This window comes from Psychrobacter sp. NPDC077938, from assembly GCF_044542635.1.
Lineage (GTDB): Bacteria > Pseudomonadota > Gammaproteobacteria > Pseudomonadales > Moraxellaceae > Psychrobacter.
The window spans coordinates 230687-288357 of record NZ_JBITUW010000001.1; the positions used below are offsets into that span (position 1 = coordinate 230687).

Genomic DNA, 57671 nt, shown 5'->3' on the forward strand with positions numbered 1-57671 from the left:
GGCAATAAGCTCTTCTCCCCCAAACTGGTCAAAATAATTACTAATAATACTTAAAAAAATCTGTAGCTTTTGCTCTTTCATAATGACATCTGCTTTGGTCGATGAATGGTATTAGTCTTGCATCAGCTCATACAAAGACTCTACAAGCTCCTCTTCCGAAAAAGGCTTGCACAAAAATCCGCTAGCACCTAGCGACAGTGCTTCGATGCCGGTGGCTTTGTCCGATAACGCTGATACCACTAAAATGCGTACTTCAGGATCAATCGCGATGATTTTTTCAATACATTCTAGCCCATCCATTTGTGGCATGGTTAGATCCATGGTGATCACATCAGGGCGATGAACATTGAACTTTTCGATGGCTTGAACACCGCTGGTCGCTGTCGCAACCAACATGAACTTTCCTGAATCGTATGCGCGCTGAATACGGTTTCTAATAATATTTGAATCATCAACAATCATTAACTTATGCATAACTTATCTACTACCTTTAATGAAGTGCTTGTCGTCCCTGACAATATAATTACTATTTTGATTAAGCTTTAGGTAAAGTAATGACAAACCGTGTCATCTGACCCAGATCGCTATTTACGTTAAGCTTGCCATCATACTCTTTTACTTTTGCTTTAATGATATCAAGTCCAACACCGCGACCACCGTCTTCATCTGCATGCTCTTTGGTAGAGAATCCAGAAGAGAACAGCTGTTTGAGCAAGTCACCTTTGCTAAGCTGATTTGCCTCTTCCGTACCGAAACGACCTTCTTGAATCAGTTTATTACGGATGCTGTCGTAGTTGATGCCTTGTCCGTCGTCTTGCACAACCAACATAAAGTTTGAACCGTTGTCTTGCACTTCCAGATCAATGGTCCCAATGTCAGGTTTGCCAGTAGCATGACGCATACTTGGCGATTCGATACCATGGACTACCGCATTACGCAGCAACTGAATACTGATTTCTTTGATTGGCTTTGCAAGATGTGCCGGAATGCTGGTTTGGGTTAGCGTCGTACTTTTTAGCTGTACTTGCTTGCCCTGTCTTGCAGCAATTTCTTTTGTAAACTCATTGTAGAAAGACAATAAATCGTCATCTGCTTCATTGTCTAAGTCGATATCTAGCCCACCATCAAAGTCAGCATTGCTAGCTGCATGGTCTGCTACTGGATTTTGAGTAGCGACTGGTGCTTGTACGGTTGACGACTTAGCTGCTGTCGGTGCTGAGCGGTTGATACGCTCACCCAATGTCGCAATTGTATTCGATAAGCTGAGCAAGTCATCCAAATGTACTGCCAATGGTAAGAAGTCATTACCAGATAACTGACCTTGGTTTTGTAATGCATGTAACTTGTCTTCAGCATCAGAAGCAATCTTCGTAAAGCTGTGTAGTTTTAGTGCTGATGCTTCACCTTTTAAGCTGTGCATTTCACGATAAATAGCTTTTAATTTGCCTTCAAGCTCATATTGTGAGCTACCAGGATTTTTTAAGATATTATTCATCTTCTCGATATGTGCTTGGGTATTACCAATAAACTCGTTAATAATCTTTGGATTCACATTCAAGATAGTCGTTAACATCTCAATCTGCATATCGTTTTGCGAACGCTCTTTTTCTAGGCGCTGTTCTAAGTAGACTGCATCTGATACATCGTTAACGTTGACCAAGATACGGGCAATGTCTTTATTGTCATAAACACGTGAGAATTTAAAATCTAAGAAGCGATTATCAAGACTCTTGTCTTCAGACAAATTATGCAGCATGACTTTGTTTAATGGGTTAAGTGAATCTACCAGTTTTTCTTTAACTCGAGGGTTATAGAGCTGCTCAATGAATTGCTGTGTGGTCTTGAGGTCTTTATCAGAGATACGACCACGCAAGACATTGGTAAAGTTTTCCCCTGCCAAACTATCAGAGCCGATGATATTGTTCAGAGCGCGAGAATGCTGTTGACCAATATTCAAGTCTTTATCAAGTAGGAAAAGACCTGTATTTACTGTTTCCATAATCTCTTGCGTTTCTTGGCGAGCGGCAAGTGCTTCAGCATCCGTCTCACGTAGACGACGTACAAAGAAGAATACGAAGATTAGGAAGTAGGTAAAGATAGCGGCAACACCAAGTACCTGAATAAGACGAATGGTAGTTGCTTGACGTTCTGCACTATTAAATACATCTTTTGTCAGACTATCTAAAGAATCGTTAATAAACAAACTTGATGTTTTAGCCTGCTCAACTGCTTGAGTCAATTCATCAGCAGAAGGCACCATAACGTTATCAGCATCTTTTAAGTATGCTTGAATTTTTGGCTCTAGCGCTTTCCATTGCTCATTGGCAGCGGCAATGTTGGTTTGTGCGTTGCTATCAATTTTTGGTAAATCGTAGCTATTACCTTCTTCATCTGTGATCGTGCCACCTTGCTCAATCGCTGCAATAGAGTTGGTAATCAACGTCGTGTTTTGCTCTAAACGACTTAATGCTCGTTGTATGTGTGGAGACTTAGTATCCTCACCATAACTGCTGTCCAAGTCGAAAAGATCTTTAATTACCGCCTGTGCACTGTTTGCAACTTGGTTGGTTTGGTCAATTAAAGCGGTGTTTCTTTCTAATAAGTTTGAGGTATAAAACGTGAACGCTAGCAAAGCACCAATTAGAGATAAAAATAGTGCAATTGAAATAATCAGACCTTGATAGCGCTTATTGTCGACATTAGGTACGGTTGCCATCTTCAGAATTCCTTAGTTCACTTGCTTAGTATTAGTATCAGAATCACTTTCTTCAGCAGTCTCTGCTGCGCCCAACCAACGATTCTCAATCTCTTTAAACGTTCCTTTTTGTTTGAGCTTTGCAATACCTTCATCCACTTTACGAATTAAGTCATTATTGCCTTTCGCCATCAGAATAACCTGCTGGGCTGATGGATTGTCTTCACCCTCATAAGAGACGATAGTGACGTCATACTCTGGATGGTTTTTTGCCGTAAACTGTAAAATAGGTAAGTCATGCAGAATGACATCGACCTTGTCCTGCATCAAATCTTCAAATAATAGATAAGCTGTGCTTCGAGTCGTCATTTGGCTATATTTACCCATCGCTCTGAGCTGATCATCTTGCTTTGAGCCTTCCATTGCCGCAACATGCATGCCTTGCAAATCATCTAAGCGATTTATTTTTAGGTCAGCATTTTTGTACATGACTGCAGATGGATTAAAGAAATAAGGAGTAGAAAGGCCATATTTTACAGCGCGGTCATCTTTGTAAGAGATACCTGAGATTGCTAGATCACGTCCACCAGACTCTACTGTGTCAAACATGTTCTGCCAAGTTTCCTTGTAGAACTCGACTTTGAAGCCTTGTTCTTCACCGATAGCACGGATTGAATCAATATCAATACCTTGCATATTCCCATAATCATCTTGAAACGAGAACGGTGGCATCGTACCTGTTGTGGCCACCTTTATGGTTGGCGCCGAAGCAGGCAGCTTGCTCACAAAGCTATCTGTGTTTTCCGTTACTGTTGCGCTTGCATTTTCTTGAGTAGAAGAGTTGCCACAGCCAAATAGGCCAACACTCAATAGAATTGGTAACGCTCGATATAACTGCATCATAATCTATCCTTGAAACCTAACGTTGTTTTACATCTTAGTGAATGACAATCTAGCAATGTTAAGTAATGTCTATACATATTTGCTTACAGAAAGTTACGTTAGATAATACTTGTCTAATTTTATGATTGCAATAATTATGTTGGTCATTATCTACGATTAGTTATATATAGCAAAGTATGCATATACTTTTGAACAACATATACTCGTTTATAATCAATAAATTCCATTATATAAGGTGCCTATAAAATTTAATTTTGCTCTGAAAAAAATAAATAAAGCGTACAAAAAAGCACTCATACGCTGTGAACGTATAAGTGCTTTTTAAAATACAGCTAACTTAAAACAGAGATGCTTTTACTCTGCATCATCCAAATTGAGATTACGATCAATTTTCCAAATCAGGAAGGAACCGAGACTCATTAGTGAGAACAGGGCAATACCAACCTTGAGGACTGGATTGACTGGAAACAGGTTCAATAACAAACCACCAAAGATACCGACTGAAAACATTAGCGAGCCTTGCAACGCACTTGCCATACCAGCACGGCGTTTCTGAAAAGCGAGCGCAATTGCAGAAGCATTAGGTTGGGTCAGACCCAATCCTGCGATACAAAAGAAAATACAAGCCAGCACCAGTGGCAACCAAGCATCCGTCCCTAAAAGCAAACCAGTCACGAATAGCACACCCGCAGAGATAACCTGCATTATCGCCCCAAATCGCAAAATACTTAGTATTCGAAAGCGATTGGTAAGCCATTGGTTCAGCTGAGTCAAACCTACAAACCCCGCCGCATTCATTCCAAATAACCAACCAAAATGCGTTGCTGAAACGCCATAGGTATCCATAATTAGTTCAGAAGCCGAGCTGATATAGACAAACATCGCTCCCATTAACAATCCACCACCAATTGCTGGGTAATTAAAGGTCGGATCTTTTAATAAATCCCAATATTGACTGAGCACTTCTCTTGCAGGGCGTACGTTACGATTTTCCTCGGTCAAAGTTTCAAAAAAGAAAAACTTGGTAAGTAGCAAGTTTAGAGCGCCAAATACAGCTAAGAACCAAAATATAGAGTGCCAATCAAAAAACTGTAAGAATAGCGCGCCAAGCGATGGTGCCAATATGGGTGCTAAGCCCATCACTAAAATCATGATGGAAAAAGCTTTTGCCGTTTGTTTGGCAGTGAGGCGATCTCGAATTGCGGCACGAGTAACTACTGCACCGACGCACGCGCCCAATGCTTGTAGAGTACGGCCTGCAAACAGTACGTACTCATTATCAGTGGTCGCACAAAGGATAGAAGCGATAACGTATAACGTCATACCTATATATAAGGGTTTGACACGGCCAACACGATCACTGAAGGGTCCGTAAAATAGTTGCCCAAATACCAAACCTAAAAAGTATGCAGGGACAGAGTTGGCCATAAAAGCCGTTGAGACACCGAAATCATCGGCCATCGATGGCAGTGCTGGCAGATACATATCAATTGATAATGGCCCTACCGCAACCATCAGCCCAAGCATCATAATCCATGCAACAGGCAAATCAGCAGAGCGCACTCGCTCAGAAACGATAGGTTTGTTTGGAAGGGAGGGTTTTGAAGCAGACATATTTAGACCGTTTTATATAGTGGCTATTATTTTTGATATTTTATTTTTCGACGTTTAATTGCTTGCACGTGTTGTTAGGTAGGCTTTCGTCATTTTACTGGCTTATCCAGTAATCAAAATAGATACCTTTAACAACAATAGTGCATCTTTACCCAGATTGGTGCAAGCAGACAATGCTATATCGTGCTATCTGCTTGCATTTCAATGGCTATAAGATATTGGCTAAACAACCGTTAACAATTAAAACTCGTCAAAATAATTTATCAAAATATGTCTGGTTTTCTTAGATAATAGCCCTCTTCTATTAAAGCGAGTCAAATAAAAAACAGAACTAGCAAAGTTGCTAGTGGAAAAAATTTAGCGGAATTGACGTTTGCCAAATAAGGTGCTGGCCTGCTTTGCTTTTCTGAGGGCAAGCTTACGATTACGACCAAGCATCATTTTAAGCTGCCATGCTTTTTCTTTATATAAAGTCTTAGCAGGCTGATCGTACATCGCATTTATCACACGTTTACTTGCTAGCACCGCATCAGGAGAGCGCTCTGCAAACTCGGCAGCAAGCTTTTGTGCTTGTTCAAGAGGCGCTTCACTACAATGGCTAATCAAGCCTAACTCTTTGCCTTCATTAGCATCGATGATACGAGCGCTCATGGCGAGCTCTTTTAGAGTATCTTCTCGTAGAACTCCAAATGCTGATTGGGTCAGTCCCATATCTGGCACTAACCCCCATTTAGCTTCCATAATAGATAGTTGACAGTCAGGGTGACTGACACGTACGTCACAAGCCAACGCCAACTGTAACCCAGCGCCGATACAGTATCCCTCTAACACCGCTATGACAGGTACTGGCAGATCACGCCATACCAAGCATACTCGTTGGAACGCACTTTGCCATGGCTTAATCAACTCCCAAAGCGCAAATGCTGTATTCTTTGGATGATTTAAGTCCCCTAAGTCGATCCCTGCACAAAACGTTCCCTCTGCCCCATTTAGAATGACCGCGCGTATGGTTCTGTCCTTGCTAATACGACCTGCTAGCTTAATCAGCTCATTGATTACCTGAAAACTCATGGCATTTTTTTTATGTGGACGATTTAAGGTAACCGTCAGTATGTTGTCTGTAATACTAACTTGTAAGGTCTCATACTGGTAACTTGCAATCGCGTTCATAACAATCCTTATTAATGAATAAAAAAAATATGGTTCTAATATTCACAATATTAGCAGGCTTGTCTTTGTTGTACCGTAGTAATAACTGACTGCCACGATACTATAGTCAGTTTCATATACAGCAGATATAGAGTGTCTAGCTAATAGCGATAAGCAAATCTAACGAGGTTACTTATCGATCTATGCATCTGAATTATTCTGACCTTCTTACCTCATCTTCAACTTATATCATTTTCCACGTCATATCATTTTCGCTCAAGCGATGATAATTAAGCTGCGGATAAGACGATAAATCTACTTTTTGCAAGTTGTCTAGCGCCGTTAATAATGCCTCATAATAGGGCTCAATCATTGCAAACTGCACAGGTGTCGTATGCTGTACATTCAGCAGACACTTATCTTCCAAATCTTGGCTAGCCTGACGCAATTGTGGTACACCCGTATATCGACTACCGCCCAATATACGATGGGCAATTTGTGCCAGCATGTTACGATCATGAGCTTCCCATGCCTGAATGAGGGCCTGTTTTTCATCATTGATAGTATCGATCATCATGATAATAAGCTTGGCCGCCAATTCAGGTTTGTTCGCTGAACGAGTGAGCGCATCTTGCCAATCTAAAATGTTTGAGGTATCGCTTTTGCTTATATTATTTTGGCTAAGGTCATTGTTGATTTGCTCGTGTAAAGCCGAGTTAGCGTTAGCTGTCCTATCTTGAGAACTACTGTCTTGAATGCTTTTATCTTGAGAGCTGTCGATAGACTTTGTTGTTGATTGTAGTAGTGGCGACTGACCTTGTTTTTGTAGGCGTAAGCTCTCATAGCGTGGCTGAATATCACGCGCAGTATCCCGTCTATAGCCTTCACGAGGCTGGCTATCACGCAAATAATCATCACGGATTTTTTTCAGGGATAGTGGACGGGTAATTTTCGGCTCGCTACTGACAGAGGTACTATCACGATCTACCCCATCTCCTCTTATTATTGGATAAGTAGCGGTTAATGTATCTGAAGACATATCTGAACTGGCTTGAGACTCTTTATTATTTACCTTGTTAGAGAGTAAGTCGTTCGATAAATCATTATCGTTAATTGAGTAACCGCGCAGCGAATCAATAGCAGTTAGCTCAGCCCCTGTTGGGTCGGTACCCTTTACGTTAGCACCTTGTAAATTATCACCCTGCAAATCAGAATGCTGTAAGCCAAAGCTCTGCAAATCTGTATCGGGCAGCGCGGTCAATTGTGGTGTAGTACTCTTGCGACCAAGCCATTTCTGTAGCACTTGCAATAACTGAGGTTGGCTAATCGGTTTGCCGACATAGTCATTGATACCGCTGGCTATAAGTTTGTCACGTTCATCTGCCAACCCATGCGCGGTCAGAGCGATAATAGGGATACGACTATCCGCATTTTCGATATTTCGAATCTGCTTAGCTGCCTCATGTCCCGACATCCGCGGCATTTGAATATCCATAAAGATCAGATCAATATTATCTTTGTCTTGCGTAGCCGCTTTATCATCAGCGCTCGTGTCCTCATGATAGAACGCGCTATTTGTTTTCTTATTTATCTCATCACGTGTTTCTGCTTTAGAAAGTTGCGTTTTATTCGATAGGCTTTGCTTATCGCTCTTGGCAGTTTTGATGTTTTTGGTTTGTTGTTTACTGATAATCTCGATAGCATCAAACCCACTGCTCGCAGTAACTACCTGAATCCCTAGCTCGCTCAATAGAGCATCAAGCACTAGTAAATTGGGCAAATGGTCATCAACTGCCAGCACCGTGACCCCTTTCCAGCGTGGTTCCTGCAAGCTTTGCGGCGTACTACGGCTTTGGGTATCGAGCATCGCATACAATTGTCTTTTGTCTAATGGCTCATACAGTATGTTGGCATGATAGCGGTTGAGTAGCGCTTGATCGGCAGCTACTTGGTAGCCAAATACAGCAAGCTTGCCTTGATAATGCAGACGAATTTGCTTGAGGAGCGCCATCATATCGTCTTGCGTGTCATCATCAACGATGACCCAATCCCAATAATTACCGTGCTCTTTCAACGACTCCAGTACACCCGGCAACGAGTTGGCTTGAGTCAATTTAATTGGTAAGTATTGCAAGCTGGCCTTGAGTACTTGTATCGAAGCGGTATGATTGATCCAAACCAACACGTTAAACTCGTCAGTCTCGCTTGCCAGTGGTGCTAATACTGGTAATTCAATCGTCTGCCCTGTGGCCGCCTCTAGCACGTCGACATGGGCTGGCATGCGAAACCAAAACGTCGCACCTTGGTTGGCAATATTTTCTTGAGCATTATCATGAAACCCAATATCACCGCCCATCAAGCGTGTTAACTGTTTGGAGATGACTAGACCCAACCCTGTACCACCATACTGACGCGTGATTGATGGATCGCCTTGGCTAAAGCTTTGGAACAGCATTTTTTGATCTGCCAGAGAAATACCTTTTCCACTATCTTGCACGCTAATCATCAGATAATTATCACGGTGGTCATCTAAGCTCACACGCACCACCACATCACCACTATCCGTAAACTTAATGGCGTTACCAACGATATTGGTCAATACTTGCTTAAGACGTAGGGCATCGCCATTGATACGCATCGGCACATCATTGTAAAACAATACGGCCATGCGTAAACCCTTCTCCGCAGAGACCGGAGATAGCATATCGACCACATCGTAAATGGTGTCATAGAGATCAAATTCATGACGATCCAGTACTAGCTTGCCTGCTTCAATTTTAGAAAAATCTAAGACATCATTTACCAAAGCAAGCAAATGTGCTGAGGACTTACGTATGGTCTGTACATACAAGTCCTGCTCAGGATTAAGCTCGCCATGACGTGCCAGCAAATTAATAAAACCATCGATACTGTTCAATGGTGTACGCAGTTCATGACTGATATTGGCTAAAAATGCAGACTTGGCTTGGCTGGTTGAAATCGCTGCATCACGTGCATTTCGAATAGAGATGTTTTGCATCTCCATCTCATCAAACGCCAAACGTAAATCATCCTCCGTTTGCTCTGCATGGTCTTTGAGCTCTTGAAAGCTTCTATGTAAGCGGCGCAACGTTCTGACTAAATCTTGCTGTAATAGATTCAGTTCGCCATCTGACTCAACGGGTACAGGTTGGTATAAATTATCGACATGGGTACGTTGCAACTGCAAACGCAGTTCATAAATTGGGGCAATCCAACGTTTTGAATAGATATTTAGGCTCAGTAGTAGAATCAAGATAGTAAACAAGCCTGTAATCACTAATGCCATCGCAATACGATAGCGTGCAATGTAGAGCGGCTCATTATCCATATCGACGAGCAACCACAATGTCTGCCCTTCAAACTCTCCTAACACACTGCCATACGCTGTGCCTACAGGCGTTGGGCGTTGTGACAAAAAGCTTGCGGAATCACTGATTAATGGCCACTCTTCATTGAGGCCATAACCGACTGTTGCCAATATTTGATTGCCTTCATTAATAATAGCAATGCGCTGTACATGCTGCTCAGACTGCATACGTCCAAGCTTATCTTGGATACCCTCTAGCGTCGTCATCGCCGCTTGTTGGGTCCTCTCAGCACTACTCCCTACTTGCTGGCGCTCTTGTTCTAGCAGCTCAGGAATCAGTTCAGCTATGACTGGCGTATAACGAATAAGTACCGCTTCGGCCAATACTTCTTGCTCAGAGTCGCTTGCACGCATGGTTTCGTGAAATACTAAGATGCCGCCTACTGCTGCCAACACACAGATAGGCAAAAACACCAGTATGATCAGCTGACCATAAGCACTACTGGTATCGAAACGTTTTTTATATGCCATGCTAGGTCTACTCTCTACTAAGGTTCTTGCCGTGAATTTTTGTGATAACGTCAGTATTCGTGATACTTGCAGCGCGTCATATCAGAGCATCTGAGTAAGACGCTATTCTTAATGAAGCTATTAATCGTTAATAAGGTCACTAATTTTGATAAGACAGTTGATAAATAGTTCAAGATTATCTTAACAGGATTCTATAAGTACTGGTTAGGCATTCCATATGATGAATAACGTTATAATTAGAGTACCAACCACTCTGTGTCAAAGAGAATATGGCTTTAAGCAATGGTCCTACTTTTGCAACCTTCAACGTAGCATTAGTACTGACCTGATACAGTGACTATTAATCCTTGATGCGATAAGCGCAGCTGAAAACAAAATGATATAATAAAGCCACTTTTTATTTACCACAATATATCGCTCATAGTCATAACATATGAGAGCGCACTCTAATGCCTTTCGTTTTTAGCTCGCTTATCACTGTAAACCTATATACACAGCGACTGTCTAAAATTATGATCAAACAATAAAAACAGCGTTTCCATCAAAAACAAGCCATTAAAAACATATTTAAAAATAGAAAAGGATACTTTATGTCCACTACGGCCATGTCAAATGCTAACTTCATTACTCAAATCACTACCCTCGCTGATTGCGTTGGTCAAACGCCATTGGTGAAACTTCAACGCCTGCCTGAGCAAGAGCACATTGCCAATGGTGCCACAGTACTAGCTAAGCTTGAAGGCAATAATCCAGCGGGTTCTGTAAAGGATCGCCCTGCTTTTAATATGATTTATCAAGCAGAACAACGCGGTGATATTAAGCCTGGCGACATGTTGATTGAAGCCACTAGTGGCAATACTGGTATTGCATTAGCCATGGTCGCTGCGATGCGTGGCTACCCGATAACGTTACTGATGCCAACCAACTCTACCCAAGAGCGTAAAGATGCCATGATCGCTTATGGCGCAACGCTGATTGAAGTAGACGAAGGTATGGAAGCTGCACGCGATTTGGCATTGCAGATGCAAGCAGATGGCAAAGGGGTTGTATTGGATCAGTTTAATAATCCTGATAATAGCCAAGCACATTACCTGACTACAGGCCCTGAGCTATGGGCACAGACCGACGGTAAAATTACGCATTTTATTAGCTCGATGGGCACGACAGGTACGATTACCGGTGTGTCACGTTATTTAAAAGAGCAAAATCCAGACGTCAAAATCATCGGCCTACAGCCTGATGAAGAAGCTTCGATTGCTGGTATTCGCCGTTGGCCAGCGGCTTATATGCCAGGTATTTTTGATGCAGATTTGATTGATGAAGTGATGGATATTGATCAGCGTATTGCCGAAGTCTATATGCGTAAATTGGCGAAGACTGAAGGTATCTTTGCTGGAGTATCTTCGGGCGCAGCTGCATGGGCAGCGACCCAAGTGGCAAAAGCAAATCCTAATGCTGTTATTGCTTTTATTGTCTGCGATCGTGGCGATCGTTATTTATCAACGGGTTTATATAACGTTGACGATAGTAATACGGATAACAGCAGCGCAGAAGTTAATTAATGCATAAGAAATGCCATTTAGTATCGTTAATTTGAAAGAAGTGCAAAGCGGCCAAGTGCAGATGCAATACTTCAAGCAAGATTAGCGCTGTCATTCTTTTATAATGAATTAACTATAAGCTCATAAATAGTCAGGATTATCTATGTCACAAGCGCTACCATCCGACCCTATATTGGTTTTTGATATCGAGACTGTCGCCGATGTCGATGCAGCACGCCGTATCTATCCGCAATTGGCCGATCTTAATGATGCAGATGCCTTAAGCGCGCTGACAGCCATACGTACACAAGAGGCAGGACATGATTTTATGCGTCTGCCACTACAGCGTATTGTCTGTATCTCAGCTCTGTATATCAAGGATGGTAAGTTATCGCTATTTTCTTTGACTGCAGATAAATTTAGTGAAAAAGAAATCCTAGCCAAATTCTTTAGAGCATTTAACGACATTGAGACATTGCCGCAACTTATTAGCTGGAATGGCTCGGGCTTTGACATACCTGTACTGATATATCGTGCCATGCAATATGATTTGTCAGCGCCATGGCTGTTCGAAGAAGGCGAGCGAATTAAAAACATGCGCTTTGATAACTATGTGAATCGCTTTCATACGCGTCATCTAGACTTGATGGATCGGTTTAGCCAGTACGGTGCCAGCCGCCGAGAAGCCATGGATATCGTCGCAAGTCTGTACGGATTACCCGGTAAAACTGATGTAGATGGCAGCATGGTCGGCGCGCTTGTTGGTAGCGGTGATTGGCAGACCCTATCTATATACTGTGAGTCTGATGTTATGAATACTTGGCTTATTTATTTACGCTGGTTACGTCTAACAGGACAATTGTCTTCACAAGATTTTGATGCTTGGCAGCAGCAGAGCTATGACTATCTGGCAAAGTATACCCAAGCGGATGGTAGTCCACGACATCAAGAGTTTATCGCTGACTGGTCATCGGCACCCGAATTATAGAATTCGCATTATTAGTAGTTTTTATTCCCCTCTTCTAGTTATTTATTATTAAGGCAGGTTTATGCAACCCACCGATTCAAAAACATCTACAGCATCTGATATGGCAGCGCAAAACAGTAACGCTCAAACGAATGAAGCTCAAACCAACGACACCCAAACGATTGTCATTCCGCCTAGTAAGAAAAAATCGAAGCCATCATCAAAGACACGTCGTCGTCTGAAAGATGCAGAGCCAATTCCATTTAATATTGATGGCTTATCACATGATGGTCGCGGTGTTGCTGTGTATGGTAATGGTTTTGACGTTGCGGAAGGTCATGCTGAAGACAAACATGGTAAAAAAATCTTTGTTAGCTTTGCTCTACCAGGTGAAAGCGCCTTAGTAAAAATAACCAACAGCCGTGCTAGCTTTGAAGAAGGCGATGCCATTAGTATTACCGCCAACCCAAACCCTGAACGTGCTGTACCACCCTGCCCGCATTTCGGTACTTGCGGTGGTTGCAACTTACAGCACTGGCAGCCAGATGGTCAAATAAACTTTAAACAGTCAGTACTGGCTGAAATGCTGATGCATCAAGCCAACGCGGAACCTGACAACTGGCTCCCGCCTGTGGTCGGCGATCGTCTTGGCTATCGTACCAAAGCACGTTTGGGCGTACGCTATGTCGTCAAAAAAGAAACCGCACTTGTCGGCTTCCGCGAGCGTTCAAGTAACTTCTTGGCAGAGCTAAATGAATGTCATATCTTGGATCCCCGTATTGGTTTTGAGATTGAAAACCTAAAAACACTTATTAGCACTTTAGAGAGCCGTGACAAGATTGCTCAGCTTGAGCTTGCAATGGGTGAGCAACTGCCAGAACTACCTGATGGTAATCAGCCAGTCGCGCTCATCGTACGTAATTTAGAACCGTTGTCAGATGCCGATATAGACAAACTAAAAGTATTTTTTGCGGCGCGTAATTGGCAGCTATATTTGCAGTCGAAAGGTGTTGATAGCATCCAACGTATTGCGTTGACAGACGCTGATGATTTGAGCGAGCAATTTGGGCGTTTATATTATCAATTGCCAGAGTATGATCTGACTTTTGAATTTATCCCTACTGACTTTACTCAAGTAAATTTATCGGTTAACCGTCAGATGACCAAGCTTGCTTGTGACTTGTTGGATTTAAAAGCAGGCGAACGCGTATTAGATTTATTCAGTGGCTTAGGTAACTTTAGCTTACCACTAGCGCGCCTCGTTGGCGAGACAGGCTCAGTAGTCGGTGTCGAAGGCAGTGAAGCCATGACCGAACGTGCTGCTGACAACGCTCGTCGCAACGGTATTAACAATACTGAGTTTTACAGTCAAGATTTGACTCAAGACTGTACTGATAAGCCATGGGCCAACCAAGGTTTTGATGCACTATTGATTGATCCGCCGCGCTCTGGTGCTTGGGAGATTATGCAGTATTTACCAAAATTTAATGCTGAGCGTATTGTTTATGTCTCTTGTAATCCAGCGACCCTTGCTCGTGATACAAAAGCATTGTTAGAACAAGGCTATCGTCTGACTCATGCTGGCGTGATGGATATGTTCTGCCATACGGGTCATGTTGAATCTATCGCTCGTTTCGAGAAGGTAGCGGTTTAACATTGTTAATTTTCAAAAATGATTGATAACTAGAAACGACTGATAGTTGAACCTGATTAAAGAGACAATTAAGCGTTATTACAATTATCTAAGATAACTCAAAGCTTTGATAAGTTTGTGCTAATAAATAGCCATTATTTAGCGTAATTGACCACAGCCGTACAGAGGCTCGCTTGATTTGTCACTTTAAAATGAGATAATAGTAAACAATCTTCCTATGTTTTTGATGATGTTTCCAATCGCTACATAGCAAGCATTTGCACTCATAGCTTTATATATTTTACGCGCATTTTATAGCTGCTAAAAATAACATTTTTAGCAGTTGTATTGGTTTATAGCTGACACTTTATGGATCGTTAATTCAGAGTGTGTGCATAGTAGATGAGGTTATAATCAATTCAAAATAGCTAAGAGGAGTCGGCTATGGTAAAAATTCGTGAAGGATTACCGCTGGTGGATGGACAGACCACGCAGGCCGATAGTGCAACACTTGCGGCGCAACTGGTGGCGAGCCAACGCTCTCACCAGTCAGCCAATAGCTATGCCCAAATTCCCCTCGACATCAAATACCAGTTGGCGACTCACAAGCTACATACTACTTTTGATCGCTCAGCCGCACATACTTATCATTTACATGACCCTCACACTGAAGACGAGTATTTGGATGATACCAATGCGCTATCAAACGAAGAGCTTGAGGCGGTCGACTTAGACCAAGCCAACATCGACGTACCTACTTGGCTAGATAATGTGGCCAAGCGTATTGGCCAAGAGTCAGTACCCAACCTAAGTGCAGCTTGTGAGTTTATTCGCAGTCATATGAATACCAGTGAATCTGAGCGTTCAGGCGCTTATGTGACCGGTATTGGTATGACTGATATCTTGACCTATCTTTACCAAGATGAAGACGCATTGGTCGCGGCCATGCTGTATCGCAGTGCGCGCAAATCAATCATTAGTCTCGCTGAAGTTGAAAAAAACTTTGGTCCAGATATTTTGACCCTTGTTAAAGACACCCTTGCAATGGGTAAGCTGTCGGAGATTATCGAGAGCAACAAGCGCTTAGAAGACCATTTCGTCAACAACCAGCGAGATCAGCTATCAAATATTTATAGCATGCTCATCTCTGTCACCAACGACGTGCGTGTGGTACTCATCAAATTGGCAGAGCGTACCTTTGCCATGCGTGAGTTGACGTTTTCTAATCAAGAACGTCAAACTCGTGTCGCGCGTGAGGTCATGACTATTTATGCGCCATTAGCCCATCGCCTAGGTATCGCGCAGCTAAAATGGGAGCTCGAAGATTTAGCTTTCCGTTATCTCGCGCCTGATCGCTATAAAGAAATTGCTAAGCTACTGTCAGAAAAACGTAGCGAACGTGAGTCCTATATTCAGCGCGTACAAGACAAATTAAATGAATCATTAGCAGATGCCAGTATTGAAGGCGAAGTATCTGGGCGCGTCAAACATATCTACTCTATTTATCGAAAAATGAAGCTTAAAGGTCTATCCTTTGATCAGCTTTATGACATTCGTGCCTTGCGCGTCTTGGTTAATAGCCCTTCTGATTGTTATCACGTTTTAGGCCTAGTACATGGCTTATGGCGTTACATTCCTGAGCAGTTTGATGACTATATTACTAACCCTAAGTCTAATGGCTATCGCTCGCTACATACGGCTGTAATCGCGGAAAACAAATCACTTGAAGTCCAAATTCGTACTCATGAGATGCACTTTGAGGCCGAGCTTGGCATGTGTGCGCACGTTAATTACAAAGAAGGTCTAAAGAACAAGAAAGACAACTATCTGAACCAAAGAATCAGCTCATTACGCCAATTATTATCTATCAATAATGAGACACGCAATCAACCACGCTCAGCTGTGGTAGCGGGCGAAGAGATAGACGATATCGAGTTTGACGAAGAAGAGCAACTCGTTGATTTTGATGAGCTAGAACGTATTTATATCTTTAGCCGTGACGGTGATATTACCGAACTACCAAAAGGCGCGACCGTTCTCGATTTTGCCTACTATGTGCATACTCAAGTTGGCAACCGCGCGCAGGCGGCCCGCGTCAATCAACGCTATGTGCCACTGACGTATCAGTTAAAAACAGGTGAGCAAGTTGAGATTATCACTAAGGCGTCGCGTGAGCCCAATCGTGATTGGTTGGTAGCATCGCTAGGTTATATCCATACCAATCGGGCCCGTTCAAAACTGCGCCAATGGTTTAATAAGCAAGACCGTGATAAGAATATTGAAATAGGTCGCCAAATGCTCAGTAAAGAGCTTGAGCGCCTATCTGTTCATCCTAACAGTATTGATCTAAACGACTACATTCAGCATTTTCATGTCAATACGACCGACGATATTATTGTAGGGCTGGTGACAGGTGATATTGGCCTGAATCAATTGACTAGTCATATCTCTCGTCAGCTGCATCTAGAGCCTGAGATCCCACCAGAGAGCTTTGTACCGCATGTAGATAACCGAGATACAGGTAAGCTCGATGTGTATAAAATCCATATCGATGGTTTGGATAATATCGAAATCAATTTGGCAGGTTGTTGCCACCCTGTGCATGGCGAACCGATTGCTGGTTACATCACTCTATCGCGTGGCGTCAGCGTGCATAATCGAGGTTGCCCAGAGTACTTACGTCTGGTCGAGCGTGACCCTGAGCGTAAGATAGAAGCCGCTTGGCAAGTGCAGACGGGGCGTTATCAACCCGTTGATATTCATGTCGAAGCATATGACCGACGCGGTTTGCTACGTGATTTGACACAGATAATTGATAAAGAAAACGTCAATATTCGCCAAGTTCAAACGTTAAGCAATGACGACAATATTGCTTTTTTAAAGTTCCATATTGAAGTTTCAGGCTTGGCACATCTGTCTAAGTTGCTCGCAAAATTAGAGCAGCAACATGGTATTTTGCACGCGCGCCGTGCAGTCGTGTAAATAAAACCTTAAGCCAGTCGTTGTTTATTCCACAATAGAGTTGTCAAAAAATACTATGCCTGAATTACCTGAAGTAGAAACCACTAAAGCCAGTCTTGCTCCATTATTGGGGCAACAAGTAGTTGATGTTAAAGTATTTCAGCCAAAGCTGCGATGGATGATGCCAGATAACTTAGACGATCTAATTCATTACACGTTAGAGAGTGTTGAGCGCCGAGCAAAGTATCTGATTCTTAATTTTCTGCCAGTAGATGCACAGAATAACGCTCCCATGTCAGCCAGCAAAGTTGAACCACGTCAGCTTCTTATTCACTTAGGAATGTCAGGTAGCTTACAACAGCATAGCTATGGTACTGATAAGCGCAAACATGATCATCTGGTCGTCATTTTTAATGATACTGATAATAAAAAGTCTCAGCTACACTACTATGATCCAAGACGTTTTGGTTCAGTACTATGGCATAAGAATTACGGTAGTAAACTACTAGATCATCTAGGTCCTGAGCCGCTTTCAAAAGATTTTACCGCAGACTATTTGTACAGCTTAATCCAGCGTATAGATTTATCTAGCCAGGATAGCAATGAGTCATCGTCAGATGATACTAAAACGAATAAGCGACTAAAACCTATTACCCGAGTGATTAAATCTGTCATTATGGAACAAGAAGTCGTGGTCGGTGTTGGCAATATCTATGCGACTGAAAGTCTGTACTTGTCCGGCATCCACCCTGCTACACCAGCCAATCAAATTTCATACGATCAGACTGTTATTTTAGTTAATCATATTAAAGAAATTTTAAAGAAAGCGATAAAATTGGGCGGATCAACACTACGAGATTTCACAGTAGCCAGTGGTCAGACTGGTTACTTTCAGCAAACCTTAAATGTGTATGGTAGACAAGGCGAAAGCTGCCTACATTGCAGCACGACGCTAGAGAACATCAAGCTTACTGGTAGAGCCAGTGTTTATTGTCCAAATTGTCAGCCGTTAAAATAGTTAATAACTGATACCTGTTTGCTTGTGCTACGTTTATATTAAATGAAGACAATATTTGAACAGAGTATTCATTCTAAAAGTACCAAATATTGTCAAAGCTATAACTAGATTATTCTCATTTTTGTTGCTTATTAGCGCACATCTTGCTTTAATAGTGCTAGCGCTTACATAAATAGTGCGTATCATTTATTTTTCTGTAATATTTAGACTAACTATTGTTGCCGCAAGATTCCTGTGTGAAGATAGCAGCAGCCATTAATCATACTACTATGAGTTTCAGGATATCGTTATGACTGTTAAAGCAAAAACCCAACGCACAGTTAAGCAGAGATTTTTTACTGTATTGGCAACTTTAGGATTGGTAGTTGCGACCATTCAGCCTACTTTTGCAGCTATAGAAATTGATGAAACTGATTTCGGTCCTTCATACGAGACGATGGTAGTCGATACGATTGTTGGTAAGCCACTGCAACTCGTGAATGCTGTTGCTGGTACGGCAGCTTATATCGTTAGCTTACCTTTTTCACTTATTGGTGGTAATGCAGATCAAGCACAGCAGAAGCTATTTGTTGAACCTTGGGATGCTATGGGACGTTGTTTAGGCTGTACAGTTGCTGAAGACAACTATTATAAGTCTCAAGTTGTTGATAATAACGTGGTACGTATCGTTGTCGATCAACCATCAGAAATTCTAATTAATACCAATGACTATGTAGTGGTCACTCCGTAACAATTTGCTTTTAGTAGGCACATCAAATAGTTCACAAGAATGACTGTGACTATTTCATAGCAAAAAGGCTAACAAGAAGTTAGCCTTTTTTATTGTCAACGAGTTGATAATTTATTTCGTAATACTGGTATTACTTAATTTGGCACTGATTTCACGCAGCAACTTCACTTCTTCTGATGGCTCTTCTATTGCTTCTTCTATAACTTCCTCTACCTCTTCAGCACGGCGCATTTTATTGACACCTCTAACCATCATAAAGATGATGAAAGCTAAGATTAGGAAGTTAATAAGTACGGTAATAAAACTACCGTAAGCCAATACAGGAACACCTGCTTCTTTGAGCGCATCATAAGTCATAGCAATACCGTCAGGTGCATCGCCTAAAACTAAGAACATGTTTTCAAAATTAATCTCGCCGCCAAAAATAAAAGCGACAATCGGCATAATAATATCATCTACCAAAGATTTTGTGATGGTAGCAAAAGCCCCACCAATGATGACACCGACTGCCAAATCCATCACATTACCTTTGACAGCGAACTCTCTAAACTCTGAAACCATACTCATTTTTTTTTCCTCAAAATTTATCTATAAGCAAATAGATATTTATATAATAAGTGTCACATCTAGCTTTCATGTTAATAAATGAATACATTAATGCCACTATTCATTCTGTCTGTATTTTTCCAAGATTACAACACAAAAAAAAGCAGTATAAAGTGAACCACTAATAGCTCACCTTATACTGCTTATTTTTGAATCACTCAGTGCCCGTAGAAACTACTGACACTAAGTGTTCGCGTCAAACATCAATACTATGAATTACTAAGTAACTCACTTATTGATATTAAGCACCTTTCTTACCACGGCCGTGACGCTTACGCTCACTTTCAGTTAAGTAGCGTTTACGAATACGTACCGCTTTTGGCGTTACTTCGACTAGCTCATCGTCTTGAATAAATTCAAGCGCTTGCTCAAGAGTGAATTTCACTGCTGGCGTCAACGTCAATGCTTCGTCAGTACCACTAGCACGTACGTTGGTTAGCTGTTTAGCAGTCGTTGGGTTAACAGTCATATCATCGTTACGAGAGTTAAGACCAACAATCATACCTTCATAAACTTCAAGCTGTGGCTCAGCAAACAACTTACCACGTTTCTGTAGGTTAAATAGAGCAAAACCTAGGCAAGTACCATTTGCCATAGAAACCAATACGCCGTTAGAACGACCACCAACATCACCGATCTTCTGTGGACCGTAATGTGAGAAGCTCGAGGTCATGATGCCACTACCTGAAGTCAGGGTTAGGAACTCAGAACGGAAACCGATCAAGCCACGCGCTGGTATGGTTGCCTCAATACGCATACGGCCTTTACCGTCCAGCTCCATGTTAGTCATCTCGCCTTTGCGTAGACCAACTTGCTCCATGATAGAACCTTGATGCTCTTCTTCGATATCGAAGACAACGTTTTCATAAGGCTCTTGTAGCTTACCATCAACTTCTTTAACGATAACTTCTGGACCAGAAACACCTAGCTCAAAACCTTCACGGCGCATGTTTTCGATAAGTACTGATAAATGAAGCTCACCACGGCCTGATACTTTGAATTTGTCAGGAGACTCAGTGTCTTCTACACGCAATGCTACGTTATGAATCAACTCACGCTCAAGACGCTCACGAATGTTACGTGAAGTCACGAACTTACCTTCACGACCAGCAAATGGTGAATTGTTTACTTGGAAGTTCATAGATACTGTAGGTTGATCTACCGTTAATGCTGGTAGTGCTTCAACGTTGTTAGGATCACAAATAGTATCAGAGATGTTTAGTGCATCGATACCTGTGATACAAACGATATCACCTGCTTGTGCATCTTCAACGTCAATACGATCAAGACCATGGTAACCCATAATTTTTAGGATACGGCCGTTACGCGTTTTGCCATGCTTATCAATGACAGTTACTGGCGTGTTAAGTTTAACTTTACCACGCTGAATACGGCCAATACCGATTACACCAACAAAGCTGTTGTAGTCAAGGCTTGAAATTTGCATACGGAACGGAGCGTCAGCATCAACCTGTGGAGGCTGAACAACGTCAACGATAGTTTTGAACAATGGAGTCATGTCATCAGCTAAATCATCTGCTTCTAAACCTGCAATACCGTTCAATGCTGAAGCATAAACAACTGGGAAATCAAGCTGCTCATCGTTTGCACCTAGGTTGTCAAACAAATCAAAGATTTGATCCATTACCCAGTCAGGACGTGAGCCAGGACGATCGATTTTGTTAATAACAACGATCGGCTTTAGACCTTGTTCGAATGCTTTTTGCGTCACAAAACGAGTCTGAGGCATTGGACCATCAACAGCGTCAACAACCAGAAGTACGCAGTCAACCATAGACATTACACGCTCAACTTCACCACCGAAATCGGCGTGACCTGGGGTGTCAACAATGTTGATACGGTATTCAGTTTCTGAAGTTCTATCTGTCCAGCGGATAGCTGTGTTTTTAGCCAAAATGGTAATACCACGTTCTTGCTCAATATCACCTGAGTCCATTGCACGCTCAGCAATGTTTGCACGGTCGCCAAAAGTACCAGACTGATGTAATAACTTATCAACCAAAGTTGTCTTACCGTGGTCAACGTGGGCAATAATTGCAATGTTACGCAGGTGTTTGATATCGTTCGCCATATAAAATGCTCGTTTCGTCTTAAAAAAATGCAGTAGCAGTAAGCGCTGCTGAATAAACTTTCATCATCAATCAGATAGATATTGAATCTAAGATGACGCATAAAAGAATGCTATCAAATAAAAAAGTTCAATACAATCAAATATCTATACTGACGAATTCATCATACAGATTGCTATGCTATTGTACATACTGTTAATTTACAGAATGTTTGGGTGGCTAGTATAACATTATTGATTCATAAATTTATGTAATAACTCACTTTTCTCAATACATAAATAAAAAAAAGCCACCCATTGGGTGGCTTTTTTTGTAACTGTATATTTAACTATACGATTATTTTGCTAATACTTACTGAACAACCATATCTTTAGTTTGTTCAACAGTCATTGTTTTGTCACCAGTGATGATGGCATAAACACGACGGTTCATAGCGCGACCTTCTTCAGTGTCGTTTGAAGCGATTGGGTTGTTGTAACCATAGCCTACAGTTGATAGACGGTTTGGAGCGATACCGAATTCGTTAGTTAGCATAGATTTAACAGCAACGGCACGAGCTTCAGATAGACGTTGGTTATAACGTGCTGAAGGACCAGTCTTAGAAGCATGACCTTCTACACGAGCGGTAGAATTAGGATACTCACGCATCTTCTCTGCTACTTTAGCGATTTCTGGCTTGTACTGGTTTTTGATAGCTGACTTGTCGTTATCAAAGAATACACGTAGTTCCATTTTCAGTTCGTCAGTAATGTCTACTGGTACTGGGCAACCGCGCTCATCAACTACAACGTTCATTGGAGTACCTGGGCATGCATCGATGCTATCAGGTACGCCATCACCGTCAGAATCAAGATCAGCTTCAACAACAACTACTGGAGTGTTGTCAACTACTGGCTCTTGCATAGGTGGTACTGCTACTGTAGGTGCTAGATGGCCACCTAGTACTACTTCTAGACCGGCCAAAGCCATGCCTTCCCACCAGTTGTTGTCAAAGTTATGAATCGCACGAGCTTCACCACGTAGGCTTAGCGCGTCATTGATGCGATACATAGCACCTAGACCTAGGTTACCGATAGTGTCTTTAGAGTTTGATACTTCAGTACCAGCAGCAACTACTTCACCATTAGAGTTAGTATACTGTTCTTGGTTTTCTACTTTGATTTTAGACTGACCAGCACCTACTAATACATATGGCTTAAGTGCGCTATCAGTATAACCAGTGAATTCTTCAGTACCGATCAAGAAGTTACCAGAAATCATTTCTTGTTCGATATCAAAGCGGTTAACGCCTGCATCAGCTGAATCTTCAGAAGCTTCGCCGTTTGCGTCAGATACACCATATTCTACTTGGAACTGAGTAGAAGGAGTAAGTTCGATACCTAGAGCTGCACCAGTGTATAGGCTGCTTTCTTTGGCTACGCCACCATTGCTATTACCACGGCTACCATCACCGATAACATCGCCATTAGCGTTTTCATATAAGTTTTTACCAGTAGTAAGAACTTCACGCTGTTTGTCAGAGGTATCACTGAATTCTTCAGTCATGTGATAACCAAGTAACAATGGGCTAATAGTAACACCAGCATTAGCTGCCATCGGTGCAGCCGCTACAGCAACAAGGGCTAGAGCTATTTTGTTCAATTTCATGGACTTCCTCCAAAGGATAATTTTAGTGATGCATTAAGCAAAACCGATTCTCAAGACGTACTAAGATAGACATCTCTTACGCATTTTAAGTTACAAAGCAAAACCAATTAAGGAGTAGCTTAGCGATTATTAATTCAGTTTACAACTTTTTTCGTTAACGAGCTACACATTATTACACGATAATGTTGTAACTAAAACACAATAAACAGTCTAAGTTACCCAGAACTAACACACCTTACGCTTCTTATCTTTTACACATCAGTTTGCGATAGATGAATAGTCTATTGATAGCTATTTTCTTGAAGCATTTTATTACAATTAGAATTTTTTCTCTATTGCTAATGTCGTTCTTTCACTAATTGAAACATTTTTTGACAGTCGCTATATATTACATATATATTGTAAAAAACCAATATTCTTCTGAAAATCAAGTAATTAGGTGTTGTATGTGTTTTATATACAGTGGAATAAGAGAAAATTTAAAGAATTTGGACAATTGGTTTGCTTAAAAGATAGTCAACACAAGGATGTGTGAGACGTTGTTTTTTACTTAAATGACAAATAGCTATGGGATATAGCGCTTTATGAACTTATTTAATAAGGTACTAGCCAGTTATAGAAGAATAGTAACTTTTGTTCTTTATATATCTATTCGCAGAAAAGACAGATATAGAGTTGGTAATTTCTTAGCTATTGTATCTAGGTTATTCAATAAACTATTGAAGTTAGTCAGTTATAGGAAATCATTCCTTCAGAACAATAATATTCTCAGTGCTAAGCAATCAAACGGCTTTACTCTCGTTGAGCTAACTGTGACGACAATGGTATTGGGAATTATCGCAGCTATTGCAGCGCCAAATATCTTAACGCACTTAGCACGAATGGAAGCTCAACGTGTCAAGCATCAATTAGAGAACACCTTGTCCTTAGCAAAGGCCGAAAGTTATATAAGTCGGCAGGATGTCTTGGTTTGTTTATCGAATGATGCACAGCAATGTCATAGGAACAGTGATAAGACACTTCTGCTATTCGTAGATAAAAATAACAATAAGCATTTTGATTCTCAAGTAGACACGTTATTAACTCAGCAATCCTTAAACCTAAGATATAGTACAGTGAAGTTAAGAGTTGGCGGTAGGCGACACTATACTAAATTTTGGGGCGATAGCGGCAGACCTCGAGGACACTTTGGCCATATAAAATACTGCCCCACCTCTTCTTATAACAAGTCAATGTACCAAATTTCTTTTAACCAATCCGGTATCGTCAAACATAAACTTAATGCAGACCACCCTACAAAATGTAATGGGTAATAGATGCCGTATATGCAAACCTATTTATACATTGCCTCTTTCATCATTGTCACAGCGCTTTCTAACCCTACAAACACCGCATCTGCAATAAGTGCATGACCAATATTCAATTCGTATATACCATCAATCTTTGCAATGGCATTCACATTGTCACACGTTAAGCCATGACCCGCGTTAACAAGCAATTTCTCGTCTAGGCTCTGTGCTGTAGCTACTGCTTGTTCAATTCTTTGAAGCTCAGCCAACTGTGCGGCAGTATCATTTGCTAAGCCTGCTTCGGCATAAGCACCAGTATGCAATTCTATTGCGTCTGCACCACACTCTATCGCAGCTGAAATCTGCTGGTCATCTGGATCAATAAACAAAGAAACCTTAATATTAGAGTCTTGCAGTTTATAAATATACTCTTTCAAAGACGTGACTTGCCCTGCAACATCAAGACCACCTTCTGTCGTTAACTCTGCACGCTTTTCAGGTACTAGACATACCCAAAAAGGTTTAATTTCGCAGGCAATTGCAAGCATCTCATCAGTTGCGGCCATCTCTAGATTCATTCTCGTCGACAACTGCCCTGCCATTTCATAAACATCCGCATCTTGTATATGACGACGATCTTCGCGTAAATGTATAGTGATACCATCTGCCCCTGCCTTTTCGCACAGTAATGCAGCAGCTAGAGGACTCGGATAATTCACACCGCGCGCTTGACGAAGGGTTGCCACGTGATCAATATTCACGCCTAACAAAGGTTTTTTTGAATTGCTTTCAGATGAGGTAGATACAGAGATACTCATAAAAATCCTTTGGACAATTAAGCCTAACTTATATAGTTGATACTACGATGATATTTGAGAATGCAGTTATTGATAACGTTGCTGCTGCTGCCATAACAGACGGCTTTGTAGTGGCTGATAGTCAAGCAAATGATCAATAAGATTTCGATGTAGCTTTGACCAATGGTTCAGCGTCTGTTCAGTAATACCTAAACGTGCCATTTCTATAATATCCGCACCCTTAAAAACAGTCTGTCCAGACTTACTGGCTAAATGCTCAGACTCTTCATTATGTACTAATACAGGGAGCAAACCTACATCCGGTAAAAAGCGGTAAGTACAATCAGGCTCAATGGGGTCTTCAACGTTGTCATGCGTTAACGTTAAAGTGAATCCTAACTCGGTAAATAGATACTGCTCAAACTGACGTAGACAGAGACGAAGCTCGCTATTACTTAAGGGCTGCTTGAGTTGTTGTAGACTGATTTGATAATGCTGCCACAATACTGGCATTGGGTCTTCAGTAGGTAACAACCGCCACAGTATCTCGTTTATATATAGTGCGGCATACTGATGTTGGCCGCTGATATTAGCGTAAGGTACGGCTTCTAAGACAGCAGGTGCACTATCTTTTTGAACACCGTCTTTTTGAACGCTATCAGCTTGAGTTGTATCTTGCGAAGCAATATTAATTTGACTAAAGGTTTTTAAGTCGCGTTTGCCAGTAGCAAAAAGCTGTAACGGCATAAATAGTGGAGCGCCTTTTTTCCCAACACCATGTATCACACCGTGTTGTTGAGAAAAAAGATAATACAAAGCGCGCTTTTCTTGATAAGGACGCTGATGCAACAAATACCCGACGAGCGCTTCATTACGCATTTTTTATTACCTAAATATTTAAAAGGCAGACAGTGCTTTTGAAGCGTTCGTTCTTAACCGCTATCAATAGCCCAAACTGGTCAACGCACGCTCGTCATCGGACCAGCCACGTTTCACTTTGACCCACAAAGTTAACATGATTTTTTTACCGAACAACTGCTCCATATCTTTACGAGCATCCATACCAACTTGTTTGATACGCTGACCTTTATCACCGATAACGATGGCTTTTTGACCACCACGTTCAACATAGATAGTCGCATCGATGAAAGTACAAGCTTTGCGTGGACGCCCTGTTTTCGGATCAGTATGTGCAGGTTCGTCTTTAAATTCATCAATCTGTACGGTTAAATCATATGGTACTTCATCGCCTGCACTACGCATAATTTTTTCGCGAATGATTTCACTAGCCAAAAATCGCTCAGAGCGATCAGTGATTTGCTCTGTATCATAAATAGGAGCAGCGACTGGTAAATGCGAAGCAATCACTTCTTGCAAACGATCTAAGTTTTGATTTTTTAGTGCAGATACAGGAACGATATCAGCAAAATCGAAACTATCGTTGAAAGTTTCGATAAGTGGTAGCACGCTGCCTTTATCTTTTAGAGTATCTGACTTATTAATAACCAATACGACTGTTAGATTGGTCTCGCCAAGCTTTTGCAGGGTCAATAAATCATCGTCACGCCATTGATCTGAATCAACAACAAACAGTACCAAATCTACATCTACTAACGCCGATACCGCCGCTTTATTCATACGTTCGTTAATAGCACGTACTTCGTTACGGTGAATGCCTGGTGTATCAACAAACACAGCTTGCATTTCATGGTTTGACAAAATGCCATGAATACGATGACGGGTAGTTTGCGGTTTACGTGAGGTGATAGACAACTTTTGACCTAATAAGTGGTTCATCAAAGTTGATTTACCCACATTTGGACGTCCAACAATAGCGACATAACCTGCTCTAAAATCATCGGCCATGCGAGCATTGCCACTCGGTGCAAAAAACTCTTCAATGGCCATATCGTTGTCTAATGCAATATCTTCTGCATCAATACCATGAGTCTCTTCGGTAACTTCAATATTGTTTCGGCTTAAATCAATATCTGTATTTTCACCCATATTTTGGATGCTGTCTTCATTGTTTGATGGCAAATCAGTATGATTGCTCATAAGTTAATCCTATAGGGTTTGTGACTAGCCAAACAGTCTTTGATGGTAAATTTATTTAGTTATCATTGAAAAAGGCTAGAAACATTTAAAGTTTTAAAATAAATAATATGTGAGGTAGTTTTAATATATGTTTTGCAAGCTATAAACCAATCTAAGCTAATACTCTGCATCTAAAAATGCATTAATAGACAACGGCTATACACGTTTTTTGGCAGAACCTGGCAATTTATGTAATTGGTTAATCATAAGCTCAGCTGCTTTTTGTTCAGCGATACGGCGGCTCTCACCAGATTCAGTAATATCAGGGCAGTTATTGATATTAACATGGCAACGTACAACGAAAATTTGATGCGGTGCATTACCACGCGTTTCCATGAGCTCGTAATTAGGCAAGTCAAACTGTTTAGATTGTAGCCACTCTTGTAACCGACTCTTGGCATCCTTTAGCGCTTTTTGGTCATTGACATTATCAATCAGATCACCATACCAAGAGAGAACACATTTACGAGTAATATCCATATCTTTACTGTCTAAATAGATAGCACCAATCAGAGATTCTACAGCATCCGCCAGTATAGAGGCACGATTGCGACCGCCACCTTTGCGCTCACCTACTCCTAATATAAGATGGTTAGACAGTTCTAGGTTTTGAGCGATAATTACCAACGACTCTTGGCGCACCAGTGTTGCACGCATACGCGTCAAGCGCCCTTCGTTTTGACTAGGATAACGATGATATAAAGCTTCACCCACAATCATCCCTAACAGTGCATCACCTAAAAATTCTAGGCGCTCATAGTTTTTTTTGCTATCAAATGAGCGATGCGTTAGCGCAAGTTTAGGAAGGCTCAAGTCATTAAACTCATAGCCTAACTTACGCGTTAATACGGCTAACCGCTGAATAAATTCTGAGCTAACAACAAGCGTGTCAACAGACGTACTATTTTTTTGGGAAGTAGAAGCCGCTTGGGAATGGTGCAAAGTTGGTTTCATGCGAGGTTTGTGGTTATCCCTTCTGCTTGACAGATTTAGTTTAATAATATTATTTGATATATCTTATGAAATAATGAAGGTGCTATGTCGTACTATTGCGACTTACTCTGCTGTTGCCATTTCGACGTCACCTTCGAAACGGTTAATAATATCAACATTGCTAAAAAAGTTGTTAGTTATTGCATATTCTTTATGAATAGCCAATTGACCTGTTTTTTTATCGGTAAAAGTAAATACCTCTTCGGCTTTAGTATCGTAATCTGCGTTAATTGATAACTGCTTATCAACACGCTCAACGAATTGCTTAGCTGTCTCGTTGTTACTATTGGCTTCTTTTAGCTGTGCACTCAAAAGCTTTGTCAATTGGTAGTCACCAATTTGAGCTGGTACGATAGCTACTGTCAATTTAGTCGCAATACCCAAAAGCATAATAATGAGAACAATGTTTGTCACACTGGCACCGCGCTGCGTAGCCAAACCAGATAATTGCTGCATTATAAGATCCTTCTAAAGATAAACGACTATTTTGAACAAGTGTATAAATAATAAATAGCTATTTATTAGATAGCAATGATATTAGCATAAAACTATTATAGATAAATCAATCGCTAAGCAATCACATTGCCTTAATTGATAGTACCATTACGTTCAAAGGTTGGTAGGTTAAGACCAGGAGGTTTATGCATCCAAATATAAACAGCCTTACCTGCTAGGTTTTCATCAGGAACGAAGCCCCAAAATCTACCGTCTGCGCTGCGATCTCGGTTATCACCCATCACAAAATACTGATCTTCTGGCACGTTAATGCGCCACTCAGTACCCTCTGACTCAACCACTTCTGGTGATTGTTGCTGTAAAAATGGCGCGTACTGTGAACTGTTCATGCCATCCAAATAGCGCACGAGATGCTTATTGTCACCTTGTACTTCTTCAAAATATTGTGCTGCATCTTCTTCTTGTTGACCCATTGCAGAAGCACTCTCCTCAGTCAGCACTTGACCTGGACCAACCTGGCCTGGTAAGTATAACTGTGAAGTCAATTCAGCATTTGCCGCGAAATCTACAGACTTAGTCTCAACAGGTACATCATTGATAGACAACGTGCCTTGACTATAGCTTACGGTGTCACCAGGCAAACCAATAACGCGTTTAATATAATAAATGCTCGGGTTTTCAGGATAGCGAAACACTGCCACATCACCATGCTCAGGTTCACCAGTATCTAGTACCTTATTGTAGGTTAACGGCAGGCGCACGCCATATGCGTACTTATTGACAGCAATAAAGTCACCCGTATATAGCGTCGGCACCATAGACGATGATGGGATATTAAATGGCTCAATTAAAAATGAGCGTACTATCAATACCACTGCTAACACAGGAAAAAAGTCATAAGCCCAACGAACTAGTAAGCCTTCTTGACCTCGACCACGAGTTTTGCGCTGTTTGAGCGCTAGCTTATCTAACAGCCAAACAATTCCTAGGACTATAGTTAACGGCACTAAAATTAAATTAAAATCAAAATCCATACCAAATTGCCTATTAACGAGCGGCTTATCTAACACCTTTACGATAAGACTCACTACATTTGACTGTTATCTACAATGACTATCTTAGGTTACGTTTAGCGATTAGCTATCAACTTGCAACACAGCTAAGAAGGCTTCTTGCGGGATTTCCACATTACCTACTTGCTTCATACGCTTTTTACCTGCTTTCTGCTTAGACAGCAGCTTTTTCTTACGTGACACATCGCCACCATAGCATTTTGCTAGTACATCTTTACGCATGGCTTTTACCGTACTACGACCAATAATTTGGCTACCGATAGCGGCTTGAATGGCAACATCAAACATTTGACGTGGAATCAACTCTTTCATCTTAGTCACCAGTGCATTACCACGATAACGTGATTGGGTTTCGTGCACGATCATCGCTAAGGCATCGACTTTATCGCCATTGATTAGTACATCCACTCTCACCAACTTATCAGCTTGATAACGTTCAAAGTTATAGTCTAGCGATGCAAAACCACGTGAGACCGACTTTAGGCGATCAAAGAAATCCATGACCACTTCGCCCATTGGGATATCAAATATCAGCTGTACTTGTCGACCCATAAAACGCATATCAACCTGAACGCCACGACGCTCAATACATAGCGTCATTACATTGCCTAAGAATTCTTGCGGTACTAAAATCTGACAGCGTGCAATTGGCTCACGGAATTCTTCTATGTTGTTTGGCTCAGGTAGATGTGATGGATTATCTACATAGATTACATCACCGTTCTTTTTCTCAATTTCGTAAATAACTGAGGGCGCTGTAGTAATCAAATCTAAATCATATTCACGCTCTAGACGCTCTTGGATAATCTCCATGTGCAGCATACCCAAGAAGCCACAGCGGAAACCAAAGCCAAGCGCATCCGACGTATCTGGCTCAAAAAACAGTGACGCATCGTTGATTTGCAGTTTTTGCAAAGCTTCACGGAATTTTTCAAAATCACTCGAATCCACTGGGAACATACCAGAATAGACTTGTGGCGTGACTTGTTTAAAGCCTGGGATACGATCCACATCAGGGGTCTTAGCATGAGTGATAGTATCGCCTACTGGTGCTCCGGCAATATCCTTAATACCCGCAATAACAAAGCCGACTTCCCCTGCTTCTAAAACACCCGTATCTACAGGCTTAGGCGTAAAGACACCAATCGAGCCAACCAGATGTGCCTCCTGAGTCGATTTGATATATAACTTGTCACCTTTGCGTATAGTGCCTTCACGCACCCGTACCAATGAGACCACGCCCAAATAATTATCGAACCAAGAGTCAATAATTAGTGCTTGCAGTGGTGCTTCACGATCACCAGTTGGTGCCGGAATAAATTCGACCAACGCTTCTAATAGTTTGTCGACACCAAGACCGGATTTGGCTGATACACGCGGTGCGTCAACGGCATCGATACCGATAATATCTTCAATTTCTTGAATGACGCGCTCAGGCTCAACTTGTGGCAAGTCAATTTTATTTAACACCGCCATGACCTCTAAGCCTTGATCAACGGCTGTATAGCAATTTGCCACTGATTGCGCTTCTACGCCTTGAGCGGCATCAACAACCAATAGCGCACCTTCACAAGCTGCTAATGAACGCGAAACTTCATATGAAAAATCGACGTGACCAGGGGTATCAATAAAGTTAAGCTGATAGCGCTCACCATTTGGATGATCATAAAACAGTGTTACTGACTGTGCTTTGATAGTGATACCGCGCTCACGCTCAATATCCATTGAGTCGAGCACCTGCGCCTGCATCTCGCGATCTTGCAAGGCACCGCACATTTGAATAAAGCGATCGGCAAGCGTCGACTTACCATGATCAATGTGGGCAATGATTGAAAAGTTACGAATATTGGCTAATGCAGTCACAAAGCGCCTACTAAATTAAGGGTGATAGAATAATAAAACTAAAAAATAAATACTGTCAGATGCAATTGATAACGTGCTTGTACTTCTTTGAAGGTTAACTGTTATAACAAGCCGATTCGGCTAATACCACCGTCTAAAATCCATAGCCAAGCACATTAACTCTTATGCGTAGACATAAAAGAGTATTCTAGCAGTTTTCCACTGCAAAGTAAGGCGATTTTGTTAGAAGAGATGTGACTTGCAGATGAAATGACAAGCTAAAAAAGGATAACGCAACAATCGTTACACTTGTTGAACTTCGTTTCTTTATATAGATACCATTATAGTTACTATAACTTTTTAGAAACAAAAGCAAACAAATGACTAGGGTAAATTGGTTTTAGACATATCTACGTCTGTCGTTTCACTGCCAGTTTGGTACAGATACTTATACATCCATGGCGATCTACCATAAAAAGCACCATTTATTTGAGTTTGCTCTATCAGGTACTCACGAAATCTCAAATAAAATTCATTATCTGGGCCTTTAGGCTGCTGCCAAAAATCATCAAGCGGCTTTTGATCTGTTAGCTTAGGAATATCATAAATTGCACGACCCATAACCTTAGTGGGTTTCTTATGATAAACCGACTGCAAGCCTGTCGTACTGTTAATAGTCACCATGCCAATACTGTATTTCATCAAAGTTGGCAGGTGCATATCACAGCCATAGAAAACACGATGAGATACTTGATAGCGCTCTGCTAGGCTGGCTACCAGCTCCCGATAGTCTCTATGACCACGATCTAATGGATGATGCTTAAACACGAGTAGCTGTTTTTGATTAGCAAATTTTGCAAAGCTTGCGATAGACTCGTCAATGAACTGTACCACATCACGATAATCACTATGATGGGTAATCTGTGAGTCATTATGTACTTGCAAACTGATCAAAAAGTAATTGTTACTTTCTTGCTTGGTCAGTTTATTTTGCAGGTGTTTATCTGGCAAATATCCTCGTAGCTTCCGCCACGGTGCTTTTAACCAAGCGATGGCCTCTTGCCAAGCGGTCATACCACGATAATGCGAATAATGTGGATAACGGCTTTTATAAAGCCAAGCAATAATGTAATAGACGATGGCTGCGATACTGAGGCGATAAAATCGATTATGTGTATATAAAGGCTGATCATTGGCTTTCTTAAGTGCTTTAATCTCAGCAGTGTTTAGACGTGAATAGCCATTAATCCCATGCTCTTGTAAGGTAATGTAATCAGGACGCAAGTACCCTTCTTCAAAGACAAAAAATGAAATACCCAGCTTCTCACTGATACACGCCGCTTGAGTATGATGCGGTCGACAATCGCCAAAGCATACAATCGCATCAATATCATGCTCTTGGATAAACACCTGTAACCAAGAGGAAAATTGCGCTAATGTATTGGTATATTCGTAGGTATTGTCGTGATGGTAAAAAAAGGCATCGCCTGCATTAAAATTGATTTTGCTTACTTTAATGTCTTGAGTTTGCAAGAATGACGAAAAGCGATTAAAAAACCCACCCATTTTCCCTTGTAGTAGCAAGACGTGTCGATGAGTAAGCAAGTGAGACATCGAAGCTGCCATAATACAGGGCTACCATTAAATGAGAAAATAAGAAATAAAAATGAGAAAGGTCGTACAACCGTGTAAAAACAAATAGCGTAAAATTGATTATACCGAAAAAGCACCTATTTGTCGCAATGCAATTATATGGTGCTACTCTAATAAATCAACGAGACATTTTACGCAATTTCTGTTGCCATCGATGACGTTGCTGCATAAAACGTATAGTCGCGTGACGTTTCAATTTTGTAGATAAAGACGAGGCCACAGTCTTAGATGAACTATTTAAAGTACTAGCCATTTTAGATTGCGATTCTTCACTGCTCTCAAGCAGATGTAAATCTTTAAGAGGATACAAATAATCAATCACCTGCTCTACTTGTGCCAGCCCATAGCCGTCAGGTAGACGATACAACGGGTAACATATAAGCGCGCCATATATTAGCTGCTCAAGAGTCAAAGGTATATCTCGTTGACGCCTTTTTAGATAGGTAGCTTTCGGTAACGACTGCTCGTCAATATCTGTGGTCAATCCCCAACCTGCATAAAACGGCAATCCATAACAGGTAACGTCTAACCCTCGCAGCAACGCTTCAAAACCAGTCAATGAGCTGATCGCATGAACCTCATCCACCCATTCTAAGCAATCAGGCATTGCAGTATCGTAGGCAACCGCTTGAACTTGTCGTAGATGAGCTTCTGATACTTTACCTGCTCGCAGTCCTGCTTCTACATCAGGATGCGGCTTATAAATCAAATAAGCGTCTGGGTTATCTTGTCGTACACGTTCGATCAAACCACTGTTTGTCTTTATTGTAGAGCCGCAGTACTGTACTGACAAATCGTCCTCTACCTGACCGATAATAAGAACGCGTCGTCTCCCAGATATTTTGGCCTCCTGCATCCACGAGTTATTTTGAATACTAGAAACATCTATACCAACCCCAACATTGTATTTACTTACCCGCTGATTCAGCAGTTTGTCTTGCAGTTTGTTTACGCGAAGACGCTGTTCAGAACTTAATGGCTGACAATTTTGCAGCAATGTTTCTAAGTCTGAAGGCTGGGTCGCATCGTAATAAATACCTTGTTTATCTATGACAACAGACAGTGGCGCCAGTAAAGTAGCACCTAAACCATTTGATCGGATAAAACCATCTTCCATACAATAAATAGCTGGCATATCCGAGCTTTGTTCAGCAAGTTTACTCTGTAGCTTCTTCTGTACTTGCTGACGTTTGGCCAAACCCCATACCAGTAAAGGCTGGCTGAAATTGACACGGAAATGGTCTGGATGTAGAAGGTTTTTTAGACGTGGTTTTGGTTTGATAAATAATGTCGTACGCGGTAGGTCTGTGAAAGCTTTTACAAAAGGCAGTTTCCAACGGCTAAACTCATATATCGTCAAATCGCCTTCAAGGCGCGCTTGCCATCGCCGATTGGTCACCAACCACTCAATGGCTGTATCGATATCACAAGCTTGTTTCGTTGCTGGATCTACATAACGACTGTAATCAATATAAGCACTATAAAATAATGTTTCTAACGTCGTTTTAAGCGTTTTATGTGACGTCGCAGGAAACATTGCTAAGTTCGAAAAACTTTTATTGTTGAGGAGTATCTCAGCTGATGCTAAACGACGTTTTTGAACTGATTTAAGTAAGTTTTTAGGTGCGTTAGCATCATCGGTCAGCCCCCACCCACTGTACCAGCTGACCCCGAAGCAATGCACTTTTTTACCTAGCATTAATGCTTCAAAGCCCATATGTGAGCTGACAGTATAGACCTCACTTACTTGTTTAAGCAGCTCAATAGGATTGAGAGACTCTGTCAATAACCTAACGTTTTTAGGCAGCTTTAAGTTGGATAAGTAGCCTGATTTTGACGCAGGATGAGCCTTTATCCAAATATGGGCATTAGGATGGTTGCGACATGCAGATTTTAGCATTTTCTTAAATTGACGTTTATTCGCACCAGCGCCTTTAACAGAGGCATCACCCGCTACTTGGTCAATCAACAGGATATGTGATTGTGAAGCGCTTTCTGTTTTGTTAATATTTTCTTCATTAATCAATTTATCCAACGACAGACAATCGATTATGGAATTATATTTACTAAGTTTTTCCTCACATATGCGCGCCATCAGATGACGAGCACGTGCCTCGCCTGCTGCGCGATTACTGCTAGCACTCTTGGTACGCTCAACAATCAACTGCTCGAGGCGTGAGTGGTGCGTCATGTCAAAGTAGATGCCAATGTCATCGACAACCACGCTTAAGCCATGGCGACTACTAATACCTGAATCCAATGAACGCAAAAATCCATCTTCAATACTTAAAGTATTCAGGTCCTGACGGGTGGCAGCTTTATCAGCTCGTTGGAAGCTTTTCTTATGCCCCCATCCAATAAATGCCTCAGGTTGTGGTTTTTTCTTGCGATTTATCAGGCTTTGTTGCAAGCCTGACCACGGATACCAGCGCTGGATATCAGCTTGCAGCACTTGCGAGAGTAGCAAGTTATTGTGACACATACCCTTACCAATCACTGCCAGTTGCTTTGGCGATTGATACTGTGACGAAGGCGAAAGTAGCGCATGATCAGAGGTAGACATAGTAGATACCTTGACTTCATTCGCTACTTCTTTTGCCATATCTTTAATACCTTTATTCGTTAATTTTGGTTAAATCTGTTCAGCCGACATCGTTACATCATGAATAGTTAACCGTTATAGATCTAAAACAACCTTGGCAGCAATTGCTAACTGATAAACAATCTGTGATAGACCGCGCGCAATCTCCACACGCTTAGTTTTAACTTTCGGTAATACCATAATCTCGTCACCCTGCTGGATACGATACGCAGTATTGACCACTTGGCTCGCCCCATTTTGATGAATAATTAAGATATCTTTTGTATCAGCGTTATCAGAGAAACCACCAGAGTTAGCCACATAATCGCCAACGGTATAGTCAGGATTAAAGGTAAGTGCGCCTTGTGCTCGTACTTGACCGTTGACTGTAATGACTGACGTTTGTGCTGGTATCTCAATGATGTCGCCTTGTTGCAGAATGATATCCTGCCACGAATTTGGCACAACGACAATTTGACCGTCAGTCTGAACATTACGCGCTTTGGCAACGAACTGTTTAACCAATGCTGCATCATCTTGACGTAATGCGGCTTCTTCACGAGTCGTCGACTGAGTGGCAAGCGTTAGCTCTTCTAGACGATCGAGCGACTCGTTAATCATGCGTTTTTGTTGCTCAGCAACAGATTCACGATAGATGGTTAGATGCGTCAATTTTGCCAGTGGGCTTGGCTGTAATTGTGGCACGATATCTTTTAGACGCGCGCCATATGGTACAACCATAGCGCCATTACCAGTATGTGCACCTTTTACCTGCACAGCGATGGTACCTGCGTAACGATCTGACGTTACTACCATTTGATCGCCGTTATAGACAGGAACGTTTTGGGCTTCACTTAATGAGTAGTACTCTGCCGTTTGTGCACGTCCTGCACTACGAGTGATGCTGACATTAGTAGCATTGGCTGCCGGATTAGACACTTGTAACACATCACCAATAGTCAGATCATTCACGTCAAACTCAAAGGTATATTCGTTTTGAACTTGACCGCTTACCACAAATGTCTTTTTCTGTGGTGCCACGGTAATGACATCACCATCACGGAATGAAAAAGCCTGTAATTTACCTGCTAGCAAAAAGTCATATAAATTGACTTGCTGTAGCATTTGACCATTGCGCTTAATTTGAATATCGATATAACTACCACGCGTTGGGTCAACGCCGCCTGCTCTATCTAAATAAGACAATACCGAGTCTGCTGCTAGACCACCGTAATAGCCTGGCTGCTTAACAAAACCTGTGACGAATACTTTAACTGGCTGCGCCTGCTCTAATGAAGCATAAACCCCTACATTCGAGCGATAGATACGACTGACAGCATTTTTGACCACGTTTTGTAAGCTACCATTTTGCACACCAGAGACACGTACTGGCCCAACGTTCGGTAAGAAAATATTACCCTGTGGATCGACGGTCATGGTAGCCGCATACTGGTAAGCGCCCCACATTCTTACTTGGACGTTATCACCAGGGTTAATCACATAACTGTCATTAAAAGTAGAGCCTGAAGTCGTCGAAAATGCCCCACGGAACAATTGCTCACCGAACATCATATCTTGAGTTTTAATATCTTGATAAGGACGCGTAGTATTGATAACCGACTGGCTTGGTAAGCTTGCTGCGTTAACCGCTTCTTGAGTCGTTGCTTGCCCTGGAACTGCCCCAGCAAATGCTTGGGTAGACACGTTAATATTGCTCTGGTTCTGAGATTGACTCATGTTATTGTTGCTTGTGCCAAAGCCCGAATCTGATATTTGATCTGCATAACTGCTTGCAGCTATTGCAGACATACTAGTCGCCGCCATTGCCAAGCTTGTCGCTATCACGATAGAACGTGGTTTCATATTCATGAGTTATATTCCTTTCCTGATCTATCGATCATTACTGATATCTGGTTTTTCAAGATTAGCTACGGTGATCACGGACAACTGCCATTACCAAACGCACAAATCCGTATAGCATTAAGAGCAACGCAAGCGATGTCCAAATGAGATACGCTTGGCGCGGATATGTTGCATCTTCAGCTTCATAGGGCGTTGAGATCACAATCAAGTTTTTCATTTTCTTGAATGCTTCTAGTCTTGATTTCTCAAGCGATGACAACGACAATTTATACAACTCGGTAGCAAAATCCACATCTGCTTTGATGGTCTCAAACTGTACCGCTTGACGGTTTAATTTGGTTGTATTTGGCGAGGTCAATTTGGTTTGTTCTTGAGTAATTTGTTCTTCAACAGCCTTTATCTGGCTTCTTAATGAAACCACTTGCGGCGCATCTGGATTTAGATAACTGAGTAACTGACGCTCTTCGGTACGCAACGAGCTTAGTTGCGCTTGCAAGCTGCCAATTAACTGATTGACGATTTGCGCATTGGCTTGTGGGTCATAGATTTCGTTTTCATTCTGATAGTTTAATAGCTGCTCTTTGGCATCGTTTAAACGCTCTTCTGATTCGTCTAACTGAGTTTCTGCAAACGCCAATTGATCACGAGCCACTTCCTGTGAAATGCGGTTCACAAAACGCTCAGATTCTCCTAAGATAGCTTTGTTCAGCTCAAAAGCATACTTTGAGTCAAAGCCTTCTGTTGATACCGAAAGCACATAGCTTTGCTCATCGAGATCAATGTGAACCCGTTTTTTGAAGTATTCAAGCAAATCTTCTTGAGTCGCATCAGGATCGATTTCATAAATAGGATCAGAGCCATCAACATAGTAAGCGTCTCGGAACTTAAACTTACTATCGAGTCGCTTCACCATATCATTCGACAAAATATACTCTGTCAAATAAGTCGCGTCTTCTTTACTAGTACTATTAACGCCCAATAGAGCTGATAGTCCGCCACCAGATGGTACGCTCGAATCACTGACTTGCTTCACTACCACGTCAGCAGTCGAAACGAAACGCGGATGCGCCAATGTCATTACATAGTATATAACGAGCAACCAAGGAAGGATGACCAAGCCAATAAACAGCGAGAAGTTAATTATCTTACTTTTTTGCTTTGTGGATATGCTTTTCATAAACCTCAATCGCTTCTGTTGTATCGTCAAACACGTGTGCTGTTTGATCCATTAGTACAATACCAATATCGCAGTTTCGTTTGATGTCACCAATATTGTGCGACACTATTAAAAATCCTGCTTGTGCGCGGCGGGCCGCTAAAATCTCTTCACTACGCTTACGGAATGCTGCATCACCAACGGCACCTGCTTCATCGAGCATATAGTAATCAAAATCAAAGGCCAAGCTAAGTCCAAATGTTAAGCGAGCTTTCATTCCTGATGAGTAGCTTTTTACCGGCATATCAAAATAACTGCCAATATCAGCAAACTCTTCGACAAAACGAATTTTTTCATCAATATAAGGGCCGCTTGAATATAAGCGGCAAACAAATCGGACGTTTTGACGGCCTGTTAGACTACCTTGGAAACCACCTGCCACCCCAACTGGCCACGAGATGGTCGAGTCGGTAATAATCTCTCCATGATCCGGTTCATCAAGTCCACAGATAATACGTAGTAATGTTGATTTACCAGCACCATTACGACCGAGCAAGCCCACACTTTGTTTATCACCAATAGTCAGATTTAAATCTTTGAACAAGTAATGACGGCCTTTCTTTGTCATAAATGACTTAGAAATATTTTTTATCTCAATCATTTACTTACCTTTCTTAATATTAGCGCTCATAGTTATTGATATTACCTTAACGAGAACGGATCATGTCACGTTCAGCATACTTATAGAGTAAAAGTCCCAAAAAGTTCACAACGAACATCCATTCTAAAAAGTACCAAATATCAATATGATCGGCTGGATAATTCGGCGCGAAGGCGTGTCTAATCAGCTCAATGTTGTGAATAAAAGGGTTATATAGCAGGTAGCTAAAATAAGGTTCAGGGACTATATGTATAGGATACAGAATACCTGAAGTAAAATAAATTATCGTAAATATAACCGAAATAAATTTACTTATTTCTCCACCATAGAAGCCGATGACCATAGATATGAGTGCCACTCCAAAACTAAAAAGAAACATCGTAAACCAGCAAAACAAAACTATTTGTAGACTATCTAAACTAGGATATATACCAAAAAAGGTCAGACTTGCTAACAATATTAAGAAGGTAACGAAATATATAATCAATTCAAGAAAGGAACGTGCGATGATGACATCAATGTGCTTTATCGAACGATACATCAATAAGCCTTGGTTGGCGCTCACCGCCCCAAGTGATCTTATGGCTATTCGTTGAAACATACGAAAAGGCACCATACCTGCTACTAGGAATAAGGAGAAATCCATACCTGGTACTAAGCGTTCGCGTATGGCACTAAACAACACTAAAAGTATTACTATTTGTATCATCACTTCAAGCGGTGCCCAAAGGTAGCCTAAACGATATCCACCAAAGCGAGTCTGTAGCTCGCGCATGATCAGTGCATGAAATGCTGCACCCATGACTTTAAGGCCACTGCGATGCTTGATAGGACGATAAGGAGGTAGTTGTACAGACATGGCGTTACAGGACTTTACCGAAAACAGCCCCTATGATAAGTAAGCGCGACATAAGTTACAAGAATTAATCTGTACATATCCTGATAAACCTATGATTTAGTAAGAAATCTGTAAGTAAATCACACTTAAAAATCTATGTATCAATTGCTTCTGGTTTATAAAACCATTTATTTTGGGCAAAAAAAAACCAATCTCAATAGATTGGTTTCTTTAGTACTGCTATATATGGTGGCGATGAAGAGACTTGAACTCTTGACCTCACGATTATGAGTCATGCGCTCTAACCAGCTGAGCTACATCGCCGTTTTAGGCTGCACATTATGCCCAAGCTGTTGACTGCCGTCAACCCCTAATAAGCATTTTTTGCAAAAAAACGAATTTAATTCAGATTAATCGCAACTATTACTAAATCAAACAATAAAAAAGGTTTGGTAAACCGATAAGCCGGGTTCTGTCGTGGACGATCATTCCTCTAGGCGTATCATCGCTAATACGCTCAAGCAACCTACCCGCATCGAACGCGGGCCGCGCCATGCCGATGCCTATTTGGTCTTGCTACGCGTGGAGTTTACCATGCCGTGAACTGTTGCCAGTTACGCGGTGCGCTCTTACCGCACCCTTTCACCCTTACCGATAATACCCTAAGATACTAAAGGCGGTCTACTCTCTGCTGCACTGGTCGTCAAGTTACCCTGCCCAGCCGTTAGCTGGCACGCTGCCCTATGTAGCCCGGACTTTCCTCCCCTGCTCATCTGTTGCCAGTGTGCAGCGGCGATCGCCTAGTCTACCAAGCGCGCTAGTATAGCAAACTTATGACTGCCTGCGAATGTCTTTTGAATTTATTTTTAAAGACAACATAAATAGGCTAAACAAAATTTTCTGACAGTGCTTCAATATTACCGACCAAGTTATCTTTTAGATATGGTATCTGCAGCCAATGCGCTTTAGGATAATGATTGTCCAAATATTTTCGTAGAAACTCAATAGTGCTATTTGCGATCTCAGTATCTGTTTGCTCAGCATCATCATGAATATGATTATAAATTACGCTATGTACTATTAATCCACGCGATTTTATAGCTTCTAAACTCAGCAACGTATGATTGATACTGCCCAATCGACCAGAGGTGACCAAAATAACTGGATAGCCTTGCTCGGCAATATAATCTAATATCAGTAGATTCTCTGTAATCGGCACAAGCAAGCCACCTGCACCTTCCAGTAGTACCGCATCATACTGTACCTGCAATCGCTTGGTGGCGTTAGTAATCATATCAGGATCAAGTTTTTCTCCTGATAACTTAGTAGCCAGATGAGGAGACGCTGGCTTCTTATAACGATGAGCACAAGTCGTAAAATCGAGGTCACATGGCTGCAGAGGTATGTCCATTAATTGACGATGTGTAATAATATCATCAGCGATATTCATCTCACCATTATTTGGATTGATCGATACACCCGTTTGTACTAGCTTTTGAGTAATGACACTCACACCTTGTTCCATTAGCACTTTAGCAAGCAGTCCAGTAGCATAGGTTTTACCGATATCGGTATCGATACCAGAAACAAATAGAACACTCATGATTGACCTCGGTTTTCTAAATACGTACGCACTACTTTCAGCAGTGATTGGCATAAGGTAATCAGCTCATCATCAGTAATTACGTAAGGCGGCATGATATACACTAGTTTACCAAATGGTCTGACCCAGATACCATTATCAATCAACAAAGACTGAAAAATGGGCATATCGACCGCTTCACACAACTCAATGACAGCGACAGCGCCCAAGCAGCGCACCTCGGCAACGCCTCCTAATAACGCAGCAGGCGCTAGCTGCTGCTCCATAATGCGTTGCATATTTGCGGTACGCGTTTCAATATCATAAGACATAATCAAATCAATCGATGCACACGCAACTGCACAAGCCAGTGGATTGCCCATAAAAGTTGGGCCATGCATCAACGCTGGATAGTCACTATTATGGATGGTATCGGCAATTTTTCGGGTACATAGCGTTGCAGCAAAAGTCATATAACCACCTGTTAGCGCCTTGCCAATGGTCATGATATCAGGGCTGATGCCAGCATGTTCACACGCAAATAGCTTACCACTACGCCCAAACCCAGTGGCGATTTCATCCGCAATCAATAGTACATCATGCTCATCACACAGTTGACGCAGCAATTGTAGATATTCAGGACTATAAAAACGCATCCCGCCTGCGCCTTGGATAATCGGCTCAATGATAAAACCCGCCAGCTGCTCGCCATACTCTACAAAAAACTGAGCTAATGATTCACGCTCATCTACTGTCAATGTGCGATCAAAGCCAATGGGCGGCGCAGGGACGAAATGCTGCATCGGTAACTGTTTACCATACAGGCTGTGCATACCATTAACAGGATCGCAGACACTCATGGCGTGCCACGTGTCTCCGTAATACCCTGAATGGGTTGATGCAAACTGCTGCTTATTTGGACGCTTGGCGGCCACTTGATATTGCAGCGCCATTTTTAGCGCCACTTCTACCGCAATACTGCCACTGTCAGCATAAAAAATCGCATCAAGTCCAGCAGGTACAATATCTAGTAGCTTTTTTCCCAAATCTATCGCTGGCTGATGGGTTAACCCACCAAACATGACATGCGCCATTTTACCCAATTGCTTAGTTAGTGCTTCATTCAGTTTTGGATGGTTATAACCATGAACGCTCGCCCACCATGATGACATACCATCGATCAGGTGCGTGCCATCTTCGGTGATGATATAAATACCTTCAGCTCGATCGATTACGATATTAGAATAAGTGGGTGGCAGGCTAGCATAAGGATGCCAAAGGTGTTGCTGATCGAAGTTATTTACGACTTGGATGGATTGCGTGGTTGTTGGTTGCGTGGTTACTTTTTCCATGGTCATCGTGTTGTCCCTAAAACGTTGTAAATCCAAACGTCATCAATCGCTTATAGATACTTTATTGACCCGTAATACGTTTGTATTTAGATAGCAGGTCGCTTTCAGTCTCGACATGATTGGGATCGTGAGGAATACAGTCAACTGGACAAATCACAACGCATTGTGGCTCGTCAAAATGTCCGACACATTCCGTACATAGATCAGGGTCGATGACATAGATATCATCCCCTTCTGAGATGGCTTCATTGGGGCAAGCAGGCTCGCACACATCACAGTTGATGCACTCATCAGTGATTAATAGTGCCATGAACTGTTCCTTATATTTTTGCTTATATCAGTCATATATGGCTGCTCCTTACTGTTTTAGCAAGTGCTAGCAGCATATCTTTAATGCAACATCTTTTATTTAATATTTAACTTTTTATCGAATGCTTGCAAAACACAAGGTGGAACGAATTTGTTGACGTCACCGCCGAGCTTGGCAATTTCACGAATCATGGTAGATGAGATAAAGGAGTAGTTTTGAGATGGGGTCAAAAACACTGCCTCAAAGTTTTCATCAAGCTCACGATTCATATTGGCTAGCTGAAACTCGTACTCAAAATCTGACATTGCACGTAAGCCACGCAAAACTGCAGTGGCGTTTTTTTCACGCATAAAGTCAACAAGCAGCCCTTCAAAACCAATCACAGATACTTGCGGTAAGTCTGCAAATACGGTTTCGACCAAAGCAACGCGCTCTTCAAAATTGAACAAGGGTTTTTTGTGATGGCCTGAGGCAACCGCAATAACGACCTCATCAAATAGCTTGACGGCGCGTGTGACCAAATCTACATGACCGTTGGTAATAGGATCAAAGGTACCAGGGTATAGAATTTTGGTATGTAGCTTTGAGGAATTGGGAGAAATAGAGTGGCTCATGGCATGACTGATATAATCGGTGATATTAGGCCATATGCTAGCAAATTTTGCTCAAACTTAATACTTATCTGCTACATTTGTCCTAACAGCTGATTTACCTTTTCATCAGAGGCTTTGATACAATAGGCAGTTCGACTCATCCATCTCATAATCGAAATAAAAAACAAGACCAGTTATTGGATTAGGATGAGGAATTAGTGGGACTGATTAAATAAGGAGCCTGAGTTTTAGGTCATCCTTATGGAGAAGTTATGTCAAAAAAATCAAAAAAGCCAGATAATCAGATTTGCGCCAATAAAAAGGCGCGTCATGAGTATTTTATCGAAGAAACCTTTGAGGCAGGACTGGCATTACAAGGTTGGGAAGTCAAAGCCATTCGCGCAGGAAAAATGACGATTACCGAAGCGTACGTCATTTTCCGCAATAACGAAGCCTTCTTGTTCGGGGCGCACATTCAGCCATTGCTATCGAGCTCAACGCACGTTAGTCCAGACAGTATTCGTACTCGTAAACTGCTGCTAAACCGTCGTGAGATCGAAAAACTATCTGGGGCAATCAATCAGAAAGGTTATGCCTGCGTACCGCTATCTTGCTACTGGAAAAACTCACTGGTGAAATGCCAAATTGGTCTAGCCTTGGGTAAAAAGCAGCATGATAAACGTAAAACGCTAAAAGATCGTGACTGGGAACGTGATAAGCAGCGCGGTTTCAAACAGCATTTAGATTAAGCGTTATTTAATCTATATAAAAAGGACGACTCAATATTTACTGAGCCGTCCTTTTTTGTTGTCTATCACATTTATAAAAATCATTTTAAACGTTAGTTGGCAAAAATAGGCTTTGTAAAGTAGTAATTTTATAAAATAGAAACCTTTATAACATCTAGCCAGTGGCTTTCTATGCCATTTGCTCTTCTAGAGATGCTGCTGTCTTTCTACTAGCCTGACGCAATTGCCTAACACCATGAGCAATCAAACACCCAATACCTAACCAAATCAGACCGTAGCTATAAATCATCGCTGACTCAAATGGGTTGCCTAGTACGGTCACTGCCAAAATAAATAGCAACGCTGGCTCCAAATAGCTCATCATGCCATAGACATTGACTGGTAGCATTTGACTGGCATCAATATTGGTCTTCATTGCCAAGACACTGAGCACACCCAAACCTACTAGCATCATGATAAAGAAACCAGAGCCACTAACCAATACCAAACTGCTTGGGGCAAAGAAGAACAAGTAAGCCAGCGCAAAGGGCACAAATATTGTTAAATCAACCAATAATCCAGTCACGGCTCCGATTCCCTGCAGTCGGCGTAAAATGTAGTAAACGGGATACGTACCGCATACCCATAGCGTCGCCCAAGAGACACTTTGGGTACGGATAACTTCGCTACCCACGCCCAATGCAGCAAAGGCCACTGCCAACCATTGCAAACGGCTTAGTTTTTCGCCAAAGAGGACACAACCAAGCACCACCATCATTAACGGGAATAAGAAGTATCCCATTGCGGTTTGCACACCTTGGCCATTCACTGGCGCCCACATAAATAACCAAAACTGACTGAGAAATATCGGCGTAGGTAATAGCAGCCAAGCCCACTGCTTAGCGCCTCTTAGCACTTTTAATTTATCGATGTGCAATCCCAGACGTCCACTTACCATCAGGTATCCGACCAACGCTGCCCACATCGCGAGCATGCGCCAGATAAAAACTTGCGTCCCTGATAATGGCGATAAAAAGCTGCTATACGCATAGAGGACGCCAAATAGCACATTGGACAATATGGCAAAAGACACTCCTAGTATCAGAGTGCGTTGTTGTACGCTACCTGTCGTCCAAATCGCAGGTAGTGGCAAACGTGCAGCAGTCGTTGCTAGGGTATTAGCGAATACATTGGAGAGCATTGAGATAGACATGATAAGCACCGTAGCTATTAATAGATGATAAAAAACCAATTGCTAGCTCTTTTTTTAAAGCAGCTCTGATTGGTACAGTCTATTTTACTAGGGTGCTTTAATATATTATCTCTATATAGATGTATTAATGAATAAAAATATCAAATATGTATCATATAAATCATTATTTTCTTATATTAGTATTTTTAGTGATAATATTTATAAAAATAGATAGAAAACTCTACTATTAAGGATGTCTTGATATGAGCCATACTTTAGATAATATTGATAAAGCCATTTTGAACTTGCTGCAAGATGATGCGACATTACCGCTAAAAACTGTCGCAGAGCAAGTGCATGTATCTATCGCGACGGCGCAGCGGCGCATACAGGCGCTGATAGATAGTGATGTGATTAACAAACAAGTGGCCATCGTCAATCCTGACAAAGTGGGCTATGGCCTGACAGCAGTAGTGATGATAGAAATGGAGCGCTCTAACACTTCAATGCAACATCGATTTGAGCGCCTGATGGACGCGCAATCACGAATCATGAGCTGCTATGAAGTATCGGGCGATTTTGATTTTATGCTGATGGTCAATGCAAAAAACATGAGCGACTATCATCAGTTCACTCGCAGCTTACTGACTTACGAAAATAATGTGCGCAATTTCAAAAGCCAGTTTGTGATGAATTTTACTAAGAGTGGAACTAAAATCACGCTAGATTAATTATAATTAGTTAGTCACCGCTACACTTACCTATCATATGACAATGGGTGATAAGTAGCTAAGTTGTCTCTGAACCCTGTACGATATCGTTAAACGTTCGATGGAAATTAAATTCTAATAGCTGATTCATGAGCCTATTTTTTAGACAAGGAAGCCTAATCATGACTGATCACACAAATGCTGCTAATAAGAATATGCAAGCGTCAATAAAACCGTTAAACCCATTAAATTTAAAAAAGATAATAGCAGGCGCTCTGTTTGCTACGGTACTAGCCAGCTCAGGCTGTGCGACTAGCTCATTGTTAGACAATAGCGGACATGTCACCACAAACACAACGAAGCATATACTGTCTGAAGATCAAATTGTTGCCTTTGGTCGTCCTGCGCAGGCGTTACCAAAAATGCCAAATGCGTCAATGGTTATCGTAGGAGAGAAGAACAGCTACGTTCTCACCCAAGGTGGGATAGAAATGGTGAACTTACTGAGTAACCTCACGCAAAAAAATATTCAAGTGGATAACGACATGAGCTTTCATGTGCCCAATAATGATGGGTACTTCCAAGGTGAGATGAAATTGTCTTATGCTAAATTAAAAGATGAGTTTGGGCGCTCAGACTATCAGTTCTTTTTGCAAAATAACGGTAAAGAGTGCACCTCAGCGAGCGATCAACGTATCAATGCTCAGCGTTTTTGTTTTAGTGTTCCTGTCAAAGGCGCTATCTATCCGCAAGTTAGTAACTTAGGGTTAATTCAGTCAAACTATCGTGCATTGACCAAGCCATATACAGTGAGTTTTTATACACAAACTCAGCAAGATGTCGTCACTCGTAGCGGTCCAAATGGCGCACAGAAGCTAGTACTGCTACCCTTTGCCCTCGCCTTTGACGTGGTTACTTTCCCGCTTCAGTTATTAGATTAGATAGTTAACTATTAGACCGCTCATTGTCTAGTATCAAGATACGTTATGAAAGCTATGTCATGAAAGCTATGTCATGAAGGCTATGTCATGAAGGCTATGTCATGAAGGCTACATTATAAAATATACGTTATAAAAATCCCTTTATAAAAGGCACGTTATCGAAAGGTTTTCCGTACCCACCTGTAACGTGCCTGCTTAATATCTTAGAATAACTTTTCTACCAATATTTTCGGGTAGTTCTGTTTTGCCTTCTCTGCCGCTCGAAACATCATCTCATCTGCTTCGACAGGGCCTGCAACATCACATAAGCATACATAAGCCAGCTGCATCAAATTATTTAATAGGTGCTCGTTGTCAGGTACGGACGGGCGATTGCCTTCCAAAAATTGACTGATGTTAAGACTATGCCCTTTGAAGGTGCGTTCTTGCGAAACAGTTTGGTGCATGGTCAGAAACAGGTTACGACTTTCTGTTTCTGATAGCTGACTGCGCAGTGCTTCTATGACGGTATAAAATGCCAGAACCAACTCAGAGACAGGGACTGGCGCTTTTATTGCTTCATTATGGCTATTGTGACTGTCAGACTCAATTGTCTGCTGACTGTCCGCTTGCAACGTAGCCCAAAAGCCTTTCCTAATATCAGACTTATGAGCTTGCAGCTCAGGATAGCGCCTTGTCGCATCCAAGACGCACTGTTGCATCATTTTCACAGAGACCGTTGAGTATCGCTGCCACTGCGATTTGAGCAATCGCACCTCTTCAGGATGTAGATAATCGGCAAGCACTTCTGCCATCGCAGTCACAGCTTGGTCTACGGATTGAGTATCAATATTCATCAGCTCTCTCCTATAAATGCCGCTCGGTTAAACTCTTGGAATCAAACATTTGCTTCTGGAACTCAGGGTAACCAAGCTCTGCATGCTCAGTATAATCAAGGCCTCGCTGCTCATGTAAGCGGCTGGCTTTTAACCCAAAGCTTAGATCGATAAGCTTATACATCACTAGCCCCAATCCCAGTCCCCAGCCTAACGCCACGCCAACACCCAGCGCTTGTACGCCAAGCCGTGATAAGTTAAACAAATCTCCTGTATAGAATAATCCTGCGGCGAGCGTACCCCATGCCCCGCCAAAGCCATGTACTGCCACCGCCGAGACCACATCGTCTACCTTGAACCTTAATAGCGCTTGCGACGATAAGATATACACCACTGAAGCGACCGCACCGATAATAATGGCAAATACAGGCGTAGTGGTCGCACAACCTGCAGTAATCGATACGAGACCAATCAAACTGGCATTGACACTATCGCTCAGCAAAATGGCCTTGTTAAGCGATCGGGAGATCAGCATGTAGCTCACCACCGCACTGACTGCTGCGACAAAAGTATTGACTGCGATTAGACCAATATTGCCCGTGATAGATAATGTCGATCCCGCATTGAACCCGAACCAACCAAACCATAGGATAAATCCGCCTAACGCCAGCAACGTCATGTTATGCCCTGCGATTAGTCTTGGTGTGCCATCAGGTGCAAAGCGGCCTAACCTTGGGCCAATGACCAAGATACCTGCCAATGCCAACCAACCACCGATAGAATGCACGACGGTAGACCCAGCAAAATCAATAAAACCAAGCTCAGCTAGCCAGCCCGTCCCGCCGAAATAACCGCCCCATACCCAACTGGCAAATACAGGATAGATAAACAAACAAATCAAACATGCCGCCACTGCATAACCAATAAAGGAAACGCGCTCTGCCATTGCACCACTCGCAATTGTCACCGCTGTCGCTGCAAACATCATCTGAAAGAACATCAACGCCCAGTCCATATTGGATAACGCGACTGGCATAAAGTGATCTGTACCGACAAATCCGGAGTGATTGGTACCCATCATTAGCCCAAAACCAACTAAGTAGAACGCCAGACCACCGATACACATATCGGTGTAGTTTTTCATCATCACGTTTACCGCATTTTTCGCTCGTACTGAACCACTCTCCAGTAGCGCAAAACCTGCCTGCATAAAGAACACCAATACCCCGCCCCAGATAATCCAAGCGATATTTTGATATTCGAGCAGCTGTGCCACGGTCAATGTGTCGGCCTCAGCAGCTTGGGCGCTACCCATCATTGCAAACGATAATGTACTTAGCACCAGCCTATTACTTAGCGATAGTTTTAATGGTTGTAATAGTTTCAATAATGTCTTTATCGTGTCCAGTCCAACAGATGATGTTCTCATTTTATCTCCAAACATTTATCTAGCCGTTCAAATTTTACCGGTGCACTATTTTTACTCATTAATGCACACAAATAAGCCCTAATAAGGGTGGAGCAAAACCTGTGCCAAAACCTATTATTAGAAATTGAAGGAAGTTATAAATATAAGAAAACAAATGACCAGTAGCAGCCAAGTCGGTATTTTGATAAAAATGCTTGCGAGGACGTGGCTATAAATTGAACTAGGGTAGAGTTTAATTATTAAAAGGAAGTTTTATATAGCTGATAATGACCTTTATAAAATTAATGATGAAACTCACAGTGTGACAGTGATAGCTAAGCAATTTTTGCTATTATCTTGCTATGCTAGTAGCTTACTTTGCATGAGCAGTTTATCTCACGCTATCAATAACTTATCGGCAATCGCCCCTCATAGAATAGGTCGCATAGTGAAGGCGATTCATGTTAAAATGAGCGCTTTTAAATTCGCCTTTATTATCATTGGGTAATAAGGGCTGTATTTTTAGTGCCATTTTTCTAATTAACAGGTCCGCCCATGTCTGCCGATACCATCGCCCGCACTGCCTTTAAACAAGGCACCAAGCCACTTTATGATTATGACAAACACTGGGCGAGCTGCTACGAGCCGGCGCCTTATCTGCCGATGAGCCGCAAAGAGATGGACGATCTAGGCTGGGATGCTTGTGACGTCATCATCATCTCAGGTGATGCTTATGTCGATCATCCAAGCTTTGGTATGGCCATCATCGGTCGTCTATTAGAGTCGCAAGGCTTCCGTGTTGGTATCATCGCTCAGCCAGATTGGAAGAGCAAAGACGCCTTTATGGAACTGGGCAAACCTGTCTATGCGTACGGCGTGACCGCGGGCAACATGGATAGCATGATCAACCGCTATACCGCCGATCGCAAAATCCGTAGCGATGATGCTTACTCTCCGGGCAACGTGGCAAACAAACGCCCTGACCGCGCGGCTATCGTCTATAGCCAGCGCTGCCGTGAAGCCTATCCTGATGTGCCTATTATCTTGGGCGGTATCGAAGGCAGTCTACGCCGTATCGCTCATTATGATTATTGGTCAGACAAAGTGCGCCGTAGTATCTTGCTGGATGCGCGTGCTGATGTCTTACTATATGGCAATGCTGAGCGTGCGATCGTCGATGTGGTACATGGTCTGTCTAAAGGCTATAGCTTTGAGCAGATGAGCAAACTGCGTGGTACGGCTTACTTATTGACCCCGACTCGTCGTCACTGGCAAGAAGACATGACCGAAGTTGCGAGTAATGATGTCGATACCGTCGGCCGTGTCGATCCAATCATCAACCCTTATGTAATGACCGAAGACGTTGATAGCTGTTCAATTGAGCAGAACAAACCATCGGACTCGCCTGTTGGCCAAGCCATGCCTTCATCTATGTCATCGCAATATCAGGGTTTTGTCGCTGAGCCAGTTGCCAATAAAGTCATCAACGCTGAACAAGTCGATGAAGAGACGCAAGTGGTACAAATGCGCGGCTTTGATAAGCCAATGACCGCACGTAAGCATAAGCTAAAAATGCCACCACGTGAAAAGACGGTGATTCGTCTGCCTGACTACGAGCACGTCAAATCTGACCCTGTGCTTTATGCTCATGCAAGTCGTATTTTGCATTTAGAGACCAATCCAGGTAACGCCCGTGCGCTTGTACAGCGTCATAGTAGCGGTGCTGGTAACTCGCATACCTCTATCGACGTTTGGCTCAATCCGCCGCCAGTGCCACTCTCAACTGAAGAGATGGATTATGTGTTTGACTTGCCTTATGCACGCCTGCCGCATCCAAGCTACGGCGATGCGCGCATTCCTGCTTATGACATGATTAAGTTTTCGGTCAATATCATGCGCGGCTGTTTTGGTGGTTGTACTTTCTGCTCGATCACTGAGCACGAAGGCCGTATTATCCAGAGCCGTTCAGAAGACTCAATCTTGCGCGAAGTAGAAGCAATTCGTGATACCGCACCGAACTTTACTGGTGTGATATCTGACCTTGGTGGCCCGACTGCCAACATGTATCGCCTCAGCTGTAAAGATGAGACGATTGAAAAGAACTGCCGTAAGCCGTCTTGTGTTTATCCTGACGTCTGCGAAAACCTGATTACCGATCACAGTAATTTGACCAAGCTATATCGCAAGGCACGTGATATCAAAGGCGTGAAAAAAATCCTGATTGCTTCAGGCTTACGTTATGACTTGGCAGTAAAAGATCCTGAATATGTGAAAGAACTGGTCAGTCATCACGTCGGTGGTTACCTCAAGATTGCGCCTGAGCACTCTGAAGAAGGTGTGCTATCGAAGATGATGAAACCTGGCATGGGCAGCTATGATCAGTTCAAAGCCATGTTTGAGCAATTCAGCCAAGAAGCGGGTAAAGAGCAATATCTGATTCCTTACTTCATCGCTGCCCATCCGGGTACCAAAGATGAAGATATGATGAACCTTGCGCTTTGGCTCAAAAGTAATGGCTACCGTGCTGACCAAGTACAGGCGTTTTATCCAAGCCCAATGGCGACCGCGACTACCATGTATCACACGCACAAAGATCCGCTACATAAGGTTAGCCGTGATGAAGGTGACATGGATATCGTCAAGTCTGGCAAGCAGCGCAAATTGCATAAAGCCTTCTTACGCTATCATGATCCAAAAAACTGGGTACTACTACGTAAAGCGCTACAGGACATGGGTCGTAGTGACTTGATTGGTAAAAATCGTGGTTGCTTGATTCCACCATTTAACGCCAGTTTAGAAGGGCGTGATGCCGCGCAAGATACTTATCAGTCAGCGCGCAAAAAGAATAGCCGTGTTGGCAATGACTCAGTGAAGCGTAGTAATGGCTCGTCAAACAACAGTGTGTCAGCTAAAGGTGCAGCGGGTAAAAATGCTGTCGGTAAAAACAGTAAGAAGAAAGTGAGTAAAGGCAATTTCCAGACTCAGCATACTGGTCTGCCACCGCGCAAAACCAAGTAGTATTCATAGCAAATAGTGTTCATAGTATAAAAATACATGCTCAATCTAGAGCATGTTAAGTAAAACAAAAAAGCGTCTATCAGCCACTCGGTGATAGGCGCTTTTTTATGCACCGAGTTTATAGACGCGCACTTCATAGCTAATCCTGCTTACTTTTCACCATATCTCAGATTACAAGTTACATTAGACAGCGGTTGGGTAACGAAGCTAACAGGTAACGAACAATTTCTAACATTGAAATGGTTCGTTTTCGCTACTATAACCCTCATATGCTAAACGCATCATTAAGAACAAGTAAATGACATCAGCGAAAAGCTTTGGAGAGCACTATGAAAATGATAACTAAAATTGCGACTACCCTACCAGTCCTTGCCCTATTGAGCGCTTGTGCCACTACCGCACCAACTACCCCAGATGCAACTGATACGCCAGTTCCAGAAAAAGTAACCGCCGCCTATGATCGTATGGCACCAGCACCATACACCTGTACCGATGACAGCAAAATCATGGCAAAGCAATCTATCAATAAAGAACAAGTGATGCTCAACGCTACCTTGCCAAAAGTAAAATGGGCCGAGCAGCCAATTATTCTAAACGGTAAAGTGAAAGGCGAAGTCGCAAGCTATGTAAATGATTCAAACCCAGAAGTCGTCTATGCATGGCACATGAAAGGTGACAAAGGTATCTTTGCGATGAAGTGGGCTGACGGTAAAGAATACCAAGTAAACTGCCAAATCTAACCAGTTATAGATATGCTCATATCGTAATAGACAAATAGTCGTAATAGACAAATAGTCGTAATAGACAAAAAGCAGTCATTATATGGTGGCTGCTTTTTTATGCGTGTTCGTTTGATATTTTTATAGAAATGGCTATAAAAATCAGTATCGGATAGATAGTTGTATAGTCAGTTCAATATAATTTCGATACAAGGAAACTGAGTACAAGTTATACATTAGTATGCTTAGCGAGGTTAACGCTGTCATTCTTTTATAGAGGATTAGACTATATCAAAACTTGCCATCTGATGTATTTCGCTAGAGAAGCACAAAGAAAGCTGTCAAAATAGCAGGTAGAGCAAATCAATCATGATCAACAATCAAAAGGGTAACTCGATGGCAAAGCGTCTGATAAGTATGATGGTAATTGCAACGGCAAGCATGTGGACGCTGACAGGCTGCGACAATGCTACCGATTCTGTCGATGCCACTGAGCAAACTGCGGAGACAGCAACAGACCCATCTGCAGCGACAGCCGATACCATTGACTGGTCACTGGTAGATAGCGGTGCAAAGCCTGCTGACCCTACCAACTATAAGTATCCGTTTGCCATCGATAGTCAAAACGTCCGAGACTATGCAGATTACTTCAAAGTGGACGCTGCGACTGCTCAGCATAATCTAACAGTGAGCATGGCAAGCAACGAAGCACTATCGAAAGCATTAGATCAACTCAGCGAAACCTATGTCTCACACGAGCTAACCGATGGTAATGAAATGACGCTTATCATCCATACCACGCCTGATGTCGCTGCCAGTCGCTATGACTATGTACTGTCTGATGACTTTGCTAAAGGACTGGTGCTGCCTATCGTGATTCAGCCAGATGGTAAGAAAGGTGATGTGAAAGCGCATGGTGAGATGGCGGAGTAATTTAATTTGTAGAGTGCGCTGGGCACACCCTACTCAAAAATGTGCAAAATGCTTACTCTTGCGCGAATGAATAAAGTAACCGTAACTCTCTACTAAAGCAAAAGACGAAAACTGTACGCGAGGGACGAGCGCCGAGTAAACCATTAAAGAAAAACGGCTCATGACCCGTATATTTGTCCACTATTAAAGCAAGCGATGCTGAGGCCATGCTTTTAAATCTTTATCTTTTGCTCTTACGCTAGGGACGAGCGTGTTATTAAAGTATGACCTAACCAGAAAACCCCCTCTAAGGGATTTTCACTTGCGAACCTAAAATTGCAGTGCAATTTTTTAACGGTTCTCATCCCCAACCATCATCAAAAACTCTTCCTCAGCCACAATTTTGACGCCGAGTTTTTCCGCTTTGGTCAGTTTAGAGCCAGCCTTGTCCCCTGCCAGTAGCGCAGTGGTTTTTGCCGAGATGCTACCTGAGACTTTTGCACCTAGCGCTTGTAGTTTGGCTTTGGCTTCATCACGCGCCATGCTATCGAGCGCACCTGTAATGACCCATGTTTGCCCATCAAGCGGTAGTCCTTCTGAGGCGACCTGCTCAACCTTATCCCAATAGACACCAGCTTCAAGCAATGAATTAATGACTTCGATATTGTGCGGGGCACGGAAGAACTTATAGGTCAGCTCGGCAGTGATTTCTCCGACATCTGGGGTTTTTATCAAAGTCTCAATACTGGCTGCCATCAGACTATCTAAGTCACCAAACTGCTGAGCAAAGTTCTGCGCCGTACCTTCACCGACACCGCGTATACCAAGTGCATAGATAAAGCGAGCCAATGTCGTATGCTTGCTGGCTTCGATAGCGTTGATGATATTTTGTACCGATTTTTCACCCAGTTTCTCAAAGGTGACCATCTCATCTGCATGATTGTGCAACTGATAGATATCAGCGACCGTTTTGACCAGACCATGCTCAAAGAAGCTAATGAGCCAACTGGCACCAAGCCCATCGATATCCATGGCACGGCGTGAGACAAAATGAATAAGCGCTTCCTGCTGCTGAGCTGGGCAAAATAGTCCACCCGTACAGCGTGCCAATGCTTCATCTTCAGGCAGCACGACAGGAGAGTCGCAGACAGGGCAAGTAGAAGGTAGCGTTACTGGCATGCTATCAGCTGGGCGCTGATCGTGCCAGACACGAGTGACTTTTGGGATGACATCGCCCGCCCGATGGACGCTGACCGTGTCGCCTGCGCGCACATCTAAACGCTGAATCTCGCCAAAGTTATGCAAAGTGACATTGCTGACAGTGACGCCGCCGACTTTGACAGGTTCGAGCTTACCGACTGGTGTGATTTGACCCGTACGGCCGACTTGCCACTCGATATCGTTGAGACGTGTCATTACCGTTTCGGCAGGGAACTTATAAGCAGTTGCCCAGCGTGGCTCGCGTGATAGGTAGCCAAGCTGCTGCTGTAGAGCAAGGCTATTGACCTTGATGACCATGCCATCGATTTCAAATGGTAGATCGCTACGCCCTTCTATCACTGACTCATAATAGGTCTGCGCGGCGCGTGGATTTGCCACCACTTCTACTGCGCTGACCGTAAATCCAAGCTTGGTAAGCCATGCCAACGCCCCTGACTGAGTGTCGATAGTATCTGGCAAACCTTGATTGACCGAATAGCCATAGAATGCCAGTGGACGACTAGCAGCAATGGCTGGATCTAGCTGACGTAAGCTACCAGCGGCGGCATTGCGTGGATTGGCAAAAGTTTTACCTTCGTTCTCTTCTGCCAATCGATTGAGACGCTCAAACCCTGCCTTTGGCATCAATACTTCACCGCGCACTTCTAACAGCTCGATATCAGCAGCACCGGCTATCCATAGTGGTAAGTTACGAATGGTCTTGGCATTTTGAGTGATGTCTTCACCTGTCTGTCCATCACCGCGCGTGACCGCTTGGACAAATTTGCCGTGTTCATATTTCAGTGAGACCGCCAAACCATCAAGCTTTAGCTCCATCTCGTATTCAGGGTTTTGCTGCGAGTCGCTCAGACGGTCATTGACACGGCGCATAAAGATATGCAATTCGTCATAATCAAAGACGTTGCCCAGTGACAGCATCGGAATGTCATGAGTGACTTGGGTAAAGGCTGATAGCGGCATATCGCCGACTTGATTAATTGGGCTATCAGGCTGCACCAAATCTGGATATTCTTCTTCGATCTCAAGCAACGAGCGGCGTAATTGATCGTACTCGCTGTCTTCTAGAATTGGATTGTCGAGCACATAATAGGCATAGTTATGCGTTTTGATCGCTTCAATAAGCGCACGCATTTTTGAGACAATCTCTGCACTATTATTGGTACTACTGTCGGTCGGACTGGATGTATTAGATGTGGCAGGCGCTTGGTTTTCTACTTGAGTAGATGGGTTTTTAGAATTATTTGATGAGGTAGAGTCAGTCATAGTCGGCGTCTTTTTTGCAATTCAAGATGTCGATATGATAACAAGTTTGTAGGAAGCTCGGTATAGTCAATCCTACATAAATCAGATACTGTGTCAGGCTCGCTCAGTCTACTATCTATGGTTAGCATTTCGCAGAAACTATAGCCCAATAAAAAAGGCAAATAACGTTAAGCGCTATTTGCCTTTTTTATGATT

44 protein-coding genes, 1 tRNA gene and 1 other RNA gene (1 of these 46 cut by a window edge) are annotated in these 57671 nt (G+C 42.3%); 13 read left to right on the forward strand and 33 right to left on the reverse strand.

The window, feature by feature from the left end:
• The 7 genes from ACIGBM_RS01045 to ACIGBM_RS01075 form a co-directional block, all read right to left on the reverse strand.
• Nucleotides 1-81 carry the beginning of a chemotaxis protein CheX gene (locus tag ACIGBM_RS01045; RefSeq protein ID WP_201607363.1) on the reverse strand. Its footprint begins 369 nt before the window's first position, so 81 of the gene's 450 nt are visible here — the first part of the coding sequence; the start codon lies at nucleotides 79-81; its stop codon lies off the left edge, out of view.
• Between the two features lie 30 nt (nucleotides 82-111).
• Nucleotides 112-474, reverse strand: a complete 363-nt coding sequence (locus tag ACIGBM_RS01050) for a response regulator (RefSeq protein WP_057758425.1) — start codon at nucleotides 472-474, stop codon at nucleotides 112-114.
• 61 nt (nucleotides 475-535) lie between these two features.
• The gene (locus ACIGBM_RS01055) at nucleotides 536-2716 is read right to left on the reverse strand and encodes an ATP-binding protein (RefSeq protein WP_397476481.1); all 2181 of its coding nucleotides are present in this window, start codon (nucleotides 2714-2716) and stop codon (nucleotides 536-538) included.
• A gap of 12 nt (nucleotides 2717-2728) precedes the next feature.
• A complete protein-coding gene (locus ACIGBM_RS01060; RefSeq protein WP_296209709.1) occupies nucleotides 2729-3598 on the reverse strand; it encodes an ABC transporter substrate-binding protein in 870 nt (289 codons plus the stop codon).
• A 354-nt stretch (nucleotides 3599-3952) separates the two neighbouring features.
• Nucleotides 3953-5212, reverse strand: a complete 1260-nt coding sequence (locus ACIGBM_RS01065) for a multidrug effflux MFS transporter (RefSeq protein WP_397476482.1) — start codon at nucleotides 5210-5212, stop codon at nucleotides 3953-3955.
• Between the two features lie 357 nt (nucleotides 5213-5569).
• Nucleotides 5570-6382: a crotonase/enoyl-CoA hydratase family protein gene (locus tag ACIGBM_RS01070; RefSeq protein ID WP_341609758.1), complete on the reverse strand. Its 813-nt coding sequence runs from the start codon at nucleotides 6380-6382 to the stop codon at nucleotides 5570-5572.
• Between the two features lie 223 nt (nucleotides 6383-6605).
• On the reverse strand, nucleotides 6606-10220 hold the full coding sequence (locus ACIGBM_RS01075) for an ATP-binding protein (RefSeq protein ID WP_397476483.1): 3615 nt from the start codon (nucleotides 10218-10220) through the stop codon (nucleotides 6606-6608).
• A gap of 590 nt (nucleotides 10221-10810) precedes the next feature.
• Here ACIGBM_RS01075 and cysM point away from each other — a divergent pair.
• The 6 genes from cysM (at nucleotide 10811) to ACIGBM_RS01105 (ending at nucleotide 19070) form a co-directional block, all read left to right on the forward strand.
• Complete coding sequence (gene cysM, locus ACIGBM_RS01080) at nucleotides 10811-11782, forward strand: cysteine synthase CysM (protein ID WP_397476484.1); 972 nt, start codon at nucleotides 10811-10813, stop codon at nucleotides 11780-11782.
• Nucleotides 11783-11924: 142 nt separating this feature from the next.
• Entirely contained in the window at nucleotides 11925-12749 is an 825-nt protein-coding gene (locus ACIGBM_RS01085; protein ID WP_179799039.1) for a 3'-5' exonuclease, read from the forward strand.
• Nucleotides 12750-12810: 61 nt separating this feature from the next.
• The gene (gene rlmD, locus ACIGBM_RS01090) at nucleotides 12811-14382 is read left to right on the forward strand and encodes a 23S rRNA (uracil(1939)-C(5))-methyltransferase RlmD (protein WP_394124427.1); all 1572 of its coding nucleotides are present in this window, start codon (nucleotides 12811-12813) and stop codon (nucleotides 14380-14382) included.
• 423 nt (nucleotides 14383-14805) lie between these two features.
• Nucleotides 14806-17343, forward strand: coding sequence for a RelA/SpoT family protein (locus ACIGBM_RS01095; RefSeq protein ID WP_397476485.1), 2538 nt, complete (start codon nucleotides 14806-14808; stop codon nucleotides 17341-17343).
• Nucleotides 17344-17398: 55 nt separating this feature from the next.
• Nucleotides 17399-18340 (forward strand): bifunctional DNA-formamidopyrimidine glycosylase/DNA-(apurinic or apyrimidinic site) lyase, encoded by a 942-nt coding sequence (mutM, locus tag ACIGBM_RS01100; RefSeq protein WP_397476486.1) that lies wholly within the window; start codon nucleotides 17399-17401, stop codon nucleotides 18338-18340.
• A gap of 289 nt (nucleotides 18341-18629) precedes the next feature.
• A complete protein-coding gene (locus ACIGBM_RS01105) occupies nucleotides 18630-19070 on the forward strand; it encodes a hypothetical protein (protein ID WP_290178095.1) in 441 nt (146 codons plus the stop codon).
• A 111-nt stretch (nucleotides 19071-19181) separates the two neighbouring features.
• On the opposite strand, the gene mscL is transcribed toward ACIGBM_RS01105, so the two are convergent.
• From mscL to ACIGBM_RS01120, 3 genes are all read right to left on the reverse strand, one after another.
• A complete protein-coding gene (mscL, locus tag ACIGBM_RS01110) occupies nucleotides 19182-19637 on the reverse strand; it encodes a large conductance mechanosensitive channel protein MscL (protein WP_397476487.1) in 456 nt (151 codons plus the stop codon).
• Nucleotides 19638-19917: 280 nt separating this feature from the next.
• Nucleotides 19918-21768, reverse strand: coding sequence for a translational GTPase TypA (typA, locus tag ACIGBM_RS01115; RefSeq protein WP_397476488.1), 1851 nt, complete (start codon nucleotides 21766-21768; stop codon nucleotides 19918-19920).
• Nucleotides 21769-22117: 349 nt separating this feature from the next.
• On the reverse strand, nucleotides 22118-23413 hold the full coding sequence (locus ACIGBM_RS01120; protein WP_296209691.1) for an OmpA family protein: 1296 nt from the start codon (nucleotides 23411-23413) through the stop codon (nucleotides 22118-22120).
• Between the two features lie 584 nt (nucleotides 23414-23997).
• Here ACIGBM_RS01120 and ACIGBM_RS01125 point away from each other — a divergent pair.
• Nucleotides 23998-24726, forward strand: coding sequence for a prepilin-type N-terminal cleavage/methylation domain-containing protein (locus tag ACIGBM_RS01125; RefSeq protein ID WP_397476489.1), 729 nt, complete (start codon nucleotides 23998-24000; stop codon nucleotides 24724-24726).
• A gap of 20 nt (nucleotides 24727-24746) precedes the next feature.
• Here the strand turns inward: ACIGBM_RS01125 and ACIGBM_RS01130 are convergent, their stop codons facing one another.
• The 19 genes from ACIGBM_RS01130 to coaD form a co-directional block, all read right to left on the reverse strand.
• Nucleotides 24747-25520 carry a pyridoxine 5'-phosphate synthase gene (locus ACIGBM_RS01130; protein WP_397476490.1) on the reverse strand — a complete coding sequence of 258 codons (774 nt, stop codon included), beginning with the start codon at nucleotides 25518-25520 and terminating at the stop codon, nucleotides 24747-24749.
• A gap of 66 nt (nucleotides 25521-25586) precedes the next feature.
• Nucleotides 25587-26378, reverse strand: coding sequence for a DNA repair protein RecO (locus tag ACIGBM_RS01135; RefSeq protein ID WP_397476491.1), 792 nt, complete (start codon nucleotides 26376-26378; stop codon nucleotides 25587-25589).
• Nucleotides 26379-26441: 63 nt separating this feature from the next.
• A complete protein-coding gene (gene era / locus ACIGBM_RS01140) occupies nucleotides 26442-27407 on the reverse strand; it encodes a GTPase Era (RefSeq protein WP_057762330.1) in 966 nt (321 codons plus the stop codon).
• A gap of 345 nt (nucleotides 27408-27752) precedes the next feature.
• Nucleotides 27753-28550: a ribonuclease III gene (gene rnc, locus ACIGBM_RS01145; protein ID WP_201568473.1), complete on the reverse strand. Its 798-nt coding sequence runs from the start codon at nucleotides 28548-28550 to the stop codon at nucleotides 27753-27755.
• Between the two features lie 102 nt (nucleotides 28551-28652).
• A complete protein-coding gene (locus ACIGBM_RS01150) occupies nucleotides 28653-29045 on the reverse strand; it encodes a DUF4845 domain-containing protein (RefSeq protein ID WP_397476492.1) in 393 nt (130 codons plus the stop codon).
• 131 nt (nucleotides 29046-29176) lie between these two features.
• Nucleotides 29177-30079 carry a signal peptidase I gene (lepB, locus tag ACIGBM_RS01155; protein ID WP_397476493.1) on the reverse strand — a complete coding sequence of 301 codons (903 nt, stop codon included), beginning with the start codon at nucleotides 30077-30079 and terminating at the stop codon, nucleotides 29177-29179.
• Nucleotides 30080-30181: 102 nt separating this feature from the next.
• Nucleotides 30182-31981: a translation elongation factor 4 gene (lepA, locus tag ACIGBM_RS01160; RefSeq protein WP_101204270.1), complete on the reverse strand. Its 1800-nt coding sequence runs from the start codon at nucleotides 31979-31981 to the stop codon at nucleotides 30182-30184.
• 363 nt (nucleotides 31982-32344) lie between these two features.
• A complete protein-coding gene (locus tag ACIGBM_RS01165; RefSeq protein WP_341609770.1) occupies nucleotides 32345-33586 on the reverse strand; it encodes a capsular biosynthesis protein in 1242 nt (413 codons plus the stop codon).
• 145 nt (nucleotides 33587-33731) lie between these two features.
• Nucleotides 33732-36215, reverse strand: a complete 2484-nt coding sequence (locus ACIGBM_RS01170) for a capsular polysaccharide biosynthesis protein (RefSeq protein ID WP_397476494.1) — start codon at nucleotides 36213-36215, stop codon at nucleotides 33732-33734.
• Nucleotides 36216-36290: 75 nt separating this feature from the next.
• Nucleotides 36291-38063, reverse strand: a complete 1773-nt coding sequence (locus ACIGBM_RS01175) for a polysaccharide biosynthesis/export family protein (RefSeq protein ID WP_397476495.1) — start codon at nucleotides 38061-38063, stop codon at nucleotides 36291-36293.
• A 55-nt stretch (nucleotides 38064-38118) separates the two neighbouring features.
• A complete protein-coding gene (locus tag ACIGBM_RS01180) occupies nucleotides 38119-39234 on the reverse strand; it encodes a capsule biosynthesis protein (RefSeq protein ID WP_102094583.1) in 1116 nt (371 codons plus the stop codon).
• Complete coding sequence (locus ACIGBM_RS01185; RefSeq protein ID WP_101204273.1) at nucleotides 39203-39874, reverse strand: ABC transporter ATP-binding protein; 672 nt, start codon at nucleotides 39872-39874, stop codon at nucleotides 39203-39205. The genes ACIGBM_RS01180 and ACIGBM_RS01185 overlap by 32 nt, the downstream gene beginning before the upstream one ends.
• 46 nt (nucleotides 39875-39920) lie before the next feature.
• Nucleotides 39921-40733, reverse strand: coding sequence for an ABC transporter permease (locus tag ACIGBM_RS01190; protein ID WP_296209662.1), 813 nt, complete (start codon nucleotides 40731-40733; stop codon nucleotides 39921-39923).
• Nucleotides 40734-40959: 226 nt separating this feature from the next.
• Nucleotides 40960-41036: transfer RNA gene (locus ACIGBM_RS01195), tRNA-Met, on the reverse strand.
• A gap of 121 nt (nucleotides 41037-41157) precedes the next feature.
• Nucleotides 41158-41524: RNase P RNA component class A (gene rnpB / locus ACIGBM_RS01200), an RNA gene on the reverse strand.
• Between the two features lie 74 nt (nucleotides 41525-41598).
• A complete protein-coding gene (gene bioD / locus ACIGBM_RS01205; RefSeq protein ID WP_397476496.1) occupies nucleotides 41599-42315 on the reverse strand; it encodes a dethiobiotin synthase in 717 nt (238 codons plus the stop codon).
• Nucleotides 42312-43652 (reverse strand): adenosylmethionine--8-amino-7-oxononanoate transaminase, encoded by a 1341-nt coding sequence (bioA, locus tag ACIGBM_RS01210; protein WP_397476497.1) that lies wholly within the window; start codon nucleotides 43650-43652, stop codon nucleotides 42312-42314. The genes bioD and bioA overlap by 4 nt, the downstream gene beginning before the upstream one ends.
• A gap of 55 nt (nucleotides 43653-43707) precedes the next feature.
• On the reverse strand, nucleotides 43708-43956 hold the full coding sequence (locus tag ACIGBM_RS01215; protein WP_021814308.1) for a YfhL family 4Fe-4S dicluster ferredoxin: 249 nt from the start codon (nucleotides 43954-43956) through the stop codon (nucleotides 43708-43710).
• 95 nt (nucleotides 43957-44051) lie between these two features.
• On the reverse strand, nucleotides 44052-44570 hold the full coding sequence (coaD, locus tag ACIGBM_RS01220) for a pantetheine-phosphate adenylyltransferase (RefSeq protein ID WP_102078894.1): 519 nt from the start codon (nucleotides 44568-44570) through the stop codon (nucleotides 44052-44054).
• 251 nt (nucleotides 44571-44821) lie between these two features.
• Here coaD and smpB point away from each other — a divergent pair, with 251 nt between their 5' ends.
• On the forward strand, nucleotides 44822-45298 hold the full coding sequence (gene smpB, locus ACIGBM_RS01225; protein WP_057758370.1) for an SsrA-binding protein SmpB: 477 nt from the start codon (nucleotides 44822-44824) through the stop codon (nucleotides 45296-45298).
• 169 nt (nucleotides 45299-45467) lie between these two features.
• Here smpB and rarD read toward each other — a convergent pair whose 3' ends face one another.
• The gene (rarD, locus tag ACIGBM_RS01230; RefSeq protein WP_397476498.1) at nucleotides 45468-46490 is read right to left on the reverse strand and encodes an EamA family transporter RarD; all 1023 of its coding nucleotides are present in this window, start codon (nucleotides 46488-46490) and stop codon (nucleotides 45468-45470) included.
• A 242-nt stretch (nucleotides 46491-46732) separates the two neighbouring features.
• Between rarD and ACIGBM_RS01235 the strand changes: the two genes are divergently transcribed.
• Nucleotides 46733-47200 carry an Lrp/AsnC family transcriptional regulator gene (locus ACIGBM_RS01235; protein WP_397476499.1) on the forward strand — a complete coding sequence of 156 codons (468 nt, stop codon included), beginning with the start codon at nucleotides 46733-46735 and terminating at the stop codon, nucleotides 47198-47200.
• Nucleotides 47201-47361: 161 nt separating this feature from the next.
• A complete protein-coding gene (locus ACIGBM_RS01240; protein ID WP_397476500.1) occupies nucleotides 47362-48120 on the forward strand; it encodes a hypothetical protein in 759 nt (252 codons plus the stop codon).
• Nucleotides 48121-48323: 203 nt separating this feature from the next.
• Here ACIGBM_RS01240 and ACIGBM_RS01245 read toward each other — a convergent pair whose 3' ends face one another.
• Together ACIGBM_RS01245 and ACIGBM_RS01250 are read right to left on the reverse strand one after the other, a co-directional pair.
• A complete protein-coding gene (locus ACIGBM_RS01245; RefSeq protein ID WP_397476501.1) occupies nucleotides 48324-48956 on the reverse strand; it encodes a hypothetical protein in 633 nt (210 codons plus the stop codon).
• A gap of 10 nt (nucleotides 48957-48966) precedes the next feature.
• Nucleotides 48967-50253: an ammonium transporter gene (locus ACIGBM_RS01250; RefSeq protein ID WP_397476769.1), complete on the reverse strand. Its 1287-nt coding sequence runs from the start codon at nucleotides 50251-50253 to the stop codon at nucleotides 48967-48969.
• A 645-nt stretch (nucleotides 50254-50898) separates the two neighbouring features.
• Between ACIGBM_RS01250 and ACIGBM_RS01255 the strand changes: the two genes are divergently transcribed.
• From ACIGBM_RS01255 to ACIGBM_RS01265, 3 genes are all read left to right on the forward strand, one after another.
• Nucleotides 50899-53361: a YgiQ family radical SAM protein gene (locus ACIGBM_RS01255; protein WP_087813979.1), complete on the forward strand. Its 2463-nt coding sequence runs from the start codon at nucleotides 50899-50901 to the stop codon at nucleotides 53359-53361.
• A 329-nt stretch (nucleotides 53362-53690) separates the two neighbouring features.
• On the forward strand, nucleotides 53691-54101 hold the full coding sequence (locus ACIGBM_RS01260) for a hypothetical protein (RefSeq protein ID WP_134292608.1): 411 nt from the start codon (nucleotides 53691-53693) through the stop codon (nucleotides 54099-54101).
• A gap of 348 nt (nucleotides 54102-54449) precedes the next feature.
• Nucleotides 54450-55013, forward strand: a complete 564-nt coding sequence (locus ACIGBM_RS01265; RefSeq protein ID WP_397476502.1) for a hypothetical protein — start codon at nucleotides 54450-54452, stop codon at nucleotides 55011-55013.
• Nucleotides 55014-55343: 330 nt separating this feature from the next.
• Here ACIGBM_RS01265 and ligA read toward each other — a convergent pair whose 3' ends face one another.
• Entirely contained in the window at nucleotides 55344-57344 is a 2001-nt protein-coding gene (gene ligA, locus ACIGBM_RS01270) for an NAD-dependent DNA ligase LigA (RefSeq protein ID WP_397476770.1), read from the reverse strand.
• Nucleotides 57345-57671: the final 327 nt, after the last annotated feature.

Coding starts and splice junctions, on each gene's coding strand:
- ACIGBM_RS01050 (WP_057758425.1), bottom strand. CDS start 474: ATGCATAAGTTAATGATTGTTGATGATTCAAATATTATTAGAAACCGT.
- ACIGBM_RS01055 (WP_397476481.1), bottom strand. CDS start 2,716: ATGGCAACCGTACCTAATGTCGACAATAAGCGCTATCAAGGTCTGATT.
- ACIGBM_RS01060 (WP_296209709.1), bottom strand. CDS start 3,598: ATGATGCAGTTATATCGAGCGTTACCAATTCTATTGAGTGTTGGCCTA.
- ACIGBM_RS01065 (WP_397476482.1), bottom strand. CDS start 5,212: ATGTCTGCTTCAAAACCCTCCCTTCCAAACAAACCTATCGTTTCTGAG.
- ACIGBM_RS01070 (WP_341609758.1), bottom strand. CDS start 6,382: ATGAACGCGATTGCAAGTTACCAGTATGAGACCTTACAAGTTAGTATT.
- ACIGBM_RS01075 (WP_397476483.1), bottom strand. CDS start 10,220: ATGGCATATAAAAAACGTTTCGATACCAGTAGTGCTTATGGTCAGCTG.
- cysM (WP_397476484.1), top strand. CDS start 10,811: ATGTCCACTACGGCCATGTCAAATGCTAACTTCATTACTCAAATCACT.
- ACIGBM_RS01085 (WP_179799039.1), top strand. CDS start 11,925: ATGTCACAAGCGCTACCATCCGACCCTATATTGGTTTTTGATATCGAG.
- rlmD (WP_394124427.1), top strand. CDS start 12,811: ATGCAACCCACCGATTCAAAAACATCTACAGCATCTGATATGGCAGCG.
- ACIGBM_RS01095 (WP_397476485.1), top strand. CDS start 14,806: ATGGTAAAAATTCGTGAAGGATTACCGCTGGTGGATGGACAGACCACG.
- mutM (WP_397476486.1), top strand. CDS start 17,399: ATGCCTGAATTACCTGAAGTAGAAACCACTAAAGCCAGTCTTGCTCCA.
- ACIGBM_RS01105 (WP_290178095.1), top strand. CDS start 18,630: ATGACTGTTAAAGCAAAAACCCAACGCACAGTTAAGCAGAGATTTTTT.
- mscL (WP_397476487.1), bottom strand. CDS start 19,637: ATGAGTATGGTTTCAGAGTTTAGAGAGTTCGCTGTCAAAGGTAATGTG.
- typA (WP_397476488.1), bottom strand. CDS start 21,768: ATGGCGAACGATATCAAACACCTGCGTAACATTGCAATTATTGCCCAC.
- ACIGBM_RS01120 (WP_296209691.1), bottom strand. CDS start 23,413: ATGAAATTGAACAAAATAGCTCTAGCCCTTGTTGCTGTAGCGGCTGCA.
- ACIGBM_RS01125 (WP_397476489.1), top strand. CDS start 23,998: ATGAACTTATTTAATAAGGTACTAGCCAGTTATAGAAGAATAGTAACT.
- ACIGBM_RS01130 (WP_397476490.1), bottom strand. CDS start 25,520: ATGAGTATCTCTGTATCTACCTCATCTGAAAGCAATTCAAAAAAACCT.
- ACIGBM_RS01135 (WP_397476491.1), bottom strand. CDS start 26,378: ATGCGTAATGAAGCGCTCGTCGGGTATTTGTTGCATCAGCGTCCTTAT.
- era (WP_057762330.1), bottom strand. CDS start 27,407: ATGGCCATTGAAGAGTTTTTTGCACCGAGTGGCAATGCTCGCATGGCC.
- rnc (WP_201568473.1), bottom strand. CDS start 28,550: ATGAAACCAACTTTGCACCATTCCCAAGCGGCTTCTACTTCCCAAAAA.
- ACIGBM_RS01150 (WP_397476492.1), bottom strand. CDS start 29,045: ATGCAGCAATTATCTGGTTTGGCTACGCAGCGCGGTGCCAGTGTGACA.
- lepB (WP_397476493.1), bottom strand. CDS start 30,079: ATGGATTTTGATTTTAATTTAATTTTAGTGCCGTTAACTATAGTCCTA.
- ACIGBM_RS01165 (WP_341609770.1), bottom strand. CDS start 33,586: ATGGCAGCTTCGATGTCTCACTTGCTTACTCATCGACACGTCTTGCTA.
- ACIGBM_RS01170 (WP_397476494.1), bottom strand. CDS start 36,215: ATGGCAAAAGAAGTAGCGAATGAAGTCAAGGTATCTACTATGTCTACC.
- ACIGBM_RS01175 (WP_397476495.1), bottom strand. CDS start 38,063: ATGAATATGAAACCACGTTCTATCGTGATAGCGACAAGCTTGGCAATG.
- ACIGBM_RS01180 (WP_102094583.1), bottom strand. CDS start 39,234: ATGAAAAGCATATCCACAAAGCAAAAAAGTAAGATAATTAACTTCTCG.
- ACIGBM_RS01185 (WP_101204273.1), bottom strand. CDS start 39,874: ATGATTGAGATAAAAAATATTTCTAAGTCATTTATGACAAAGAAAGGC.
- ACIGBM_RS01190 (WP_296209662.1), bottom strand. CDS start 40,733: ATGTCTGTACAACTACCTCCTTATCGTCCTATCAAGCATCGCAGTGGC.
- bioD (WP_397476496.1), bottom strand. CDS start 42,315: ATGAGTGTTCTATTTGTTTCTGGTATCGATACCGATATCGGTAAAACC.
- bioA (WP_397476497.1), bottom strand. CDS start 43,652: ATGACCATGGAAAAAGTAACCACGCAACCAACAACCACGCAATCCATC.
- ACIGBM_RS01215 (WP_021814308.1), bottom strand. CDS start 43,956: ATGGCACTATTAATCACTGATGAGTGCATCAACTGTGATGTGTGCGAG.
- coaD (WP_102078894.1), bottom strand. CDS start 44,570: ATGAGCCACTCTATTTCTCCCAATTCCTCAAAGCTACATACCAAAATT.
- smpB (WP_057758370.1), top strand. CDS start 44,822: ATGTCAAAAAAATCAAAAAAGCCAGATAATCAGATTTGCGCCAATAAA.
- rarD (WP_397476498.1), bottom strand. CDS start 46,490: ATGTCTATCTCAATGCTCTCCAATGTATTCGCTAATACCCTAGCAACG.
- ACIGBM_RS01235 (WP_397476499.1), top strand. CDS start 46,733: ATGAGCCATACTTTAGATAATATTGATAAAGCCATTTTGAACTTGCTG.
- ACIGBM_RS01240 (WP_397476500.1), top strand. CDS start 47,362: ATGACTGATCACACAAATGCTGCTAATAAGAATATGCAAGCGTCAATA.
- ACIGBM_RS01245 (WP_397476501.1), bottom strand. CDS start 48,956: ATGAATATTGATACTCAATCCGTAGACCAAGCTGTGACTGCGATGGCA.
- ACIGBM_RS01250 (WP_397476769.1), bottom strand. CDS start 50,253: ATGATGGGTAGCGCCCAAGCTGCTGAGGCCGACACATTGACCGTGGCA.
- ACIGBM_RS01255 (WP_087813979.1), top strand. CDS start 50,899: ATGTCTGCCGATACCATCGCCCGCACTGCCTTTAAACAAGGCACCAAG.
- ACIGBM_RS01260 (WP_134292608.1), top strand. CDS start 53,691: ATGAAAATGATAACTAAAATTGCGACTACCCTACCAGTCCTTGCCCTA.
- ACIGBM_RS01265 (WP_397476502.1), top strand. CDS start 54,450: ATGATCAACAATCAAAAGGGTAACTCGATGGCAAAGCGTCTGATAAGT.
- ligA (WP_397476770.1), bottom strand. CDS start 57,344: ATGCGTGCGCTTATTGAAGCGATCAAAACGCATAACTATGCCTATTAT.